This is a genomic window from Micromonospora salmantinae, from assembly GCF_022230905.1.
GTDB lineage: Bacteria > Actinomycetota > Actinomycetes > Mycobacteriales > Micromonosporaceae > Micromonospora > Micromonospora salmantinae.
In genome coordinates this window covers 173,015-230,685 of record NZ_JAKKFG010000002.1, presented here as the reverse complement: position 1 = coordinate 230,685, position 57,671 = coordinate 173,015, and the positions used below count along the sequence as shown (strand labels likewise).

At 71.7% G+C, this 57,671-nt stretch carries 49 protein-coding genes (2 of these 49 running past the window's edge); 27 read left to right on the top strand and 22 right to left on the bottom strand.

The window, feature by feature from the left end:
- Window positions 1-1,446, top strand: partial view of an ATP-dependent helicase HrpB gene (gene hrpB / locus PSH03_RS02280; protein WP_238688092.1) — the 3' portion only. The gene continues 1,095 nt to the left of window position 1, outside the view; 1,446 of the gene's 2,541 nt are visible here — the last part of the coding sequence; its start codon lies beyond the left edge, outside the window; its stop codon occupies window positions 1,444-1,446.
- Between the two features lie 8 nt (window positions 1,447-1,454).
- On the opposite strand, the gene PSH03_RS02275 is transcribed toward hrpB, so the two are convergent.
- Complete coding sequence (locus tag PSH03_RS02275; protein WP_210781380.1) at window positions 1,455-2,180, bottom strand: PP2C family protein-serine/threonine phosphatase; 726 nt, start codon at window positions 2,178-2,180, stop codon at window positions 1,455-1,457.
- A 275-nt stretch (window positions 2,181-2,455) separates the two neighbouring features.
- Here PSH03_RS02275 and PSH03_RS02270 point away from each other — a divergent pair, with 275 nt between their 5' ends.
- Window positions 2,456-5,065 (top strand): glycoside hydrolase family 9 protein, encoded by a 2,610-nt coding sequence (locus PSH03_RS02270; protein WP_210781379.1) that lies wholly within the window; start codon window positions 2,456-2,458, stop codon window positions 5,063-5,065.
- A 66-nt stretch (window positions 5,066-5,131) separates the two neighbouring features.
- On the opposite strand, the gene PSH03_RS02265 is transcribed toward PSH03_RS02270, so the two are convergent.
- The gene (locus PSH03_RS02265; protein ID WP_238688091.1) at window positions 5,132-5,788 is read right to left on the bottom strand and encodes an HAD family hydrolase; all 657 of its coding nucleotides are present in this window, start codon (window positions 5,786-5,788) and stop codon (window positions 5,132-5,134) included.
- Between the two features lie 273 nt (window positions 5,789-6,061).
- On the opposite strand from PSH03_RS02265, the gene PSH03_RS02260 reads away from it, so the two are divergent.
- Entirely contained in the window at window positions 6,062-6,976 is a 915-nt protein-coding gene (locus PSH03_RS02260; RefSeq protein WP_210781377.1) for a hypothetical protein, read from the top strand.
- A gap of 114 nt (window positions 6,977-7,090) precedes the next feature.
- Here the strand turns inward: PSH03_RS02260 and PSH03_RS02255 are convergent, their stop codons facing one another.
- The 5 genes from PSH03_RS02255 to PSH03_RS02235 are packed head-to-tail and all read right to left on the bottom strand — an operon-like array spanning window position 7,091 to window position 11,657.
- The gene (locus tag PSH03_RS02255; RefSeq protein ID WP_091401591.1) at window positions 7,091-7,348 is read right to left on the bottom strand and encodes a UBP-type zinc finger domain-containing protein; all 258 of its coding nucleotides are present in this window, start codon (window positions 7,346-7,348) and stop codon (window positions 7,091-7,093) included.
- The gene (locus PSH03_RS02250) at window positions 7,345-8,916 is read right to left on the bottom strand and encodes a Na+/H+ antiporter (RefSeq protein WP_210781376.1); all 1,572 of its coding nucleotides are present in this window, start codon (window positions 8,914-8,916) and stop codon (window positions 7,345-7,347) included. Before PSH03_RS02250 ends, PSH03_RS02255 begins: the two co-directional genes overlap by 4 nt.
- Window positions 8,917-8,947: 31 nt before the next feature.
- Window positions 8,948-9,913, bottom strand: a complete 966-nt coding sequence (locus PSH03_RS02245; RefSeq protein WP_210781375.1) for a TIGR03885 family FMN-dependent LLM class oxidoreductase — start codon at window positions 9,911-9,913, stop codon at window positions 8,948-8,950.
- A gap of 52 nt (window positions 9,914-9,965) precedes the next feature.
- Window positions 9,966-11,381 carry an NADP-dependent succinic semialdehyde dehydrogenase gene (locus PSH03_RS02240; RefSeq protein ID WP_210781374.1) on the bottom strand — a complete coding sequence of 472 codons (1,416 nt, stop codon included), beginning with the start codon at window positions 11,379-11,381 and terminating at the stop codon, window positions 9,966-9,968.
- A 12-nt stretch (window positions 11,382-11,393) separates the two neighbouring features.
- Entirely contained in the window at window positions 11,394-11,657 is a 264-nt protein-coding gene (locus PSH03_RS02235) for a DUF6343 family protein (protein WP_091401582.1), read from the bottom strand.
- Between the two features lie 122 nt (window positions 11,658-11,779).
- Between PSH03_RS02235 and PSH03_RS02230 the strand changes: the two genes are divergently transcribed.
- Both PSH03_RS02230 and PSH03_RS02225 read left to right on the top strand, forming a co-directional pair.
- Window positions 11,780-12,373, top strand: coding sequence for an antibiotic biosynthesis monooxygenase (locus PSH03_RS02230; RefSeq protein ID WP_210781373.1), 594 nt, complete (start codon window positions 11,780-11,782; stop codon window positions 12,371-12,373).
- A 120-nt stretch (window positions 12,374-12,493) separates the two neighbouring features.
- Window positions 12,494-13,345 carry a GDSL-type esterase/lipase family protein gene (locus PSH03_RS02225; RefSeq protein WP_210781372.1) on the top strand — a complete coding sequence of 284 codons (852 nt, stop codon included), beginning with the start codon at window positions 12,494-12,496 and terminating at the stop codon, window positions 13,343-13,345.
- Between the two features lie 18 nt (window positions 13,346-13,363).
- On the opposite strand, the gene PSH03_RS02220 is transcribed toward PSH03_RS02225, so the two are convergent.
- The 3 genes from PSH03_RS02220 to PSH03_RS02210 form a co-directional block, all read right to left on the bottom strand.
- Window positions 13,364-14,119, bottom strand: a complete 756-nt coding sequence (locus PSH03_RS02220; RefSeq protein ID WP_210781371.1) for an EcsC family protein — start codon at window positions 14,117-14,119, stop codon at window positions 13,364-13,366.
- Window positions 14,120-14,168: 49 nt separating this feature from the next.
- Complete coding sequence (locus tag PSH03_RS02215; protein WP_167493040.1) at window positions 14,169-14,315, bottom strand: hypothetical protein; 147 nt, start codon at window positions 14,313-14,315, stop codon at window positions 14,169-14,171.
- Window positions 14,316-14,421: 106 nt separating this feature from the next.
- Window positions 14,422-15,282 carry a peptidase M23 gene (locus PSH03_RS02210; RefSeq protein ID WP_210781370.1) on the bottom strand — a complete coding sequence of 287 codons (861 nt, stop codon included), beginning with the start codon at window positions 15,280-15,282 and terminating at the stop codon, window positions 14,422-14,424.
- 420 nt (window positions 15,283-15,702) lie between these two features.
- Between PSH03_RS02210 and PSH03_RS02205 the strand changes: the two genes are divergently transcribed.
- From PSH03_RS02205 to PSH03_RS02195, 3 genes are read left to right on the top strand one after another with little or no spacing between them, the layout of a single operon-like run.
- A complete protein-coding gene (locus PSH03_RS02205; protein ID WP_210781369.1) occupies window positions 15,703-16,623 on the top strand; it encodes a proteasome assembly chaperone family protein in 921 nt (306 codons plus the stop codon).
- Between the two features lie 37 nt (window positions 16,624-16,660).
- A complete protein-coding gene (locus tag PSH03_RS02200; RefSeq protein ID WP_238688090.1) occupies window positions 16,661-17,458 on the top strand; it encodes an exodeoxyribonuclease III in 798 nt (265 codons plus the stop codon).
- A gap of 17 nt (window positions 17,459-17,475) precedes the next feature.
- On the top strand, window positions 17,476-17,793 hold the full coding sequence (locus PSH03_RS02195; protein ID WP_238688089.1) for an antibiotic biosynthesis monooxygenase family protein: 318 nt from the start codon (window positions 17,476-17,478) through the stop codon (window positions 17,791-17,793).
- A 279-nt stretch (window positions 17,794-18,072) separates the two neighbouring features.
- On the opposite strand, the gene PSH03_RS02190 is transcribed toward PSH03_RS02195, so the two are convergent.
- Window positions 18,073-18,669, bottom strand: a complete 597-nt coding sequence (locus tag PSH03_RS02190; RefSeq protein ID WP_210781410.1) for a class F sortase — start codon at window positions 18,667-18,669, stop codon at window positions 18,073-18,075.
- Window positions 18,670-18,992: 323 nt separating this feature from the next.
- Entirely contained in the window at window positions 18,993-19,580 is a 588-nt protein-coding gene (locus tag PSH03_RS02185; protein ID WP_210781409.1) for a hypothetical protein, read from the bottom strand.
- Window positions 19,581-19,711: 131 nt separating this feature from the next.
- Here PSH03_RS02185 and trmB point away from each other — a divergent pair, with 131 nt between their 5' ends.
- From trmB to PSH03_RS02170, 3 genes are all read left to right on the top strand, one after another.
- Window positions 19,712-20,419 (top strand): tRNA (guanosine(46)-N7)-methyltransferase TrmB, encoded by a 708-nt coding sequence (gene trmB, locus PSH03_RS02180; protein WP_372494699.1) that lies wholly within the window; start codon window positions 19,712-19,714, stop codon window positions 20,417-20,419.
- Window positions 20,420-20,531: 112 nt separating this feature from the next.
- Complete coding sequence (locus PSH03_RS02175; RefSeq protein ID WP_210781363.1) at window positions 20,532-23,045, top strand: DEAD/DEAH box helicase; 2,514 nt, start codon at window positions 20,532-20,534, stop codon at window positions 23,043-23,045.
- 156 nt (window positions 23,046-23,201) lie between these two features.
- Window positions 23,202-23,846, top strand: coding sequence for a hypothetical protein (locus tag PSH03_RS02170; RefSeq protein ID WP_091401551.1), 645 nt, complete (start codon window positions 23,202-23,204; stop codon window positions 23,844-23,846).
- A gap of 106 nt (window positions 23,847-23,952) precedes the next feature.
- On the opposite strand, the gene PSH03_RS02165 is transcribed toward PSH03_RS02170, so the two are convergent.
- The 5 genes from PSH03_RS02165 to PSH03_RS02145 form a co-directional block, all read right to left on the bottom strand.
- Complete coding sequence (locus PSH03_RS02165) at window positions 23,953-26,070, bottom strand: acyltransferase family protein (RefSeq protein ID WP_238688088.1); 2,118 nt, start codon at window positions 26,068-26,070, stop codon at window positions 23,953-23,955.
- Window positions 26,071-26,325: 255 nt separating this feature from the next.
- Complete coding sequence (locus tag PSH03_RS02160; protein ID WP_238688087.1) at window positions 26,326-27,273, bottom strand: ABC transporter substrate-binding protein; 948 nt, start codon at window positions 27,271-27,273, stop codon at window positions 26,326-26,328.
- On the bottom strand, window positions 27,273-28,175 hold the full coding sequence (locus PSH03_RS02155) for an ABC transporter ATP-binding protein (protein WP_210781360.1): 903 nt from the start codon (window positions 28,173-28,175) through the stop codon (window positions 27,273-27,275). Before PSH03_RS02155 ends, PSH03_RS02160 begins: the two co-directional genes overlap by 1 nt.
- A gap of 19 nt (window positions 28,176-28,194) precedes the next feature.
- Window positions 28,195-29,268, bottom strand: coding sequence for a FecCD family ABC transporter permease (locus PSH03_RS02150; protein ID WP_238688086.1), 1,074 nt, complete (start codon window positions 29,266-29,268; stop codon window positions 28,195-28,197).
- Window positions 29,269-29,315: 47 nt separating this feature from the next.
- Window positions 29,316-30,362, bottom strand: a complete 1,047-nt coding sequence (locus tag PSH03_RS02145; RefSeq protein ID WP_210781359.1) for a FecCD family ABC transporter permease — start codon at window positions 30,360-30,362, stop codon at window positions 29,316-29,318.
- Between the two features lie 141 nt (window positions 30,363-30,503).
- On the opposite strand from PSH03_RS02145, the gene PSH03_RS02140 reads away from it, so the two are divergent.
- Window positions 30,504-30,863, top strand: a complete 360-nt coding sequence (locus tag PSH03_RS02140) for a YciI family protein (protein ID WP_238688085.1) — start codon at window positions 30,504-30,506, stop codon at window positions 30,861-30,863.
- Window positions 30,864-30,875: 12 nt separating this feature from the next.
- Here the strand turns inward: PSH03_RS02140 and PSH03_RS02135 are convergent, their stop codons facing one another.
- Complete coding sequence (locus PSH03_RS02135) at window positions 30,876-31,268, bottom strand: cytidine deaminase family protein (RefSeq protein ID WP_210781357.1); 393 nt, start codon at window positions 31,266-31,268, stop codon at window positions 30,876-30,878.
- Window positions 31,269-31,411: 143 nt separating this feature from the next.
- Between PSH03_RS02135 and hrpA the strand changes: the two genes are divergently transcribed.
- The gene (gene hrpA, locus PSH03_RS02130) at window positions 31,412-35,476 is read left to right on the top strand and encodes an ATP-dependent RNA helicase HrpA (protein WP_238688084.1); all 4,065 of its coding nucleotides are present in this window, start codon (window positions 31,412-31,414) and stop codon (window positions 35,474-35,476) included.
- A gap of 77 nt (window positions 35,477-35,553) precedes the next feature.
- On the opposite strand, the gene PSH03_RS02125 is transcribed toward hrpA, so the two are convergent.
- A complete protein-coding gene (locus PSH03_RS02125; protein ID WP_238688083.1) occupies window positions 35,554-36,486 on the bottom strand; it encodes a LysR family transcriptional regulator in 933 nt (310 codons plus the stop codon).
- An 83-nt stretch (window positions 36,487-36,569) separates the two neighbouring features.
- Between PSH03_RS02125 and PSH03_RS02120 the strand changes: the two genes are divergently transcribed.
- The 3 genes from PSH03_RS02120 to PSH03_RS02110 are packed head-to-tail and all read left to right on the top strand — an operon-like array spanning window position 36,570 to window position 39,953.
- Window positions 36,570-37,253 carry a succinate dehydrogenase cytochrome b subunit gene (locus PSH03_RS02120; protein WP_084597936.1) on the top strand — a complete coding sequence of 228 codons (684 nt, stop codon included), beginning with the start codon at window positions 36,570-36,572 and terminating at the stop codon, window positions 37,251-37,253.
- Between the two features lies 1 nt (window position 37,254).
- On the top strand, window positions 37,255-39,192 hold the full coding sequence (locus PSH03_RS02115) for a fumarate reductase/succinate dehydrogenase flavoprotein subunit (protein WP_210781354.1): 1,938 nt from the start codon (window positions 37,255-37,257) through the stop codon (window positions 39,190-39,192).
- Window positions 39,189-39,953: a succinate dehydrogenase/fumarate reductase iron-sulfur subunit gene (locus PSH03_RS02110; protein ID WP_210781353.1), complete on the top strand. Its 765-nt coding sequence runs from the start codon at window positions 39,189-39,191 to the stop codon at window positions 39,951-39,953. The genes PSH03_RS02115 and PSH03_RS02110 overlap by 4 nt, the downstream gene beginning before the upstream one ends.
- Before the next feature lie 243 nt (window positions 39,954-40,196).
- On the opposite strand, the gene PSH03_RS02105 is transcribed toward PSH03_RS02110, so the two are convergent.
- Together PSH03_RS02105 and PSH03_RS02100 are read right to left on the bottom strand one after the other, a co-directional pair.
- Window positions 40,197-41,150: a sigma-70 family RNA polymerase sigma factor gene (locus tag PSH03_RS02105; protein ID WP_238688082.1), complete on the bottom strand. Its 954-nt coding sequence runs from the start codon at window positions 41,148-41,150 to the stop codon at window positions 40,197-40,199.
- A 10-nt stretch (window positions 41,151-41,160) separates the two neighbouring features.
- A complete protein-coding gene (locus tag PSH03_RS02100; RefSeq protein WP_210781407.1) occupies window positions 41,161-42,369 on the bottom strand; it encodes an NAD(P)/FAD-dependent oxidoreductase in 1,209 nt (402 codons plus the stop codon).
- 316 nt (window positions 42,370-42,685) lie between these two features.
- On the opposite strand from PSH03_RS02100, the gene PSH03_RS02095 reads away from it, so the two are divergent.
- From PSH03_RS02095 to PSH03_RS02080, 4 genes are all read left to right on the top strand, one after another.
- A complete protein-coding gene (locus PSH03_RS02095; RefSeq protein WP_238688081.1) occupies window positions 42,686-43,870 on the top strand; it encodes a zinc-dependent alcohol dehydrogenase in 1,185 nt (394 codons plus the stop codon).
- 55 nt (window positions 43,871-43,925) lie between these two features.
- Window positions 43,926-44,855 carry an SDR family NAD(P)-dependent oxidoreductase gene (locus PSH03_RS02090; protein WP_210781350.1) on the top strand — a complete coding sequence of 310 codons (930 nt, stop codon included), beginning with the start codon at window positions 43,926-43,928 and terminating at the stop codon, window positions 44,853-44,855.
- A gap of 112 nt (window positions 44,856-44,967) precedes the next feature.
- Window positions 44,968-45,972, top strand: a complete 1,005-nt coding sequence (locus tag PSH03_RS02085) for a serine hydrolase (protein ID WP_238688080.1) — start codon at window positions 44,968-44,970, stop codon at window positions 45,970-45,972.
- A gap of 173 nt (window positions 45,973-46,145) precedes the next feature.
- Entirely contained in the window at window positions 46,146-47,246 is a 1,101-nt protein-coding gene (locus tag PSH03_RS02080; protein ID WP_210781406.1) for an MBL fold metallo-hydrolase, read from the top strand.
- A gap of 6 nt (window positions 47,247-47,252) precedes the next feature.
- Here the strand turns inward: PSH03_RS02080 and PSH03_RS02075 are convergent, their stop codons facing one another.
- The gene (locus PSH03_RS02075; protein ID WP_210781348.1) at window positions 47,253-48,764 is read right to left on the bottom strand and encodes a deoxyguanosinetriphosphate triphosphohydrolase family protein; all 1,512 of its coding nucleotides are present in this window, start codon (window positions 48,762-48,764) and stop codon (window positions 47,253-47,255) included.
- A 172-nt stretch (window positions 48,765-48,936) separates the two neighbouring features.
- Between PSH03_RS02075 and PSH03_RS02070 the strand changes: the two genes are divergently transcribed.
- The 7 genes from PSH03_RS02070 to PSH03_RS02040 all read left to right on the top strand — a co-directional run.
- The gene (locus PSH03_RS02070; RefSeq protein ID WP_238688079.1) at window positions 48,937-51,423 is read left to right on the top strand and encodes a Tex family protein; all 2,487 of its coding nucleotides are present in this window, start codon (window positions 48,937-48,939) and stop codon (window positions 51,421-51,423) included.
- A 210-nt stretch (window positions 51,424-51,633) separates the two neighbouring features.
- Window positions 51,634-52,518 carry an aminoglycoside phosphotransferase family protein gene (locus tag PSH03_RS02065; RefSeq protein WP_238688097.1) on the top strand — a complete coding sequence of 295 codons (885 nt, stop codon included), beginning with the start codon at window positions 51,634-51,636 and terminating at the stop codon, window positions 52,516-52,518.
- A gap of 24 nt (window positions 52,519-52,542) precedes the next feature.
- A complete protein-coding gene (locus tag PSH03_RS02060) occupies window positions 52,543-53,001 on the top strand; it encodes a hypothetical protein (RefSeq protein ID WP_238688078.1) in 459 nt (152 codons plus the stop codon).
- A 270-nt stretch (window positions 53,002-53,271) separates the two neighbouring features.
- A complete protein-coding gene (locus tag PSH03_RS02055) occupies window positions 53,272-53,958 on the top strand; it encodes a sugar transferase (protein ID WP_307850445.1) in 687 nt (228 codons plus the stop codon).
- A gap of 22 nt (window positions 53,959-53,980) precedes the next feature.
- On the top strand, window positions 53,981-55,129 hold the full coding sequence (locus PSH03_RS02050; RefSeq protein ID WP_210781345.1) for a DegT/DnrJ/EryC1/StrS family aminotransferase: 1,149 nt from the start codon (window positions 53,981-53,983) through the stop codon (window positions 55,127-55,129).
- Window positions 55,126-55,770, top strand: coding sequence for an acetyltransferase (locus PSH03_RS02045; protein ID WP_210781344.1), 645 nt, complete (start codon window positions 55,126-55,128; stop codon window positions 55,768-55,770). Before PSH03_RS02050 ends, PSH03_RS02045 begins: the two co-directional genes overlap by 4 nt.
- Before the next feature lie 144 nt (window positions 55,771-55,914).
- Window positions 55,915-57,671, top strand: partial view of a nucleoside-diphosphate sugar epimerase/dehydratase gene (locus PSH03_RS02040; protein ID WP_210781343.1) — the 5' portion only. 118 nt of this gene lie beyond the right edge of the window; the window shows 1,757 of its 1,875 coding nt (coding positions 1-1,757); it begins with the start codon at window positions 55,915-55,917; the stop codon falls past the right edge of the window.

Below are 57,671 nucleotides of genomic sequence, written 5' to 3'. Positions count from 1 at the left end.
GCCACCGCCGACCTGACCGGCTTCGCGTTGGAGCTGGCCGCCTGGGGCCGACCGGACGGCGTCGGGCTCGCGTTGCCCGACGCGCCGCCGGCCGCCGCGATGACGGTGGCCCGGGACACCCTGGAGACCCTGGGCGCTGTCGACGCCGACGGTCGGATCACGGCGCGGGGGCGGTCGATCGCCGCCGCCGGGGCGCACCCACGGCTGGCCCGTGCGCTGCTCGACGGCGCCGGCCGGGTCGGCGCCGACCGGGCCGCCGAGGTGGTCGCCCTGCTCGCCGAGGAGAGCGCGGCCGGCCCCGGTGACGATCTGGTCGCCGGTTGGCGTCGGCTGCGCACCGGCGTGGACGCGGGCGCGACAGCCCGCTGGCGCACCGAGGTACGCCGGCTGCGGGCCGCGCTGCCCGCCGGCGCCCCGCCGAAGGGCCACGCCGACGCCACCGGCCGCACCGGCTCGGGTGGACTGAGCGACGATCTCGCCGCCGGGCTGCTCGTCGGTCTGGCGTACCCGGAACGGCTGGCCCGGGTGCGGCGGCCGGGCGGTTCGGCGTACCTGATGACCGGCGGCACCGCCGCGGAGCTGGCGGCCGGCTCGGGGCTGACCGGGTCCGACTGGCTGGCGGTGGCGGTCGCGGACCGCACCCCCGGCGCGCCGTCGGCCCGCATCCGCCGGGCCTCCCCGGTGGACGAGGCGACGGCCCGGGAGGCGGCCGGTCCGTTACTGCGCACCGGCCGCGAGGTCGGCTGGTCCGACGGGGACGTGGTGGCCCGGGAGGTGACCCGGCTGGGCGCGATCGAGTTGGTCCAGCGGCGGCTGGACCGGCCGGACCGGGCGGAGGTGGCCGCCGCGTTGCTGAGCGGCCTGCGCCAGGACGGGCTGGGCCTGTTGCCCTGGACGCCGGCGGCTCGGGCGCTGCGCGAGCGGCTCGCGTTCCTCCGGCACCACCTGGGCGAGCCGTGGCCGGAGGTCGGCGACGACTCGTTGCTCGACACCGCGCCGACGTGGTTGGGCCCGGAGCTGGCCGCCGCGCGACGCCGCGCCGACCTGGCGCGGGTCGACGTGTCGTCGGCGCTGCGTCGGCTGCTGCCCTGGGCGCAGGCCGCCCGCCTCGACGAGCTGGCCCCGGAGCGGATCGAGGTGCCGAGTGGTTCTCGGATCCGGCTGGACTACGGCGACCCGGCCGCGCCGGTGCTCGCCGTGAAGCTCCAGGAGACGTTCGGCTGGCCGGCGGCCCCCCGCATCGCCGACGGTCGGGTGCCGGTGCTGCTGCACCTGCTCTCCCCCGCCGGCCGGCCGGTGGCGGTCACCGCCGACCTGGCGTCGTTCTGGCGTACCGGCTATCCGCAGGTCCGCTCCGAGCTGCGCGGGCGCTATCCGCGGCACCCGTGGCCGGAGGATCCGGGAACGGCGAAACCCACCCGGCACGCCACCCCACGTCGGCGCTGAGCGCCGGCCTACTCCTCGACGACGTCGGCCACCACGACTGTGACGTTGTCCGGCGCGCCGGCGTGCAGGGCCAGGTCGATCAGCTTGGCGGCGCAGGCGTCCCGGTCCGGATAGCCGCTGAGCACCTCGGTGAGGGTGTCCGGGCGGACCACGTTGGAGAGGCCGTCGCTGCACAGCAGCCACCGGTCGCCGGCCCGGGGCACCATCGTCGCGTACGACGGGGAGACCTCGTCACCCTGCAACGCCTGGGTGACCACGGCCCGGCGCGGGTGGCTGCTGGCCTGGTCGGCGGTGATCACGCCCTGATCCACCAGCATCTGGACGAACGTGTCGTCCCTGGTGACCTGCTTGAGCACGCCCTCGCGGTACAGGTAGGCCCGGGAGTCGCCGACGTGCGCGAGCGCCAGGCAGCTGCCGGTACGGGCGAAGAGCAGGGCGGTCAGCGTGGTGCCCATGCCCTGGCGCTCGGGATCCTCGGCGACCGCCTGCCGGATCCGGGAGGTGGCCAGCGCGATGCCGCCCTCGAGCGCGGCCACCAGGGCGTCCTCGGGTGTCTCCACGTCCAGCGGGACGACCGCGTCGATGGTGAGGGCACTGGCCAGGTCGCCGGCGGCCATTCCGCCCATGCCGTCGGCGACGGCGACGAGCCAGGTGCCGGCGTGCAGGGCGTCCTGGTTTCCGCTGCGGATCAGCCCACGGTCGCTCGTTCCCACGGAACGCAGCTTCAGGGTCATGGGAGGCAGCCTGCCAGGCGAAGGGCGCAGTTGTCTCTAGGAGATCAGGACGACGGCGCGTGGCGCGGCCAATCTCACGTCCGGGTGGCGGCGCGTCGGAGAGCGCCGCTCGGGCTGACCGCCCTCGTCGGATGCTGAAACCCATCCAACCAGATCAATTGACATGGCGTACCGGCACTGGAAACATCGAGCCGATACCTGGGAGCGCTCCCAGCTTCCCTTCGCATCACAGTGCCACCACCACCGTCCCACTTTCCGTCCCGGAAGGACTCCCCGTGACGCCATCCCGACGCCGCCTCCTGTTGGCTGCGGCGACCACTCTGGCCCTCACCGGCGCGGGCGCCGGCGCGGCCCACGCCGACCCACCACCGGACGCCCCCGAGCAGATCGACAACGGCGACTTCAGCGCGGGGGTGAGCCCCTGGTTCTCCTTCGGCACAGGCGCGCTGGCGGTCACCGACGGCCAGCTCTGCACCACAGTCGCGGGCGGGCTGGCCAATCCGTGGGACGCCGGCATCGGCCAGGACGGCGTGCCGCTGATCGCCGGCGCCGAATACACCCTCGGCTTCGCGGTCTCCGCCACCCCCGGCGCCGCGGTGAAGGCCGTGTTGCAGCTCGGCAGCGCCCCGTACACCACGTACGCGGCAGTGGACGCCACCGCGACCGGCACCCTCCAGCGGGTCGAGCAGACCTTCACCGTCCCGGACGACAACCCCAGCGCCCAGCTGATCTTCCAGGTCGGCGGTTCCGCCCAGGCACAGACCATCTGCCTGGACGACGTCTCGCTGCGCGGCGGCGAGCCGCCCGAGCCGTACGAGCCGGACACCGGGCCACGGGTGCGCGTCAACCAGGTCGGCTACCTTCCCGGCGGCCCGAAGAACGCCACTGTCGTCACCGAGGCCACCGAAGCGCTGCCCTGGCAGCTGCGCAGCGCCGCCGGCGCCGTCGTGGCCAGTGGCACCACCACCGCTCGCGGTGTCGACGCCGCCTCCGGGCAGAACGTGCAGACTGTCGACTTCTCCAGCTACCGCACCCCCGGCACCGGGCTCACGCTCACCGTGGACGGCGAGACCAGCCACCCGTTCGACATCTCCGGCGCCCTCTACGACCAGCTGCGCTCCGACTCGCTGCAGTTCTTCTACGCCCAGCGCAGCGGCATCGCCATCGACGGTGACCTGATCGGCGACGAGTACGCCCGACCCGCCGGCCACCTCGGCGTCGCACCCAACCAGGGCGACACCAACGTGCCCTGCCAGCCGGGTGTCTGCGACTACTCGCTGGACGTGCGCGGCGGTTGGTACGACGCCGGCGACCACGGCAAGTACGTGGTCAACGGCGGCATCGCCACCTACCAGCTGCTGAACACCTTCGAGCGGACCAGGACGGCGGCCACCGCCAACGGCGGCGCGGAACTCGCCGACGGCACGCTGCGGGTGCCCGAGCGTGACAACGGGGTGCCGGACATCCTCGACGAGGCGCGCTGGGAGCTGGAGTTCCTGCTGCGCATGCAGGTGCCCGCCGGCAAGCCGCTCGCCGGCATGGTCCACCACAAGATCCACGATCAGAACTGGACCGGGCTGCCGCTCTCGCCGCAGGACGACCCGCAGCCGCGCGAGCTGCACCCGCCGTCGACCGCTGCCACCCTCAACCTGGCCGCGACCGCCGCCCAGTGCGCCCGGCTCTTCGCCCCCTACGACGCGGCGTTCGCGACCCGCTGCGGCACTGCCGCGAAGACCGCCTACGCCGCGGCCAAGGCCCACCCGGCGGTGTACGCCAGCCCGACCGACGGCACCGGCGGCGGCGCGTACGACGACAGCAACGTCACCGACGAGTTCTACTGGGCGGCGGCCGAGCTGTACCTGACCACCGGGGCGCAGAACTACCTGGCCGACCTGACCGCCTCACCGCACCACACCGGAAACGTCTTCGACGCACGTGGCTTCGGCTGGCAGAGCGTGGCCGCGCTGGGCCGCCTCGACCTGGCCACCGTGCCGAACGGGCTACCCGCCGCCGACCTGGCCCGGGTCCGCGCCTCGGTCACCGCCGCCGCCGACACGTACCTCGCCGAGCTGCGTCGGCAGGCGTACGGGCTGCCGATGCCCGGTGACGCCAACAGCTACTTCTGGGGCGGCAACAGCAACGTCATCAACAACGCCGTGGTGCTGGCCACCGCGTTCGACCTGACCCGCAACCCCGTTTACCGCGACGGCGCCGTACAGGCCATGGACTACATCCTCGGTCGCAACGCCCTGAACATCTCCTACGTCACCGGCTGGGGAGAGCACGCGGCGCAGAACCAGCACAGCCGGATCTTCGGCCACCAGCTCGACCCGAACCTGCCCCGACCGCCCGCCGGCTCCCTCGCCGGTGGCCCGAACGCGGCCCTCCAGGACCCGTTCGTGGCACAACTCCTCGCCGGCTGCGAGCCGATGTTCTGCTACGTCGACGACATCAACTCGTACTCGACAAACGAGGTGGCGATCAACTGGAACTCGGCGCTGACCTGGATCTCCTCGTTCCTGGCCGACCAGGGTGACGCCGGCGCGGTGCCGGCCACCACCTGCACGGCGCGCTACACCAACTACGGCGCCTGGCAGGGCGGCACCGGGTTCACCGGGCAGCTGACCATCCAGAACACGGGCACCGCGGCCATCAACGGCTGGAGCGTGCGCTTCGCGTTCACCGGTGACCAGCGGGTACGCGAGGCGTGGCTGGCGAAGGTCGCCCAGTCCGGCGCGACGGTGACCGCGCGCAACGAGTCGTACAACGCCAAGATCGCACCCGGCGGCACTGTGACGTTCGGCTTCAACGCGACGACGGGCGGCGGCGCCAACCCGAGCCCCGGCCTGGTCACTGTCAACGGAGCGGCCTGCTCGCTGACCTGACCGACGTCCTGGTGCCCGCCCGGGGAGGGGCGGTCACCAGGACGGCACGATGGCGCGGCCGGCGGGTCAACCGCCGGCCGCGTTGTGCTTCGCCACCAGGCTCGGGAGTTCGCCCAGCGAGTCGATCCGGAACAGGCACCGCTCGGCCACTGTGGAAGGGTCGAGGATGTGCCCCCACGGACCGCGTCGGATCAGGCACGTCTGCATGCCCGCCTCCAGGGCCGGGCGCACATCATTGTCGGGCCGGTCGCCGACGTACAGGATCGACGACGCGACACCACCACCGGCGGCGACGACCCGCTCGAAGAACATCGGTGACGGCTTCGCCACACCCCACCCGTGCGACGTGCCGATCACGTCCACCGGAAGGTCGAGATCGCGCAGCGTCGCCTCCGCATGAGCTGGCTGGTTGCCGGCCAGGCCGACGAACAGGCCCTGGTCCTTCAAGGACTCCAGGCACCCCCGCGCGTCCGGGTAGAGATCCTCCTCGGCGAACGACTCCGGCTGGCCGGCAGCCTCCCGACGCGCCAGCTCGATGCTGAGATCGAAGTCGGGCCGGAAGACCCGGAACGTCTCCTGATAGTCCAGACCCCGGGCGATCACCGCACCGAAGACCGCCGAGAAGGTGTGCCGGGGCACGCCGAGCCAGTCGGCCCAGGCAGCGAACTCGTGGGACTCGTCGAGAATGGTCCCACCAACATCGAAGATGACAGTGTCAATCATGTCCGTCCCCCGTTTGACGCTCGCACCGTCGGTGAAGCATAGACGGGGGTTCAACTGACCACCGGACCTCCATGATCACTTGATGTTGGGTAGCTGGATCGCCGAGATTTCCGCTACTGACCATCAAGTGATCGAGGGCAGGCGGCGGTGCGCCGACCGCCCGGGGCGGGCGGGTGCCTCCGGCTGACGCTGTCGAGCTGATGACGTGAACGAATCACCGGGCATGCCGCAAAACCGATGGATCGGTCGCGCCGAGTGAGCCATGGTGACGCCATGGATGGCGACGAACTGCCGGGCGCGGAGCGTCGGGTGTGGGCGGCGATGCCGGCCGGGACGCGGAGCGCGTTGGCCGGCCTCTCCGGCGCGGACCTACGTACTCTGCTGTTGGGCGTGGCCCGCGACCGGGCGGCGATCGTACGCCCACCCGAGGTGGTACGCCGCTGGGGCCAGGACCGCTTCGTCCGCCCGGCCCGTGCCGACCCGCGCGTGCTCGCGCGGGTGGAGGCCCGGATGTGGCAACTGTTGCCCGCCGACGTCGCCGGAGTGGAACTGTCGCCGGTCGTACCGGTCGGCACCTGCTCGGCGGTCGCACCGGTCAGCCAGAACAGGATCGTCACCACGATGCGCGCCAGCGAGGTGCTGAGCGACCCCACCAACGCCCTCGCCATCGAGGCGGCCGTACGTCGGCGCCGACAGAGCGAGGTGCACCTGGCCGCCGCCCACCGGGTGCTGCGGGCGCAGGATTTCGGCAGCGGCGCGTCGGCGCACTTCCGGCTCTTCGCCCTGGTGTCCAGCGCCCGGGACACCGGCTCGGGCGGCACGCAGGCCCGACTGCTGGTCCGACACCTCACCTACTGGCGGACCGTCCTGGCCGAACTGGCACCGGCCGCCGCGCCACAGCTGCACGTCACCACCTTCGACAACAGGGTCATCCGGGAGCGGCTGGCCGACACCGTCCGACCGGCGCTCGCCGGCGATGTGGTGCCGCTGGTGGACGAACCGGAGCGGTCTCGCGGTCGCGGCTACTACACGGGGTGCGCCCTGCGGATCACCGCCCTGGGCGGCGGCCTGGAGATCGGCGACGGCGGCCTCACCGACTGGACCGCCCGGCTGAGCGGCGACGCAAAGGAACGATGCCTCGTCTCCTGCCTCGCCACCGAACGTCTCGTCGACGGCCTCAGCCGCTGAACCGGGCCCGGCGACGACCGTCCTGCGCACCGTCCGAGTGCCCACTCGTCGCCGCCGCAAGCAACTGAACTCGGCTCGCCAACCGAGCCGCGCCGACTCGACGTCGGCCGACGATCAGCCGATCTCCTCGTCGACGAAGCACCAGCGCCATGCCTCGCCCGGCTGCGCCGAACGGATCACCGGGTGCCCGGTGGACGCGAAGTGCTTGCTCGCGTGCTGGTTCGGCGACGAGTCACAGCAGCCGACCTGCCCGCAGCTCAGACAGGTGCGCAGGTGCACCCAGTAGGTGTCGCCGATGGCGACGCAGTCCGCGCACTCGTCGGGGGTACGCGGCTCGGCGGCACCGGCCTCGGTCAGGTGCTGACAGCTCACTTCTCAACCTCTCGCAGCAACGACTCTTCCAGGTCCAGGTCACGGTAGGCCCGCACCAACACTTCCTCAGGAATCCGACCGGAGTCCCGGGCCGCCCGGAACACATCCCGCTCGGCGTCGATCATCTCCTGCCGCAGCCGACCGTACGCCTGCGACGGGGTCTCCCGCTCGTCGCCGCCGAGCCGTTCCCAGGCCATGTTGGTGCGGTCCTCCACCGCTCGGCGCAGCCGGTCCACCACCGCATCCGGTGCGCTGTCGGCCAACTCGTCGAGGCGGTCCTGGGCGGCCTTGCCGGCCTGCTGCTGCACCGCGGCCGCGGAGAGCGCGTCCTGCACCGGGTCGTCCTGCGGCAGCTTCAACCGGCGGGCGATCAGCGGCAGGGTGGCGCCCTGACCGACCAGGGTGAAAACGATCACGGCGAAGGCCAGCCAGATCAACAACGCCCTGGGGTACGGCTCGTCGCCGGCCAGGGTCAGCGGCAGGGCCAGCGCGGCGGCCAGGGTCACCACGCCGCGCATGCCGGCCCAGCCGATGATGATCGGGAACTTCGGCGACGGCCGGTCGTCACGGCGGCGGACCCGGGGGACCAACCGGGCCAGGTAGGTGGCCGGGAAGAGCCAGACGAACCGGGTCAGGAAGACGGTGGCGAGCACCGCGAAGGTGATCAGGATGAGCGAGCCGATCGGCTCGTCGAGGTCGCGCAGCACCTCCCGCAGTTGCAGCCCGACCAGCAGGAAGACCAGACCCTCCAGCAGGAAACGGAACAGCCGCCAGAACGCCCCGATCTGCAACCGGGACGCCGCCGACAGCAACTGGGGCAGCTTGTGCCCGAGCACCAGGCCGGTGACGACCACGGCGACCACTCCGGAGGCGTGCAGGTGTTCGGCGGCGAACACCACAGCGAACGGGATGATCAGCGACAGGGCGTTGTCCAGCAGCGGGTCGGTGATCCGCCGATGCAGGAAGCCGAACACCAGCGCCCCGAGCGCCCCGATCAGGATGCCGCCGCCGGTGGACCGCAGCACCTCGATGGCGATCTTGTCGGCGCCGACGGCTGAGCCGACGGTGGCCATCGTCGCGACCCGCAGCAGCACGAGCGCTGTCGCGTCGTTGACCAGGCTTTCGCCCTCCAGGATGGTGACGACCCGGCGGGGCAGCCCGACCCGGCGGGCGACGGCCGTGGCGGCCACCGCGTCCGGTGGGGCGACCACCGCGCCGAGGGCAAGGCAGATCGCGAACGGCAGTTGCGGCAACAGCAGGTGCAGCACCAACCCGACCACGAACGCGGTGAACAACACCAGGCCGACCGCGAGCAGCAGGATCGGCCGGATGTTGTTCTTGAACGCCGGCACCGAGGTCTCCAGCGCGGCCACGTAGAGCAGCGGCGGCAGGATGCCGACCAGCACCAACTCCGGGTCGAGTTCCACCTGCGGGAAGCCTGGCACGAACGAGAGCGCCAGGCCGAGGACGACCAGCACGATCGGCGCGAGCAGGCCGAGCCGGCGGGCCAACGCGGCGCCCAGGGTGGCGATCGCCAGGAAGACGACGACCGGGAACAGGCTTTCCATGGGGTACGAGCCTAGGGGTACGCCTGTTCGATCAGCCGCCCGGGCGCAGCTTCGGCAGCACCTCCGCGCCGAAGGCGTCGATGAAGCCGCGCTGTTCCTTCCCGACGTGGTGCAGGGCGATCTGGTCGAAGCCGAGCTGCGCGTACTCCTCCAGCCAGCCGACGTGCCGACCCAGGTCCGCCGACACGTTCACCACCTCGGCGATCCGCCGCGCCGGCACGTCGGCGGAGACCACGTCGAAGTGTTCGACGGTCTCCAGGTCCCAGCAGACCGGCGGGGCGAAGACGTTGCTGCGCCACTGGTCGTACGCGAGCGCCTCGGCCTGGGCCTGCTCCGGTGCCCAGGAGACGTGCACCTGCAGGTGCAGTGGTCCACGTCCGCCCGCGTCCCGGTACGCGTCGATCATCTCGCGCAGGTGCGCCACCGGGGCGTTCACGGTGATCAGCCCGTCCGCCCATTCGGCGCACCAGCGGGCGGTGGCCACGCTGACGGCGGCGCCGACCAGCGCGGGCGGCTGCTCGGGGCGGGTCCACAGCCGGGCCCGATCCACCCGGACCAGGCCGTCGTGGCTGACCTCCTCGCCGGCCAGCAGGGCCCGGATCACGTCCACGCACTCGCGCAGCCGGGCGGTGCGCACGTCCTTGCGCGGCCACGGGTCGCCGGTGATGTGCTCGTTGCTGGCCTCGCCGGTGCCCAGGGCCGCCCAGAACCGGCCCGGGTACATCGCGCCGAGGGTGCCGATCGCTTGCGCGATGATCGCCGGGTGGTACCGCTGGCCGGGCGCGTTGACCACGCCGAACGGCATGCCGGTGGCCTGCAACGCCGAGCCCAGCCAGGACCAGGCGAAGCCGGACTCGCCCTGCCGGGCGCTCCACGGGGAGAAGTGGTCGGAGCACATGGCGGCGTCGAAGCCGGCCCGCTCGGCGTGGATCACCGCCTCCAACAGGGCGCGTGGACCGATCTGCTCATGCGAGGCGTGAAACCCGAACGACGTCATGGGCACACTTCCTACCCACGACGGCACCGGCTGACGCGTGCCGCGCCCCGAACTACTCGGCGTGCGCGCCCGCGCCGGCCGACGCGGCGCCCTCGCCCACCCAGACCGTCTTGGTGTTGCAGAACTCCCGCATGCCCAGCGCCGACAGCTCCCGCCCGTACCCGGAGTTCTTCACACCGCCGAACGGCAACTCCGGGTACGAGGTGGTCATCCCGTTGATGAAGACGTTGCCGGCGTCCAGGTCGGTGGCGAAGCGCTCCTGCTCGGCCGGGTCCCGGGTCCAGGCGTTCGAGCCGAGCCCGAAGCTGGTGCCGTTGGCGACCTCGATCGCCTCCTCGTACGACGAGACCCGGAACAGGCCGGCGACCGGGCCGAAGACCTCCTCGGACCACATCCGCATCTGCGGGGTGAGGTCGGTGACCACTGTCGGCGGGTAGAACCAGCCGTCGCCGCTCGGCGGCTCGCCGCCGCAGAGCACTGTCGCGCCGTTGTCGACCGCGTCGCGGACCTGGGCGTGCACCTCGTCGCGGCCACGCTCGCTCGCCAGCGGCCCGACGTCGGTGTTCGGGTCCATCGGGTCGCCGACGCGCAGCGCGGCCATGTTGGCGGCGAACTTCTCGGCGAAGGCGTCGAACACGTCGGTGTGCACGATGAACCGCTTCGCGGCGATGCAGGACTGGCCGTTGTTCTGGCAGCGGGCGGTGGTGGCCACCTCGGCGGCCCGGTCCACGTCGGCGGAGGGCATCACCACGAAGGGGTCGCTGCCGCCGAGTTCGAGGACGGTCTTCTTCAGCTCCCGCCCGGCGATCTGCGCGATGGACCGGCCGGCGGGCTCGCTGCCGGTGAGCGTCGCGGCGCGTACCCGGGGGTCGCTGAGGATGTGGTCGACGGCCTCCGAGTCGACCAGCACCGTGGTGAAGGCCCCCTCGGGGAAGCCCGCTCGCCGGAACAGGTCCTCCAGCAGCAGCGCGGTCTGCGGCACGTTCGAGGCGTGCTTGAGCAGGCCGGTGTTGCCGGCCATCAGCGCCGGGGCGGCGAAGCGCATCACCTGCCAGAGCGGGAAGTTCCACGGCATCACCGCGAGCACCACGCCGATCGGCTGGTAGCGGATGAAGGCCCGGGTGGCTTTCACGGCGTCGGCGTCGGCGGGCTCGTCGGCGAGGAACGCGGGGGCCTTGTCGGCGTAGAAGCGGGCGGCGGAGGCGCACTTGGTCACCTCGGCCTGCGCCGCGACGTACGTCTTGCCCATCTCCGTGGTCATGATCCGGGCGATCTCGTCGCGCTCGGCGTCCAGCAGGTCGGCTGCGGCGTTCATCCACTGGGCGCGCTGGTCGACGGTCGTCGCTCGCAGCTGGTGGAACGCGAGGTCGGTGCGTTCGATGGCGTCGTCGAGTTGCTCGGTGGACATCGCCTCATAGGTCTTGAGCACCTGTCCGGTGGCGGGGTTGGTGGTGGCGATGTGGGGCATTGCGTCCTCCTGTCACTCGAACAACGAGTGTCGTACGCCCGGCTCCTCGCGGCGGCGGGCGGCGCGGCGGCGCTGGATCACGACCAGGTCGACCACGGCGACCACCGCGAAGATCGCGCAGAGTACGCCGAGCCAGGCGATGCCGGCCCAGAACGCCAGCACCGCGAAGAGCACCATGATCACCAGCCCGAAGCTGGCGAGGGTGAGCCGAAGGTTCAACGCGCTGTTCGCGTGGCCGACCGTGCCACGGGCACGCCGGGGCTGCGATCTCGTCATACCCACCGACCTACCCCCGATCGGCCGGATTAACCGGTGCCGAGCGCCTGCGCACCCGCATCCGTCGGTGTGCTCCGGCACATCCGTTCGCGCCGCGGCCTCGTCGACCGCAGGATGGGCGCATGTCAATGACCCTCGCCGTGCCGGTGACCGTCTCCATCGCCCGCCGCGTCGATCCCGGCCGGGCCAGCGAGATGGTGGCCTGGATGCGGGCCGGCACCGCGCTGGCCGAGGCGTTTCCCGGGTTTCTCGGCGCCGGCTGGGTGCAGAGCGGCCCCGGCTCGTCGGAGTGGCACATGCTCTACCGCTTCGCCGACGCCGAGACGCTGCGCCGGTGGGAGGAGTCGCCACAGCGGCACTGGTGGCTCAGCTCGGCGCAGGGCATCGTGGAGCACACCCGGGTCGAGCGGCGTACCGGGATCGAGGGCTGGTTCGACAGGCCGCTGGAGCACTCGGTGGACCTGGTGGAGCCAGCCCCGCCCGCGTCGCCGCCCCGCTGGAAGCAGGCGGTGACCATCTGGCTGGCGTTCTTCCCCCTGAGTCTGACCGCCACCCTGCTGACGAGCCGCTTCCTCGACGCGGTGCCGCTGGCGGCCCGGGTGCTGCTGATGACGCTCTGCCTGACCCCGCTGATGACCTATCTGGTGCTGCCCCGGATCACCAGGGCGTTGCACTGGTGGCTGCACGGTCAGCGGGCACCATGGCGGGACGCATAGCACCTCGACGGCTTCCGCGTCGGCACTTTGCCGCATACCCGACAGCGACTTCCCGGCCAACCACGTCCTACGCATAGAGTTACCGCGCTGTCGCTCTGTGCTGCGGGAACGGGAGACGTCATGCCTCGACGCTGGGTCGCCGCGCTGGCCTGTCTCGCGGCGCTGGTCGCACTGGCCTGTGAGGGTGGCAGCTCCGCGGAACCCCGCCCCACCACGAGCGCCAGGCCGTCGAGCGGGCCCGGCGGCATCGCCGCCCTCGGCGACTCGATCAGCACCGGCTTCGCCTCCTGCCTGGTGCTCACCTCCTGCGAGCGCAACTCCTGGTCGACCGGGGACGGGCTGCGGGTGCAGAGCCACTACCGCCGGCTGCTCGAACAGAACCCGGCGATCCGCGACCGGACGTACAACCATGCCCGTCCCGGCGCCCGCGCGGACGCCCTGGAGGGTCAGGCCCGGGCGGCGGTACGCGACCGCGCCGACTACGTGACAGTGCTGGTCGGCGCCAACGACGTCTGCCGGGGCGGGGTGGACGCGATGACGCCGGTGGCGCAGTTCCGGGCCGACGTCGACCGGGGGCTGCGGGTCCTGCGGACCGGCCGGCCGAAGGCCCGGGTGCTGGTGGTGAGCATCCCCGACCTGTACCGACTCTGGGAGGTCGGGCACGACGACGCCCGGGCGACCCGCGCGTGGCGGCGGGGTATCTGCCCGGCCCTGCTGGCCGAGGCGACCTCGACCGCACCCGCCGACCGGGCCCGCCGGGCCGCCGTCCGGGACCGGATCGACGCGTACAACGCCGAGTTGAAGGCGGCCTGCCGGGCGTACGGAGCACGGTGCCGGCACGACGGCGGCGCGTTGCACAAGGTCCGGTTCACCCTGGACCTGCTCAACCCGCTGGACTGGTTCCACCCCAACGCCACCGGCCAGGGCCGCATCGCCGAGGTGACCTGGCGCTCCTCCGGCCTGGCCAGCTGAACGACCCCGGACGGGCCGTCAGGGTCGGCGCGGCTCCGGGACGGCGTTGCCGCGGGAGCCGTAGAGGGCCCGGGATCGCTGGGCGAGGTCCTTTGTGGCTGACGAGTTGGCCCAGGTGCCGAGCACGATTGCCGCACCGGGGACGATCTTGGCGACCATCCGTTTCGCGGCCCGGACGCCGGCCATCTGGGCCAGCCGGATGCCGAGTTGCAGCATGACCCGGCCGAGCGGACGCTGGCCGCCCAGGCCGAAGAGCGCGTCGGCGCGTTCCCGGCCGGCGGCCACGCCGAGCGCCAGCCGGGCGCTCTCGGCGACCTTGTGCACCCGCTGGAGCACCAGCAGGTCGGTGGCCCGGTCGTTGTGCAGGGGGTCGACGTCGTACGCGGCGGCGATGTGCAGCACCATCCGCGCCTGGGTCCAGGCCAGCACGCCCACGTCGATCACGGCGCCGGGCAGCCCGGCCGCGCCGGAGACCGCGCCGGACAGTCGGGCCAGGTTGACGAACTTGCGGGCCGCCTGGTCGGCCAGGACGTCGGCGGAGACCCCGGGCTGCTCGGCCCGGGCACGGGCGGCCCACTGCACGGCTTCCGGCCCGAGGCGGCGCACCGCCTCCAGGGCAAGGTGCTCCGGGGCGTACTGCGGGTCGTCACGCATCCGGTCCCAGAGCCGGGCCGGCGGACCCTCGGGGGCGTCCACCGGCCCGGCCGGCAGGTCGACGGACGGCTGCGGAGTAGGGGCGGCGGGCTGACCGCCGACGGGCGGAGTGTCGGTCACCAGGTCTCCCCAGGGGTGGAAACGGTGGACAGGGCGGCCGATGGAGCGGTCAGCGGCGGCGGTTGGACAGCCGAGCCGCCAACCCCTTCAGCTTCTGCTGGTTGCCCGGCTTGGCCATCTCGCGCCGGCCCCGGTCGACCAACTGCTGCCCCTTCGGTGATTTCAGAAACGCGCTGATCCGCTGCATCAGTGACATAACGTCCTCCTGTCGATGGTCCCGCACTCATGTGTACCCCGAACCCGCAACACATGTACCCGGGATGCGACAGCCTCAACCCTGACCGTCCATAGTGGGCGGTAGGTTACCGCCCCGCCGGCGCGATGGCGTCAACGACCCGGGTGGCTCGCCACTCGTGCTGCTGGTAGTGCTCGGGGTACGCGGAGACCTGCACCGCCTGGGCTGCGTCGGTGAGCCGCATCCGCTGCCAGCCGGGCACCTGCTCGAGCGCGCTGAGGAACTGCCGGGTGGCGAACTCGGGGTCCATCAGCCGCCCCACCGGGCCCCAGCCGCTGCTGGAACGCTGTTGGAACAACCCGACCGAGTCGTGGTCCCAGCCGACGCCCTGGTGCGGATAGTCCTGCGACTCGGGCAGTACACCGCTGGCCACGTTGTAGAGGTTGCTCTCCTGCATGGCGGTGGCCACCGCGATCACCAGGCCCCGGCGCGGCACACCCATCTTGCGGCCGGTACGGACGATCGCCTCGGCGTTCTCCATCTGGTCCTCGTCCAGCCCGGCGACGGGCGCCGGGTCGGTCGGGCGAGCCGGGGCGACCTTGCGGGCCGGCGCGCTGGTGTCCGGGTCGGCGGGGCTGGCCGCGGCGGACTGGGCGGCGGCGGAGGCGCTCGGGGCAGCCGTGCGGTCGAGGGAACGGGAGGCGCGCTGCTGCTCGGCGCGCTGCGCCAGCTCGGAGCTGGAGAGCGATCCACTCCGGGTAGCCGCGTCGGCGTCCTCGTCGCGAACCTGGACGACGGCGGTCAGACCGAGGCAGCACACCACACCGGTGGCCAGCGCCAGCTGTGCCCGGCGTCGACCGGTCAGGTCCCGGGCGTACGCCCGGAGCCGGCTCGCGGCGGTTGTCCGTTCGGTTGAGGTGCCATCCTCCGTATCGGCAGTGGGCCTGCTCGGGGCGTACGGGTCGTCGAGGGTGCCGTCGTCACGCATCAACCGAGGCTAGGCAGGTGGAAACCCTGATCACGCACGGTGATCACGTGGCGCTCGACACAGATCGGAGCCCTACTGGTGGACGACCTGGGCGGGGTGACCCGCCCGGGGAACGGACCTCGCGTACCGGATGAAGCTGGCACTGCACGCGGACCGGCACGGCCCACGACAGGACCGAACATTCCACCACCGAGCCTGACATGATCGACAAACTCGGCCTTTGGGCTGAACCATCCCTCGGCCGATCGGCCACGAGGCTCGGCCTGGTGGCATAAACAGCCGATTAGTCCGGTCACGCCCACCACCCGGCCAACGGATCGCCCGACGCAGGAATGCACCAGGATGGCGGGTACGTTGCCCGAACGGGTGCCCTCCGTCGCGACGGCGCCCCGCAGGCACATTTCAGGGAGGTCCGCACCGGTGCTCGACCCACACGAGCTCTACCAGCTCACCGACGATCTGCCCGACCTCGGGCAGCCGGTCCTGATCCAGGCCCTCACCGGGTTCGTGGACGCCGGAAACGCCAGCCGACTGGCGCGTGAGCAGCTACTCACCTCGCTGGAGGGTCGGCCGATCGCCACGTTCGACGTCGACCAGCTCTTCGACTACCGATCGCGACGACCGGTGATGACCTTCGTCGAGGACCACTGGGAGAGCGTCGACGCGCCCAAGCTGGAGCTGCACCTGCTGCAGGACGACGACGAGACCCCGTTCCTGCTGCTCACCGGCCCCGAACCGGACCTGCAGTGGGAGCGTTTCGTGACCGCCGTGGCCGGGCTCGCCGCCCGTCTGGACGTCCGGCTCACAGTGGGGCTCAACTCGATCCCGATGGCGGTCCCGCACACCCGGCCGACCGGGGTGACAGCGCACGCCACCCGCCCCGAGCTGATCGCCGGCTACGAGCCCTGGTTGCAACGCGTCCAGGTGCCCGGCAGCGTCGGTCACCTGCTGGAGTTCCGCCTCGGCGAGCAGGGCCGCGACGCGCTGGGTTTCGCCGCCCACGTGCCGCACTACGTGGCGCAGACCGAATACCCGGCGGCCGCCGAGGTGCTGCTCACCTCGGTGTCGCGCAGCACCGGGCTGCTGCTGCCCGGCGACGGGCTGCGCTCGGCCGCCGAGGTGGTCCGGGTGGAGATCGACCGGCAGGTCGCGCAGACCGAGGACGCCGCGGCCCTGGTCCAGGCCCTGGAGGAGCAGTACGACGCGTTCGCCCGAGGTCGGGGCGAGAAGAGCCTGCTCGCCCCCGATGCCGGCCCGCTGCCCACGGCCGACGAACTCGGCGCCGAACTGGAACGGTTCCTGGCCGAACAGACCCGTCCCGGCGACACCCCGGGCAGCTGACACGGCGTCGCGGCGGCGGATACGGCAGGCTGGGGGCATGCGCCTGGCGACCTGGAACGTCAACTCGGTGAAGGCCCGCCTACCCCGGCTGCTGGAGTGGCTGGCCGACACCGGGCCGGACGTCGTCTGCCTACAGGAGACCAAATGCCCCGACGGCGCCTTCCCGGTGACCGAGGTGGGCGCGCTGGGCTACACCGTTGCCAGCCACAGCGACGGCCGGTGGAACGGGGTGGCCATCCTGTCCCGGGTCGGGCTGGGCGACGTCCGGGTCGGGTTCGCCGACGAGCCCGGCTTCCCCGAGCCCGAGGCCCGGGCCATCTCCGCCACCTGCGACGGGGTGCGGGTCTGGTCGGTGTACGTGCCCAACGGCCGGACGCCGGACGACCCGCACTACGCGTACAAGTTGGCCTGGTTCGCGGCGCTGCGCGACGCGCTGGACGCGGAGCTGGCCGGCGGGTTGCCGCTGGCGGTCTGCGGCGACTTCAACGTCGCCCCGACCGACGCCGACGTCTGGGACCCGGCGGTCTTCACCCACTCCACGCACGTCACCCCGGCCGAGCGGGCAGCCCTCGCGGCGCTGCGCGACCTGGGCCTCAGTGACGTCGTGCCCACCCCGATGAAGGGCCCGCACCCCTTCACCTACTGGGACTACCGGGCCGGCATGTTCCACCAGAACAAGGGCATGAGAATCGACCTGGTGTACGCGTCCGCGCCGTTCGCCCGAGCGGTCCGCGCCGCGTACGTGGACCGGGAGGCCCGCAAGGGCAAGGGCCCCTCCGACCACGCGCCGATCGTGGTCGACGTGGACCTGGTCCCGGCGGTCGAGGCGTTCTGAGTGGCTAGGGTGGGCAGATGGCAGTCGTGAAGATCAACGCAATCGACGTCCCGGCCGGTGGCGGCGCGGAGCTGGAGAAGCGGTTCGCCGCCCGGGCCGGCACGGTGGAGAACTCCCCCGGCTTCCTCGGCTTCGAACTCCTCCGCCCGGTGGCCGGCGAGACCCGCTACTTCGTCTACACGAAGTGGGAGAGCGAGGAAGCGTTCCAGGCATGGGCCGCCGGCCCGTCGCGCGCCGCCCACGCCGCCGCCCCCGGCGACAAGCCCCGTCCCCCGGTCTCCACCGGCGCCAGCCTGCTGGAGTTCGAGGTGGCGCTGCACGTCCCCCAGCCCTGACCGACCCTCGCCGACCGCTCGGACACGGACGACGTCCCCGTCTCGACACGTCGCGACGAGGCGGGCTGGTTCAGGCGCGTTGGAGCACGTTGGAGCGGCGGCCAGCACCTTGATCGTGCTCGATCCTGGATCTCAACGCCGTCGCGTCAGGGCTGCGGCGAGCAAGAAGACCGCGCCGATCTTGCAGTTTCTGTTGTTGATATGGGCGGATGCGCCCCTTGCGTCGGGACAGAAAGTGCAAGATCGCGGAGCAGGATCGGTTCGGGCTCGGGGTCGATCTCAGGACTTGCGGGAGGACTGGAGGGTGGCGAAGGCGATGACGTTGTCGGCGTAGCCGGTGCGGCCCCCGATGAACTGCCCGCCGCAGGTGATCAACCGCAGCCCGGGCGGCCCGTCATGGCCGTAGATCCGTTCGGCGGGCAACTGGTCCTTCGGGAAGTGTTCGACGGTGTCGACCCGGAACACCACCACCGACTCGTCCGCCCGGGCCACCTCGATCAGGTCGCCGGGGTGCAGCTTGCCCAGGTCGTAGAAGACCGACGGGCCGGTCTTCGTGTCCACGTGCCCGACGATCACCGCAGGGCCAGGCTCACCGGGCGTGGGCCCTCGGTCGTACCAGCCGGTCTCGTTGTGCCGTTCCAACGGCGGTACGGCGATCGAGCCGTCCCGCGCCTGCCCGACGGGCGCCACCGGCGCTGTCACCTTGATCGCCGGCACCGAGAGGCGCACCGGCCGACTGGCTGACAACCCGACCGACTCGCTGCGGGCCGGCCGGTCACCGCCGGTCGGGGCCAGGTCGAACGGGCCGACCGAACGGCCCAGCCCCGCCCCGGTGGCGAAGACCCCGGCCAACACCAACACCACGGCCAACGGTATTGACCAGGGGCTGCGGCCGGAGGGACGACTACGCCGGGGGGCGACGGCGGTCGGCGGACGCGCGGCAACCGACGGGCGGTCGGGATCCGAAGGGCGCTCGGGATCCGGCGGACGCCGGCGATTTGGCGGGCGCTGGGGACCTGGCGGGCGGTCCGAGCCCGGCCAGCCGTCGTCCAAGTGCAGCCGAACATCATCGGGCGGCGAGGCGGGGCGGCCAGCGAACGGCGGGCGTGAACCGGCCGGCGGCGGCGTGGGACGGCCAGTCGGCGGCGGTCGTGAACCGGCCGGCGGCGGCGTGGGGCGGAAGATCGTCATGGCGGGCCTCAGCGACGCGCGGCAGCTCGGGGACGGCGAAACGCCATCACGGCGAGGACCAGCCCGGTGATGATCAGTGCCGCGCCGCCGGGCAGCAGCAGATTGCCGGTCATCCCGCCGGTGCTCCCGCCGAAGCCGGTTGCCGGACCACGGCTGGGCTGGACGGGGACCTTCTTGACCACCTGGAGCATTGTCGAGGCCGTCTCGCCGTCGCGGCACTCCAGCTTGACCCGGTAGTTGCCGGGGCGGGTGCGCTCGCGGACCATCGGCGCGGCGGTGAGCACCCCGCGCTGCGGCTGCACGCCGACCGCCCCGAAGGCGTCGGAGACCACTGTGGCGCCCACCGAGTTGTCCCGACAACTGGCCCGGATGCCCACCAGGTAGCCGGGCTGCACAGTGCTGGGGCTCACCTCGACGAAGATGTCCACCGACGGGTGCGGTTGGGGCGCACCTCCGGGCGGCCATTCCGGCTGCGGCGCGGGCGCGACGGCAACGGCCCGCTCAGGCGCGGCGAGGGCGGGCGTGGCGGCCAACAGGGGGCCGGCCAGCACGGTCACCAGCGACAGGGTCACGACACCGCGGGTCACTGTCACGATGCCCCCTCTCGACGCCGTGCGGCCGGGTCGGGCGGTGGAGCACCCCGACCTGCCGTACCAGTTGGATCCTCTCATTTCCGGTCGCACATCACATCCGATCAGCCGGCGGCGTCGCGTACGCTCGGTTCGCTGTGACCGCCACCGACCATGACCCCGCCGTCCCGCCCGCGAGCCGGACGATCCGCACGTTCCACCCCCGCCGGGGTCGGATGAGCGACCGGCAGACCGACGCGCTGAGCCGGCTCTGGCCCGCGTACGGCCTCGATGTGCCGGACGGACCTGCCATGCCCGTCGACCTGGCCGACCTGTTCGGTCGCCGGGCGCCCGTGGTGCTGGAGATCGGCTCGGGCATGGGCGACACCACCGCTGCGATGGCTGCCGCCGACCCGGATCGAGATTATCTGGCGGTCGAGGTGCACACGCCGGGAATCGCCAACCTGCTCCACCTGGTGGAGCGTGGTGGCCTACGCAACGTCCGGGTGGCGGAGGGCGACGCGTTGTCCCTGGTCAACGGCTTGCCCGAGGGCGTGTTGGACGCCGTGCACGTCTTCTTTCCGGACCCGTGGCCGAAGTCCCGCCACCACAAGCGGCGGCTCATCCAGCCGGCGCACGTGGCGCTGCTGCGGTCCCGGCTGCGCTCCGGCGGCATGCTGCACTGCGCGACGGACTGGGCCGAGTACGCCGACGCGATGCGGGAGACCCTCGACGCGGACCCGGAGCTGGTGGACGCGTACGGCGGCTTCGCGCCGCGGCCGGCGCACCGACCGGTGACGAAGTTCGAGCGGCGAGCGATCACGGCCGGTCGGCCCGTCGCCGACCTGCTGTACCGCCGACGGTGACCGGCGAAACGCCCGAACCGGAACGCGGCGGCGCGTTCGGGACGCCCGGACGGGGGTCCGGTGCGGGCCGGGTTGGCGTACCGGGGCATGATCCAGGCACCATGGACAGGCTATGACGCTCACCGCCGCGCTGCCGACAAGCGCCGACCCCGACACCCTCTTCGACGCGTTCGCCGGCTGGGCGAAGGAGCGCGGCCTCGACCTCTACCCCCATCAGGAAGAGGCGGTCATCGAGATCGTCTCCGGCGCCAACCTGATCATGAACACACCCACCGGCTCGGGTAAGAGCCTGGTGGCGATCGCCGCGCACTTCGCGGCCCTCGCCGACAGCCGGACGACCTTCTACACCGCGCCGATCAAGGCCCTGGTGTCGGAGAAGTTCTTCGCCCTCTGCGAGGTCTTCGGCGCCGAGAACGTCGGCATGCTCACCGGCGACGCCAGCGTCAACGCTGACGCCCCGATCATCTGCTGCACCGCGGAGATCCTGGCGAACCTGGCGCTGCGCGAGGGCACGAAGGCCGACGTCGGCCAGGTGATCATGGACGAGTTCCACTTCTACGCCGAGCCCGACCGGGGCTGGGCGTGGCAGGTGCCGATCATCGAGCTGCCGCAGGCCCAGTTCATCCTGATGTCCGCCACCCTGGGGGACACCACGCGCTTCGTCGACGACCTGACCCGGCGCACCGGGCGGCCGACCGCCGTCGTGCGCACGGCGGAGCGGCCGGTCCCGCTCATCTTCTCGTACGCGATGACGCCGCTGCACGAGACGCTTGAGGAACTGCTGGAGACCAAGCAGGCCCCGGTGTACGTGGTGCACTTCACCCAGGCCGCCGCGCTGGAACGTGCCCAGGCGCTGACCAGCGTCAACGTCTGCACCCGCGCCGAGAAGGACATGATCGCCGAGGCGATCGGTGGTTTCCGGTTCACCGCCGGCTTCGGCAAGACGCTGTCCCGGCTGGTCCGCCACGGCATCGGCGTGCACCACGCCGGCATGCTTCCGAAGTACCGCCGCCTGGTGGAGACCCTCGCCCAGGCCGGCCTGCTCAAGGTCATCTGCGGCACCGACACCCTCGGCGTCGGCATCAACGTGCCGATCCGCACCGTGCTGTTCACCGGGCTGTCCAAGTACGACGGGGTCCGTACCCGGCTGCTGAAGAACCGGGAGTTCCACCAGATCGCCGGGCGTGCGGGCCGGGCCGGCTACGACACCATCGGCCGGGTCGTGGTGCAGGCCCCGGAACACGTCATCGACAACGAGAAGGCCCTCGCCAAGGCCGGCGACGACCCGAAGAAGCGGCGCAAGGTGGTCCGCAAGAAGCCGCCGGAGGGTTCGATCGGCTGGGGCCAGCCCACCTTCGACCGACTCGTCGACGCCGAGCCGGAGCCGCTGACCTCCAGCTTCCAGGTCAGCCACTCGATGCTGCTCAACGTCATCGGTCGGCCCGGGGACGCGTTCACCGCGATGCGGCACCTGCTCACCGACAACCACGAGGAGCCCGCCGCGCAGCGCCGGCACATCCGCCGCGCGATCGCCATCTACCGGGCTCTGCGTGCCGGCGGGGTCGTCGAGGAGCTGCCCGAGCCGGACGAGACCGGCCGGCGGATCCGGCTCACCGTCGACCTCCAGCTCGACTTCGCCCTCAACCAGCCGCTCTCCCCCCTCGCGCTGGCCACCATCGAACTGCTCGACGCCGAGTCCCCGTCGTACGCGCTCGACGTGCTGAGCGTGATCGAGTCGATCCTGGACGACCCCCGGCAGATCCTCTCCGCGCAGCAGTTCAAGGCGCGCGGCGAGGCGGTCGCCGCCATGAAGGCAGAGGGCATCGAGTACGAGGCGCGCCTCGAACTGCTCGACGAGGTGACCCACCCGAAGCCCCTCGCGGAGCTGCTGGAGGCCGCGTACGAGATGTACCGGCAGGGGCACCCCTGGGTCGCCGACCACCAACTCTCCCCCAAGGCCGTCGTCCGCGACATGTACGAGCGGGCCATGACCTTCACCGAGTACGTGCAGTTCTACGGGCTGACCCGCTCGGAAGGTCTCGTCCTGCGCTACCTGGCCGACGCGTACAAGACGCTGCGCCAGACCGTGCCCGAGGACGCCAAGACCGAGGAACTGATCGACCTCATCGAGTGGTTGGGCGAGCTGGTCCGCCAGGTCGACTCCAGCCTCATCGACGAGTGGGAGCGGCTGCGCAACCCGTCCGACGTGGCCGAGGTCGCCCAGGCGCACGCCGCCCTGACCGATCGACCACCGGCGGTGACCCGCAACGCGCGGGCGTTCCGGGTGCTGGTGCGCAACGCGCTGTTCCGCCGCGTCGAGTTGGCCGCGCTACGCCGCTGGGACCTGCTCGCCGAGTTGGACGCCGAGGACGGCTGGGACTACGACGCGTGGGCCGACGCCCTGGCGCCGTACTTCGAGGCGTACGACTCGATCGGGGTCGGGCCGAACGCCCGCGGTCCGGCGCTGCTCATGATCGAGCAGGGCCGGGAGCGGTGGACCGTACGGCAGATCTTCGACGACCCGGACGGCGACCACGACTGGGGCATCAGCGCCGAGATCGACCTGGCCGCCTCGGACGAGGTCGGCGCGGCGGTCGTACGGATCACCGACGTCGGCCAGCTCTAGCGAGCGTCTCGACAGGGGGTCGTCCGTACGCCGGACGGCCCCCTTTGTCGCGTCTTCCGCACCCCTTCTTTCGCTGGGCGATGTCAGACCCGTCGATTAGAATGTATGTACTAATCGAGTTCCTGACCTGCAGGATTACGACCCGGGAGGACGCCCGTGACCGCGCCCGCCTCCACGCCCCTCACCCCCTACGCCACGCTGCTCGGTTTCACCCGCTACGTCGACCGCACCGGCCCCACCAAGGCGACCTTCGTCGGCGGGCTGCGCAAGCAGCGCGCCAGCCGGTCCGGCTTCAACCCGCACGGCCAGTTCGTCAAGGCGCTCAAGGCCGACATCGCCTTCCACACCGGCGGCACCCACCTGGCCGGGGTGGCCGACATCGTCAAGCCACGATGGCGCCCGCTCTACCAGGCGCTCGTCCCCGGCGCCACGACCTGGCTGCACTCCCTCGGCGAGCCGGCCGCCGTCGATCTCGCCCAGACCCGCGACGCCCTGGCCATGCTGGGCGACCTGCCCGTCAAGATCAACCCCCACTTCGGGGTACGCCACGCCGACGGCCGCGCCGAAGCGGTCCGCCTGCACTTCGACGAGGCCCCACCGAGCGAGGAATCGGTGCTCGCCACCCTGCACCTGATGGCCCGACACATGGACGCGGTGCTCCCGCACGCCGAGCCGGTCCTGGTCGACGTCCGCCGCGGCCTGGCCCACCGCATGCCCACCGACGCCAAGCCCGACCAGATCGAACGATGGCTCTCCGGCGAAGCCGCCGCCTTCCGCGCCATCTGGTCCACCGCCGCCTAAGACACCGCCGCCGCCCGAGCACCCTGCCGCCGCTGACCGGTCCGGCTTGGCGCTCGGGCGGTGGCCTGCTGTTCGAGGTAGCCCGCCAGCGAGACCGCGGCGCCCCTCAACCCAATACGCGGTCCAGCGCCGTGCCCAGCCGTGGTGCGAGGGTCGCAGCGTAGGTGGCGGTGATGTGGTTGTTGTCGCGGTACACGAGCACCCCGCCAATGACCGGCGAGCACCGCTCACGCGGGCAGATGGCCGGGTTCAGATCGACCAGGTACACCTTGTTGTTGCTGCGGGCGGCCGCTTCGTGGGCTGGGCCGCCGCCACCTGCGAGGACCTTGTCCCGGGGGGAGGCGCATCGGGTCAACTTCTTCGGATTGGCGGACACACACTCAGCGATGTCCCTGTCGTGATAGGGGGTGTCACGCAGCACGATCACGGGAACCCCGGCTGCCGCCATCGCGGCCCACGTCCGCCGGAGTGCGTCCGTGAAGGCGGCCTGTGCTTGGCTGGTGACCCTCTCACCGTTCTGGATCATCACATAGAAGGATGTACTCACCACCAGCACGTTCGGGCGCTCCGCCCCGGTCACCTGCGCGCGAAGTTTGTCGTTCCACTCGGTGCAACTGGGGTACGGCCGGCTGTCCAAGGCAACTTCGCCATCGATGAACGGGCATGAGGACTTCGTGTAGCTCTTGAGGCGCCACTTCTTTGACTCGGCCACCCTCTGCAGCGCCGGAAGCCATTGAGCGGCGTGGGAATCCCCGGCGAGAGCCACGGTGAACGACGCGTTGGGGTCCCCGTACTGACAGGCCCTGACCGCACTGCTGCGCTGGTCCGCATGGCATCCGTCCCGCCATGCGTCGGGGCCATCCTTGCTGGCCACCAGCGGATCCGGCACGAACGGTCCGACTCGGTCGACCGGAATCCCCGCGTCGCTGCTGGCCGGAGAGTCGCCCAGAGCGGAGGCGCCCAGAACCGTGGGTGAGGCAGCTACGGGGACACCGCTGCCGCCCGCCGTCGGCACGGCCAGGGTGGGCGGCATCGGCGCCCTCGCCGGCGGGACGGTGAGTTGGAAGGCCAGTCCCGCTAGGAGGGCCACGCCGGTGCAGACCGCCCCGAGTTGCAATGATCGCGCAGGTTCCCACGTGAGCGTCGGCGACATCCGGATCGGGTTCTCGATGAAGCGGTAGGTGAGGGCGGCCGGCACCACTGAGATCGCGGCAACGGCGAGGCCGGTGGCGGTGGTCAGCTCCCCGAACCGAGCCTCGGCAGCGATGAGGAGAGGCCAGTGCCAGAGGTAGAGGGAGTAGGAGATGGCTCCTACGGCGCGTACCGGCCGCAGCGCCAGCAGCATGGCGGGCCCGAAACCGCCGGCAGCCAGGCCTCCGGCGATGACCGCTGCCGTGCCCAGGGTGGGGGCCAACGCCACGTACCCGGGGAAGGCGGAAGCCTCCGACAGGAGAACGGCGGACGCCACGATCGCGGCGAGGCCGCACCAGGCGAGCGCGGCCGCTACCAGCCGGGGCAGACGCTGCAGATGCCCGCCGAGCAGGGCCAGGAAGCCGCCAAGGGCCAGCTCCCACATCCGGGTGGTGGTCACGAAGTAGGCGCGGGCGGGATTGTCCTCGGTCAACCAGACGGACCACGCGAAGGACGGCACAGCGACCAGCGTGAGGGCGAAGAGCAGGTATCCGGTGCGGGCGTACCGCCGCCGGCCGAGCCACACCGCGGAGGCAAGTAGCAGCGGCCACACCAGGTAGAACTGCTCCTCGACGCCGAGGGACCAGAAATGCTGGAGGATGCTGGGCGCCTGATTGGCCGCCAGGTAGTCGACGGACTGTTCGGCGAGTCGCCAGTTCATGGCGTACAACCCGCTGAACACCACATCCCAGCCCGTGGCCGACCACCGGGTGCGCGGCAGAAAGGCGAATGTGAGCAGCAGGCTCCCGATCAGAACCACCACTGCGGCCGGCAGAAGCCGCTTGGCGCGCCGGGCGTAGAAGCCGATCAGCGAGAGGCGGCCCGTCCGGTTCACCTCGGCGACAAGTAGTCCGGTGATCAGGTAGCCGGAAATGACGAAGAAGACGTCAACACCGACGAAACCGCCAGGCACCAGTTGCTGGCCGGCATGTCCCGCGAGCACCAAAATCACGGCGAGGGCACGCAGCCCTTCCACGTCACCTCGGAACCCGGCCCGGGGACTGGCTTCCGGTCGCACGGCCGTTCGTGTCATTCGTTTCCCACCCCATGCCTCATTCGCGTCGCTGGCACAACTGGGGGAAGGCGTGGGTGGTTACGATTCATATCAGGCTGGTTGGCCGTATTCCGCCTGGGCGGTGACCATCCGGCGCGCCTCCCCCGAATCAACGGCGAGCCAGGGGGTCAAGCGAATGGGTGCCATGGAGGTAGTGGCCCCGGTCGGGAGAGGGCCACTACCTCGAAGCAGTGCGGAACGCTTTCCGAACGCCAGCCAGGCGCCGGGTGCGTGTCAGGCGGCGGGGAGGTACTTGGTCAAGTCGTCGAGGATCTTGTTGGCGGCGCCGACGCCGATGCCGGTCATCCAGACCTCGTCGGAGACGGGGCACGCCTTGCCGGCCTTGACCGCGCCGAGGCCCTTCCACAGCGTCCCGCCGGCGACCTTGGTCTGCTCGGCGGCGGCCTTGTCGCCGTACGCGGTCACGAAGATGACGTCACCGTCGACCTCGTTGACCCGCTCGGGGCTGACCAGGTCGAAGCGCTTGTCCTCCTTGTTGGCGAGCAGCTGCCGCTCGGGGCGGCCCAGGCCGGTGTCGCCGATGACGATGCCGGAGAACGAGTCCGGGCCGTACACCCGGATGTTGCCGGGCAGGAACCGCACGATGGAGACCTTGCGCGCGGCGGCGTCGCCGAGCGTCGCGCCGAAGTCCTTGGCCCGCTTCTCGTACGTGGCGAGCAGATCCTTGGCCTGCTGCTCACGGCCGAGCGCCTTGCCGTCGAGGAGGAGGTTCTCCTTCCAGGTGATGCCCACCTTGTCGGTGAACACGGTCGGCGCGATGGCGGCCAGCTCGTCGTAGAACTTCTCCTGGCGGAACTTGCTGCCGAGGATGAGGTCAGGCTTCAGCGCGTTGACCGCCTCCAGGTCGGGTTCGGTGAGCACCCCGACCTCCTTGATGCCGGCGAGCTTGTCCGCGCCGAAGTACGTGGGCCAGCTCTTCGCCTCACCGGCGGTGGCCGCGCCGACGGGCGTGATGCCCAGCGAGAGCGCCGTGTCGATCTTGTCGGTGTCGAGCACGACGACGCGCTTGGGCTCGGCCGGGACCTTGGTGGTGCCCATGGCGTGGGTGATCTCCCGGGTGTCCCCGGTGGTGGAGCCGGCGACCGGGTCGCTCTCACCGCAAGCGGTGAGGCCGGCACCGAGGGCGACGGCCGCGGCGAGAGCTGCGACGAGACGACGCATCAGAGTCCTTTCGAGGGGTGCGAGCCGGCGAGCGGGTTGGCCGCGTCGCCGGTGGAGGGTCGGACATCCGGTACGGACGCCGTCGACGAAGAGTGGTCACCCGCGACAGCGGGTGCCGGAGCGTTACCACCGGTGTACGCGGGCACCACCAGCGGTGCGCCGGTCACCGGGCAGGGCACCACCACGCAGGCCAGCCCGAAGACGTCGCGGACCAGGTCGGCGGTGAGGATCTCCCGGGGCGGGCCGGCGGCGACCACTGCGCCGGCGCGCATGGCGACCAGGTGGTCGGCGTAGCGGGCGGCCTGGTTCAGGTCGTGCAGCACGGCGACCACTGTGCGGCCCCGCTCGGAGCGCAGCCGGTGCAGCAGGTCCAGCACCTCCACCTGGTGGGCCAGGTCGAGGAAGGTGGTCGGCTCGTCCAGCAGCAGGGCGTCGGTGTCCTGGGCGAGGGTCATGGCGATCCACACTCGTTGCCGCTGGCCGCCGGAGAGGCTGTCCACCGGTCGGTCGGCCAGGTCGGTGACGTCGGCGAGGGCCATCGCCTGGTCCACCGCCGCGCCGTCCTCCGACGACCACTGCCGCCACCACCGCTGGTAGGGCTGCCGGCCGCGCCCGACCAGGTCCGCCACAGTGACGCCCTCGGGCACCAGCGGGCTCTGCGGCAGGACGCCGAGGCGGCGGGCGACCTCCCGGGTCGGCAGCTCGCGGATGGCGGTGCCGTCCAGCAGCACCGTGCCACGGCGGGGGGTGAGCAGCCGGGCCATCGTGCGCAGCAGGGTGGACTTGCCGCACGCGTTGGGTCCGACGATCACGGTGAACGCGTCGGTGGGCAGGTCGAGATCGAGCCCGTCCAGCACGGTCCGCTCGTCGTAGCCGGCGACCAGGTCGCGGGTGGAGAGCATCACACGACTCCTTGAGGCGTCACGACGACCGCCGCCGGCCGCGCAGCAGCAGGAAGATCAGGTACGGGCCGCCGATCGCGGCGGTCAGCACACCGGCGGGTAGTTGGGTGGGTGCGAACAGCCGCCGACCGGCCAGGTCGGCCAGCACCAGCAGGAGGGCGCCGAGCAACGCCGCGCAGACCAGCGGTGGTCGTTCGGCGCGTACCAGGCGACGGGCCACCTGCGGGGCGACCAGCGCCACGAAGTCGACGGCGCCCACCTGGGCGGTGACCATCGCGGCGACGAGTACGCCGGTGCCGGCGAGGCCGATCCGGCGGGCCACCGGACGCAGGCCGACGCCCCGGGCGGTGTCGTCGTCCAGGGCGCTGCTGTTCAGCGCCCAGCCGGCCCAGGCCAGCACCGGCAGCAGCACCAGCAGTGTGCCGGCGATCCAGGCGGCCTCGGTCCAGCCCTTGCCGGCCAGGGTGCCGATCAGCCAGATCTGCGCGCGCAGCCCGTCGATCGGATCGGCGGTGAGCATGACCACCTCGGTGAGCGCCCGGAACCCGAACGCGACAGCCACCCCGGCGAGCACGAACCGCTGCGCGGCCAGCCCGTGCCGGGCGCCGAGGGCGAACAGCAGCACCGCCGCGAGCAACCCGCCCACCAGCGCTGTGGGCGCCACCAGCACCGCGGCCATTCCGCTGGTCAGTGCCACGGTCGCGGCGAGGCCGGCACCCTGGGTGATGCCGATGACGTCCGGGCTGGCGAGTGGGTTGCGGGCCACGCTCTGGATCAGCGTGCCGGCCACCCCGAAGGCGGCCCCGGCCACGGCCGCCAGCACGACCCGCGGCAGCCGAAGATCAAAGACCACGAGGTCGTACGGGGTGCCGGCTCCGGAGAGGGCACGCAGCACGTCGGCCGGTGCGACGTACGGGGTGCCCAGCGAGAGGCTGAGCACGACGGCCAGCAGGAGCAGCACGGTCAGCACGGCGGCCACCAGTACCGCGCGGCGGCGGATCAGCAGGCTGACCGGGCCGATCCGCAGCAGCGACCGCCCGGGCAGCCGGGCACCGTCGGCACCAGACGAGCCGGCGGCCGTGACGGTCGACAAGCCAGCGGACCCAGCCGAGGCGGGGCCGGAGGAACGGCGGGTGGTGGTCATGCGGTCACCACCCGGGCGCGGCGGACCAGCACGGCCAGCAGTGGCGCGCCGATCAGCGCGGTGACGATCCCGGCCGGGATCTCGCCGGGCGGGGCGACGAGTCGACCGACGATGTCGGCGGCGAGCAGCAGCGCCGGCCCGAGCAGCGCGGAGACGGCGAGGGTCCAACGGTGGTCCGCGCCGACCAGTGCGCGGGCCAGGTGCGGCACGGCCAGCCCGACGAACGCGACAGGTCCGGCGGCGGCCACCGCGGCGCCGGTCAGCAGCACGGCGGCGAGGCCACCACCGAGGCGGACCAGACCGATCCGGTGGCCGAGACCACGGGCCACGTCGTCGCCGAGGGCCAGCGCGTCCAGGCCCCGGGCCACCAGGGCGGCCAGCACCAACCCGACGAGGACGAACGGCAGGACCTGCGCGGCGACCGACAGGTCCCGTCCGGCCAGCCCGCCGACCACCCAGAAGCGGTACTCCTCGAAGGTGCGGGCGTCGATGCTGAGCAGCGCGTACACCCCGGAGGCCAGGCTGGCGTCGAGCGCCGCGCCGACCAGCGCGAGGGTGACCGGGCTGGCGCCCTCGCGGGCGCGGGTGGCGATGGCGAAGACCAGCAGCCCGGCGATCAGGGCCCCGGCGATGCCGAACCAGACGTACCCGGCGAGCGTGCCGACGCCGAAGACGGAGATCGCGAGCACCACCCCGAACGACGCGCCCGCGCTGATGCCGAGGATGCGCGGCTCGGCGAGGGGGTTGCGGGTGAGCGCCTGGAACAGCACCCCGGCCACGGCGAGCGCGAGCCCGACCGCGAGGCCGAGGGCGGTCCGGGGCATCCGCAGCTCACGGACGATGGTGCTGGCGTCGCCGCCGTCCGGCGCGACGAGCGCGTGCCAGACCTGGTCGACGCCGAGTTGTCGGCTGCCGAGCGCGAAGCTGGCCAGCACGGTGAGCAACAGCACCAGCGCGGCCGCGACGGTGACGGCCACCCGGCGGCCGGTGCGGGTGCCGGACCGGTTGCGGGCCGGGGTCGGCCGGGTGGCGAGGGTGGTCACGAGTCTCCTGCACGTTCACGCTTAGGTTCGCCTAACCTTAGCCGCTCGGTTGAGGGTCACCTAACTGGCGCTCATCGATCCGCGGCGGGTTGAGCAGGGCAGACGCCCGCGCGGAGAGAGCTGCGCGCCTACTGTTGGCTCATGCGATTCGACCAGCACACGGTCGTCCTGCTGAGCCGGCCTTCGGATCCGCCGGAGCTGCCGCAGGACGCGATCGACCGGTTGCGGGACGCGCACCTGGCCCACCAGGCGGGCCTCGTGCAGCAGGGGCTGGTGCTCGCGGCCGGGCCGTTCCTGCACCCCGACGACGAGCAGCTGCGCGGCTTCGTGGTGCTGTCCATCGCCCCGGACGAGGCACGCGCGCTGTTCGCCAACGACCCCGCGGTGCGGGCCGGGCGCCTGGTCGCGCGGGTCACGTCGTGGCTGCTTCCGGAGGGCACAGTGCGGTTCGAGGCCGTGCCGGTGCCGCAGTCGATGCTGGAGGCGGCCTCCGGGGACTGACCCCGGGCCCGGTCAGCCGGCCGCGCCGCTGCCGGTCTCGGCCGGCGACTCGGCGAGCGGGACCACCCGCAGGGCGTCCATCGGGCCGACGATCACCCGCAGTTGCGGGAAGTGGTCCCGCAGCACCTGCCGGCACCGGTCACAAGGCGCGACGACCTCGCGGCCACGGTCGGCGACAGTGACGATCGTCTCCAGCGCGGTGACGCCCTGCGTGGCGGCCGTGCCGATCACGACCAGTTCGGCGCAGGCCCCTCCGGTGGCGTGCTGGACGTTCACGCCGGTGAAGACCCGACCGTCAGCGGTCCGGGCGGCTGACGCGACAGTGTGGTGCTGGCTGCGGCAGCGCAGCTTGGAGACCGCCGTGGCGGCCTGCACCAACGCGCGGTCGGTGTCGCGCATCTCCATCCGGCTCCCCCAGCGCTCGACGTCGGCCGCCAACTCTAGGGCCCGCTCGTGGCCGTCAAGGGACCGGAGGTGACCGTCGGAGAGCCGGGCGCTCGGTAACCCAGGGGCGGTGCGCCGCCCGGCTGCCTATCCTTGGGCACGACATGCAGAATCCAACCGCCTCCGTCGCGTCCGACCCCGTTCGCGAGCTGCACCGCCGCCTCACACCTCTGATGTTCCGCGACCAGCGCCGGCTCCAGCGGCGACTCGACGGTGCCCGCAAGCTGCGCGACCCGCAGCGTCGGGAGGCGGCGCTGACCGAGATCACCGCCGACCTGGTCCGGGCCGAGCAGCGCCTCGCCGCCCGGCAGGCGGCGGTGCCCGTGATCACGTACCCGGCGGGTTTGCCGGTCAGTGAGCGCAAGGACGACATCGCCGCCGCCATCCGCGATCACCAGGTGGTGATCGTGGCCGGCGAGACCGGCTCCGGCAAGACCACCCAGATCCCCAAGATCTGTCTCGAGTTGGGGCGCGGGGTGCACGGCCTGATCGGGCACACCCAGCCCCGGCGGTTGGCCGCCCGGACGGTGGCCGACCGGATCGCCGACGAGCTGGGCACCGAGTTGGGCGACGTGGTCGGCTACAAGGTGCGCTTCACCGACCAGGTCGGCGAGCGCAGCCTGGTGAAGCTGATGACCGACGGCATCCTGCTGGCCGAGTTGCAGACCGACCGGATGCTGCGCCAGTACGACACGCTGATCATCGACGAGGCGCACGAACGCAGCCTCAACATCGACTTCATCCTCGGGTACCTGCGGGAGCTGCTGCCCCGACGACCCGACCTCAAGGTGATCATCACCTCGGCGACCATCGAGACCGACCGGTTCGCCCGCCACTTCGCCGGCCCACCCACCGCCGACGAGCCGGAGGGCGTGCCCGCGCCGGTGGTCGAGGTCTCGGGGCGCACCTACCCGGTGGAGGTGCGCTACCGGCCCCTCGTCGAGCTGGCCGAGGGCGAGGACGACGGCGACGGTGACGAGGAGAACGTCCGCGACCAGATCCAGGCGATCGGCGACGCCGTCGAGGAGCTGGCCGCCGAGGGCCCCGGCGACATCCTGGTCTTCCTCAGCGGCGAGCGGGAGATCCGGGACACCGCCGACGCGCTGGGCAAGCTCGTGCAGAAGAAGCGTTCACTACTCGGCACCGAGATCCTGCCGCTGTACGCCCGGCTCTCCTCCGCCGAGCAGCACCGGGTCTTCGCCGCGCACTCCTCGCGCCGGGTGGTGCTCGCCACCAACGTCGCGGAGACCTCGCTGACAGTGCCCGGCATCAAGTACGTGGTGGACCCGGGCACCGCCCGCATCTCCCGCTACTCCAGCCGGCTCAAGGTGCAGCGGCTGCCGATCGAGCCGATCTCCCAGGCGTCGGCGAACCAGCGCAAGGGCCGGTGTGGCCGCACCTCGGACGGCATCTGCATCCGCCTCTACGACGAGCAGGACTTCCTCTCCCGACCCGAGTTCACCGACCCGGAGATCCTGCGGACAAACCTGGCGTCGGTCATCCTCCAGATGACAGCGATCGGGCTCGGCGACCTCGCCGCGTTCCCGTTCATCGACCCACCGGACAAGCGCAACATCACCGACGGCGTCAACCTGCTGCACGAGCTGGGCGCGTTGGACCCGACCGAGGCCGACCCGGCGAAGCGGCTCACCGCGCTCGGCCGGCGGCTGGCGCAGTTGCCTGTCGACCCGCGCCTGGCCCGGATGGTGGTCGAGGGCGAACGCAACGGCGCCGCCACCGAGGTGCTGGTGATCGCCGCCGCGCTCTCCATCCAGGACCCTCGGGAACGGCCGGCGGAGAAGCAGGCCCAGGCGGACCAGGCGCACGCCCGGTTCGCCGACAAGGAGTCTGACTTCGTCGCCTACCTCAACCTGTGGCGTTACCTGCGCGAGCAGCAGCGGGAACTCTCCTCCAGCGCGTTCCGCCGGATGTGCAAGGCGGAGTACCTGAACTACCTGCGCATCCGCGAGTGGCAGGACATCGTCAGCCAGCTGCGCCAGGTGCTGCGTACCCCGTCCGAGAGCGACCGGCGCGGTGGGCGGCCGGCGCGCGACAGCTCGGACGACGCGGACGCCGGCCGGGGCCGCCGGGGTGGCGCGGACCTGCCGGAGGAGATCGACACCCCGAAGGTGCACCAGTCGCTGCTGCCCGGCCTCTTGTCGCACATCGGCCTCAAGGACGCCCAGAAACACGAGTACCTGGGGGCACGGGGCGCGAAGTTCGCGCTCTTCCCCGGGTCGGCGTTGTTCAAGAAGCCGCCGCGCTGGGTGATGGCCGCCGAGTTGGTGGAGACCTCCCGGCTGTGGGGGCGCATCGCCGGCCGGGTCGAGCCGGAGTGGGTCGAGCCGCTGGCGCAGCACCTGGTCAAGCGCAGCTACAGCGAACCGCACTGGGAGAAGAAGCAGGCCGCGGTGATGGCCTACGAGAAGGTCACCCTGTACGGCGTCCCGCTGGTCAGCTCCCGCACTGTCAACTTCGGGCGGATCGACCCGACGCTGAGCCGGGAGCTGTTCATCCGGCACGCCCTCGTCGAGGGCGACTGGCAGACCCACCACCAGTTCTGGGCGGACAACAAGCGGCTGCTCGCCGAGATCGAGGAGTTGGAGAGCCGGGCCCGACGCCGGGACATCCTGGTCGACGACGAGACCATCTTCGGCTTCTACGACCAGCGGATCCCGGCCGACGTGTCCTCCGGCCGGCACTTCGACAGCTGGTGGAAGAAGATCCGCCGCGAGCAACCCGACCTGCTCACCTTCACCCGCGACCTGCTGATCAACGACGGCCGACCGGGGGTGGACGAGGACGACTACCCGGACGAGTGGCAGGCCGACGGGGTGAGCCTGCCGCTGACCTACCGGTTCGAGCCGGGCACGCCGGACGACGGCGTCACAGTGGACATCCCGCTGCCGCTGCTCAACCAGGTGCCGGCGGAGACCTTCGACTGGCAGGTGCCCGGGCTGCGCGAGGAGACGGTGATCGCGCTGATCCGCTCGCTGCCCAAGGCGATCCGCCGCAACTTCGTTCCGGTGCCGGACTACGCCCGGGCCGCGCTGGCGGCGATCACTCCCGGCGAGGAGTCGCTGCTGGACGCGCTCACCCGGCAACTGCGCCGGATGACCGGGGTGACAGTGCCCCGCGACGCCTGGGAGCCGGGCAAGCTCCCGGCGCACCTGCGGGTGACCTTCCGGGTCCTCGGCGACGACGAGAAGCCGGTCGCCGAGGGCAAGGACCTGCCGGCCCTGCAACGCCAACTCCGCCAGGAGGTACGCCAGGTGGTGGCGGCCGCCGCGCCGGAGGTGGCCCGCACCGGGCTGCGCGAGTGGAGCATCGGCACGCTGCCCCGGACCATCGAGCAGGTCCGCGCCGGGTACGCGGTCACCGCGTACCCGGCCCTGGTCGACGAGGGCGCCACGGTCGGGGTGAGGGTGTTCGACTCCCCCGCCGAGGCGGAGGCGGCGCACTGGGCCGGCACCCGCCGGCTGCTGCGGCTCACAGTGCCGTCCCCGGCGCGGTTCCTGCAGGGGCGGCTGGACAACGAGGCGAAGCTGGCGTTGAGCCGCAACCCGCACGGCGGCGTGCAGGAGCTGATCGAGGACGCGGCGGGCGCGGCCATCGACCGGCTGATCGGTGTGGCGGGCGGGCCGGCGTGGGACGCCGACGGCTTCGCGGCCCTGCGCGAAAACGTGCGCGCCGACCTGGTCGACACCGTCGTCGAGGTGATGGACCGGGTCCGCAAGGTCCTCGCCGCCGCGTACGCGGTCGAGCAGCGGCTCGGCGCGACCCGCAACCTCGCCGTGGTGGCGGCGCTGGCCGACATCCGCAACCAGCTCGCCGGGCTGGTGCACGCCGGCTTCGTCACCGAGACCGGGTACGCGCGCCTGCCCGACCTGCTGCGCTACCTCACCGCCATCGAGCGTCGGCTGGAGCGGCTGGGCGGCAACCCGCAGCGGGACCGCCAGCAGCAGGACCGGATCGCTGTGGTGCAGAAGGAGTACGCCGACCTGATCGCCAACCTGTCGCCGGCCCGCCGGCAGGAGTCGGCCGTCCGGCAGATCCGCTGGATGATCGAGGAGTTGCGGGTGAACGTCTTCGCCCAGGCGCTGGGCACTCCGTACCCCGTCTCCGAGCAGCGGATCTATCGGGCGATGGACGACGCCGAGGGCCGCTGAGCCGACGGCCGGGCCGCTGCCGACCTCTTCGCGACCGCGGCCCCGGCTGGCCTCTTCGCGACGGCGGCCCCGGCGGGTCAGGTCAGTGGCTCGACGCCCGGCGGCAGTTCACCGACGTCGATCGCCGACTGGATGTAGTCGAGCAGGATGCGCCGAAGCTCTCGACCGGCGTGGGTGGGTACGACGTCGCGCCGACGGGCCACCGCTATGGTCCGCCGCACCCCGGGCGGGGCGAGCGGGGTGATCCGCACGCCCGGCCGGCGAGCCAGCACGATGCCCGGCACGAGAGCGATGCCGAGCCCCGCCTCGACGAAGCTGAGCACCGCGTCCATCTCGCCGCCGTCCACCGCGAAGGTGGGTTCGAAGCCCGCCTCCCGACACGCCTGGATGGTCGCGTCGCGCAGGTCGTACCCCTCCCGGAACATCACCATCGGCTGGTCCCGCAGGTCGGTGATGCGCAACTCCCCGGTCGTCGACGCGGTCGCCACCTCCCCCACCGAGGCCACCACCAGGCTCTCCCGCAGAATCGGGTCGACCCGCAGCCCCGGGTCCGCCCCCTGCGCCGGCATGATGATGAGGGCCAGGTCGAGGTCGCCGCGGAGCAGGTCGCGGACCAGGTCCTGCGAGCCACCCTCCTCGACGCGCAGGTCGACGGTGGGGTGCGCGTCGCGGAACCGGCGCAGCACCGGCGGGGCGAGCGAGGTCGCCAGACTGGGGGTGGCTCCGAGCCGGACCCGGCCCCGGCGCAGCCCGACCAACTCCTGGACTTCCCGGGTCGCGGTCTCCACGTCGGCGAGGATCCGGGTGGCCAACGGCAGCAGCACCTCACCCGCCGCGGTGAGGGCGATGTTGCCCCTTATCCGCTCGAACAGTGGTGCTCCGAGGTCGGCCTCCAGAGCGTGAATTTGCTTACTGAGAGAAGGCTGAGTGATGCCCACGAGGTCGGCGGCTTGGGTGAAATGTCGTACTTCGGCCACCGCGACGAAGTACCGGAGCTGATGGAGCTGCATCTACATAGCCTACGGCTATCAACACTGCGAGTTTGATGCATTGGACGACTGATCGAAGTGCTCCTAGCGTCGGTCCTGTGGTAATCACGAAGACTCGGTCGCCCATCCGCTCGAACGTCGGCCTCAAGGCCGTCATGGCGGTGACGGGCATCCTGCTGGCGCTGTTCCTCATCGCCCACATGCTCGGCAACCTGAAGGTGTTCACGGGGGAGACCTCGTTCGACCACTACGCGCACTGGCTGCGCGACATCGGCAAGCCGCTGCTGCCCGGCGTCTGGTTCCTGTGGATCCTGCGCACCGTGCTGGTCGTGGCGGTCGTCGCCCACATCGTCGCCGCCACCGTGCTGGCCCGGCGGGCCCGCGCCGCCCGCCCGGTGAAGTACGCCCACCGCAAGAAGGTCAACGGCAGCTACGCGGCCCGCACGATGCGCTGGGGTGGAGTGATCATCCTGCTCTTCGTGATCTACCACCTGCTGGACCTGACCACCGGCACGCTGAACCCGGTCGGCGACGCCAGCAAGCCGTACGGCAACGTCGTCGCCGACTTCGCCCCGGAGCGCTGGTACGTCACCCTCTTCTACACGCTGGCCATCCTCGCGGTGGGCTTCCACCTGCGCCACGGCGCGTTCAGCGCGTTCCGCAGCCTCGGCCAGCAGACGCCCCGCGGCGAGCGCAGGGCGCGTACCGCGGCTCTGATCTTCGCCGTGCTGCTCTGCGCCGGGTACCTGGTGGTCCCGTTCGCCGTACTCACCGGATTGGTGTCCTGACATGGAACTCTTCACCGAGGGCGACCCGATCGCCGACACCAAGGCTCCCGCCGGCCCGGTCGAGAAGCGTTGGGAGACCCGGCGCTTCGAGGCCAAGCTGGTCAACCCCGCCAACCGCCGCAAGATGACGGTGATCGTGGTCGGCACCGGCCTGGCCGGCGGCTCCGCCGCCGCGACCCTGGCCGAGCAGGGCTACCACGTCAAGTCCTACTGCTACCAGGACAGCCCGCGCCGGGCGCACTCCATCGCGGCGCAGGGCGGCATCAACGCGGCGAAGAACTACCGCAACGACGGCGACTCCGTGCACCGGCTCTTCTACGACACCGTCAAGGGCGGCGACTTCCGCTCCCGGGAGTCGAACGTGCACCGGCTCGCCGAGGTGTCGGTCAACATCATCGACCAGTGCGTCGCCCAGGGGGTGCCGTTCGCCCGCGAGTACGGCGGCCTGCTGGACACCCGCTCCTTCGGTGGCGCCCAGGTGCAGCGCACCTTCTACGCCCGGGGCCAGACGGGCCAGCAACTGCTGCTCGGCGCGTACCAGGCCCTGGAGCGGCAGATCGGCTTGGGCAACGTCGAGATGTACGCCCGGCACGAGATGCTCGAGCTGGTCCTGGTGGACGGCAAGGCCCGGGGCATCGTGGTCCGGGACCTGGTCACCGGCGAGATCAGCACCGAGATGGCCGACGCCGTGGTGCTCGCCTCCGGCGGCTACGGCAACGTCTTCTACCTCTCCACCAACGCCAAGGGCTGCAACGTCACCGCCACCTGGCGCGCACACCGCAAGGGCGCGTACTTCGCCAACCCGTGCTACACGCAGATCCACCCGACCTGCATCCCGGTCTCTGGCGACCACCAGTCGAAGCTGACCCTGATGAGCGAGTCGCTGCGCAACGACGGCCGGGTCTGGGTGCCGAAGACCAAGGGCGACGACCGCAGCCCGAAGGACATCGGCGAGGACGAGCGGGACTACTACCTGGAACGGATCTACCCCTCCTTCGGCAACCTGGTCCCCCGCGACATCGCCTCCCGCGCCGCGAAGAACGTGTGCGACGAGGGTCGGGGCGTCGGGCCGACGAAGCTCGGCGTCTACCTCGACTTCGCCGACGCGATCGGCCGGCTGGGCCGCAAGGCCATCGAGGCCAAGTACGGCAACCTCTTCGAGATGTACGAGCGGATCACCGGCGAGGACCCGTACGAGGTGCCGATGCGCATCTACCCCGCCGTGCACTACACGATGGGTGGCCTGTGGGTCGACTACGACCTCCAGTCGAACATCCCCGGCCTGTTCGTGATCGGTGAGGCGAACTTCTCCGACCACGGCGCGAACCGGCTCGGCGCCTCGGCGCTGATGCAGGGCCTCGCCGACGGCTACTTCGTGCTGCCCACCACCATCGCCAACTACCTGGCCTCCGGTCCGCTGGAGAAGGTCGACGCCAGCCACCCGGCGGCCGTCGAGGCGCGCACCGACGTCGAGGACCGCGTCCAGCGGCTGCTCGCTGTCGACGGCGACCGGACCGTGGACTCGTTCCACCGGGAACTGGGCCAGATCATGTGGGAACACTGCGGCATGGAGCGCAGCGAGGCCGGGCTGCGCAAGGCGATCGACGAGATCCGTGCCCTGCGCGAGCAGTTCTGGCAGCGGGTCAAGGTGTCCGGCACCGGCGAGGAGCTCAACCAGTCGCTGGAGAAGGCCGGCCGGGTGGCCGACTTCTTCGAGCTGGCCGAGCTGATGTGCATCGACGCCCTGCACCGCGAGGAGTCCTGTGGCGGCCACTTCCGGGCCGAGCACCAGACCCCCGACGGTGAGGCGCAGCGCGACGACGACCGGTTCGCGTACGTGGCGGCCTGGGAGTTCACCGCCGACGGCGAGCCCTCGGTGCTGCACAAGGAAGACCTGAAGTTCGAATACGTCCACCCCACGCAGCGGAGCTACAAGTGAACCTGACCCTGCGCATCTGGCGCCAGAAGGGCCCTGAGGACAAGGGTCGGATGGTGACCTACCCGGTCGACGACGTGTCCCCGGACATGTCGTTCCTGGAGATGCTCGACGTGCTCAACGAGCGGCTGATCCTCGCGGGCGAGGACCCGGTGGCGTTCGACCACGACTGCCGCGAGGGCATCTGCGGCATGTGCGGCCTGATGATCAACGGCGACGCGCACGGGCCGCAGCGCGGCACCACCGCGTGCCAACTGCACATGCGGCAGTTCTCCGACGGCGAGACGATCGACATCGAGCCGTGGCGGGCCAGCGCCTTCCCGGTGGTCAAGGACCTGGTCGTCAACCGGAGCGCCTTCGACAAGATCATCGCGGCTGGCGGCTACGTCACCGCGCCGACCGGCAGCGCACCCGAGGCCCACTCCACCCCGGTGGCCAAGGCCAACGCCGACGCCGCGTTCGAGTCGGCGGCCTGCATCGGCTGCGGCGCCTGCGTGGCAGCCTGCCCGAACGGCTCCGGCATGCTCTTCACCGCCGCCAAGCTCACCCAGCTCTCGCTGCTGCCGCAGGGCCAGCCCGAGCGCTACACCCGGGTGATCGGCATGGTCGACGCGCACGACGAGGCCGGCTTCGGCGGCTGCACCAACGCCGGCGAATGCACCCCGGCCTGCCCGAAGGGCATCCCGCTGAACACCATCGGCCGGCTCAACCGCGACTACCTCGCGGCCACCGCCAAGGGAGCCAACAACACCCCCGGTTCCTGAGCTCCGCCGCGTCTGCACAGGCCGCCGTATCCCTTCCTGGGTGCGGCGGTCTGGCGTTTCGGCGGTCGGCGTTCGGTTGGGCGGTTGCGGTCCGGTTCCGCCGACGAACTGGTGGGGTTGGCGTAACGGCGCGTCAGCCCGGTCACTCACCCGGCTCACGCCGGAGTTCGGCAAGCAGCGGCCGGTACGTCATGTGGTACGCGAAATGACGACCAGCTGCGCGGGTTTCGTCCCAGTACCTCGTCACCACTGGGTGATGAGCGGCGTGTCCGGTTCGTGCTGCCGCCAGGCTCCGGTCAGGCGGGCAAGGCGGATGGGGGCGGCGATGCCGCGCACAGTCGCGATCTTGCCGTTGGTGATGTCGAGCGTCACGGCACCGAGGACCTGGTCGCCGAGCACAAAGAGGAGGGCGGGGGCACGGTTGACGAGCGCGTAGTGGATGGCGGGCGTACCGCCGGCAAGTCGCCGTTTCGCGGGTGTGGGTTTGAAGCCGGCCCGTACGACGGCGGCGATGCGCTGCGGAGTGTCGTACCGCAGCAGCGTCTCGGTCAGGCCGGCGCCGTCGGAGATCGCGGTCGCGTCGTCGGTCAGCAGCGCCACCAGCCGCTCGGTGCGGCCCGAGGAGGCAGCGGCGAGGAATTCCTCGACGATTCTGCGGGCAGCTGCCGGGTCGACCTCGCCGCTGCGGCGGCGGGCGGCGGTGATGTGGCGCCGGGCCCGGTGGAGGTGCTGCTGGCTTGCGGACTCGGTGATGTCGAGGATCTCGCCGATATCGGAATGGCTGTAGGAAAATGATTCGCGCAAGAGGTAGACGGCCCGCTCAAGGGGTGACAGGCGCTCCATGAGAGTCAGCACGGCCAGGGAGACCGATTCGCGCTGCTCGAACGTGTCGGCCGGGCCGAGCATCGGGTCGCCGTCAAGGAGCGGTTCGGGCAGCCAGGCGCCCACGGCGCGTTCCCGGCGGGCCTGTGCCGAGCGGAGCCGGTCGAGGCACAGGTTGGTGACGACCTTGGTCAGCCATGCCTCCGGCACCTTGATCCGCCGCCGGTCGGCGGCCTGCCAGCGCAGGAACGCATCCTGCACGGCGTCTTCGGCCTCGGCGGCGGAACCCAGCAGCCGGTACGCCAGCGAGGCCAGCCGGTTCCGGCTGGCCTCGAACCGGCTGGTGTCGAAGCGATCCTCGGCGATGCTGTCCACGCGGACCAACCTAGGCGGCTACGCGACCGTCTGTCCGGCGGGACGCATCCGGCAGCGCGATCAGGCGGTGCCTGCGCTTGGGCAGGCCGAAGGTCGGGTGCGAGACGGCCCACAGCGAGGTCTTGAGGATGCCCGCCTTGACCCGTGCGGCCTTCCGGCCGCCCACATACTTCGGCTTTGCGTGCGCCTCGTCGTCGACCATCTGCAGGATCCCGTCCCGCCGCCCGAGGCTGATGTGGTTGCCCGGGTAGCCCAGCTTGGTGTTCGCAATCTTGCGGCCGGTCAGGCGTCCCACGATCGCTTCGATCGCCTGCATGCCGGTGTAGCCGGCCGAAGCGCAGGACATCGGCAGCGGCTGGCCGTTGTCACCGATGGCGTAGGCGCTGTCGCCAGCGGCGTAGACGTTCGGGTGCGAGACCGACCGCATGGTGCGGTCGACGACGATCTGACCGTTCCCGGTGACCTCCAGCCCGCTGGCGGCGGCGATGGGGCTGACCGCGAACCCCGCCGTCCACACGGTCGCGTCTGACGCCAGGCCAGTGCCGTCGGCGCACAGCACCCGCGTCGCTTCGACGGCTTCGACGCAGGTGTGCTCCAGGACGGTGATGCCCAGCCGGTCGCAGGTCCCGCGCAGGTGGCTGCGGGCCCCGGCGGAGAGCCGGGCACCCAGTTCGCCGCGGGCGACCAGCGTGACCGACAGGCCGGGCCGGGATTCGGCGATCTCGGTGGCGGTCTCGATGCCGGTCAACCCGTCGCCGACGACCAGCACCTTCCCGCATTCGCTGCGCCTGCCCAGGCTATCCAGGCGCTCGCGCAGACGCAGCGCCGAGGGCCGGGCGGCGATGTCGAAGGCGTGTTCGGCTACGCCGGGGACGCCACAGTCGTTGCCGTGGCTACCGAGCGCGTAGACGAGCGTGTCGTAGCCGAGCTCGCCGCCACCATCGGCGTCGGCCACGGCGACGACCTGGCCCTCGGGGTCTACGGCGCTGACACGGGCCAGGCGCAGCCGTATCCCCGTGTCCGCGAAGACGTTGGCGAGCTTCGGAGCCGCGATCTTCTGGCCGGCGGCGAGCTGGTGCAGCCGCAGCCGCTCGACGAAGTCCGGCTCAACGTTGACCACGGTGATCTCGGTGTCCACCGGGGACAGCCGGCGGGCCAGGTTCCCGGCCACGTGGGTTCCGGCGTAGCCGGCACCGAGAACGACGATGCGGTGCTTCATGTGTTGCTCCTGTCCTTTGGCGTGCTCACGTGAGTTGAGCGGGACAGCGCCCCGATTGCTGACGGGATCGCATGTGGCATGGGTCACAGAGCGGCGGGAGCGGCGCCGAACGATGTTCGCGACGCCGAGGCGTAGCAGGTGCAGGCCCACCTCGCCCCGCCCGGCCCGGCCCGGCCCAATGCATGATCCACTCGCCGGCCGCAGCTCACGGGCCGACGCACCCGATTCGCCCGAGACGGCCCTGTAGCGCAGCCGGTTCAAGTGCCCGCGCCCGGGTAGCAGTCTCCGGAGACGGCGTCGAGAGGAGACGAGTGAAATGAAGGCCTTGACCTGGCAGGGCAAACGGGACGTACGGGTCGAGGAGGTGCCGGACCCCCGGATCGAGGAGCCGACCGATGCGATCGTGAAGATCACCTCGACCGCGATCTGCGGTTCCGACCTGCACCTCTACGAGGTGCTCGGGCCGTACCTGAAGCCGGGTGACGTCCTGGGTCATGAGCCGATGGGCATCGTCGAGGAGGTCGGGTCGGAGGTGACCGGGCTCAAGCCGGGCGACCGGGTGGTGGTGCCGTTCAACATCGCCTGCGGCAGCTGCTGGATGTGTTCGCGCCAGCTCTACGCGCAGTGCGAGACCACCCAGGTCACCAGCGAGGGCAAGGGCGCGTCCCTGTTCGGCTACACCTCGCTCTACGGTTCGGTGCCCGGCGGGCAGGCCGAGTACCTGCGCGTCCCGCAGGCCCACTTCGGGCCGATCAAGATCCCGCAGACGGGCGCGGACGAGCGCTACCTCTACCTGTCCGACATTCTGCCCACCGCCTGGCAGGCGGTGAAGTACGCGGACACCCCACCGGGTGGCACCCTGGCCGTCTTCGGCCTGGGCCCGGTCGGGCAGTTCTGCGCGCGGATCGGCCGCCACCTCGGCGCGGGCCGGGTGATCGGGCTGGACCTGGTTCCCGAGCGGCTGGAGTTGGCCCGCCGGCACGGCATCGAGGTACTCGACGTGAGCCAGCTGTCCGACGTGCCGGGCGCGTTGATCGATCTGGTCGACGGGCGCGGCCCGGACGCGGTGATCGACGCGGTCGGGATGGAGGCGCATGGTTCACCGGCGGGGAAGTTGGCCCAGACCGCGGCCGGGATGTTGCCGGACAAGCTGGCCCGGACGATGACCGACCGGGCGGGCGTGGACCGCTTGTCAGTCCTGCACGCCGCGCTCAAGTCGGTTCGTCGCGGCGGCACCGTGTCGCTCTCCGGGGTGTACGGCGGCGAGGCGGACCCGATGCCGCTGATGGAGATGTTCGACCGGGGCATCCAGTTGCGGATGGGGCAGTGTCACGTGCGCCGGTGGACCGACGAGATCCTGCCGCTGCTCTCCGGCGACGACGATCCGCTGGGCGTGGAGGACCTGCGTACCCACCGGGTGCCGCTGGCCCGGGCGCCGCAGGCGTACGAGATGTTCCAGAAGAAGGAGGACGGCTGCATCAAGGTCGTGCTCGAACCATGAGTGCGAGGAGTGAGCCGGGGTTGCGAGCCCCGCAGTCACGAATGCAGCCGGTGCCGTGAGCCGGGTGGTCGTGATCGTTGGCGCGAGCAGCGGGATCGGCCGGGCGACGGCCCGGGCGTTCGCCGAGCGCGGAGACCGCCTGGTCCTCGCCGCTCGCGCCACCACGACCCTTGCCGAGGTACGCGCTGAGTGCGCCGACGTCGACGTGCTGACCGTGCCGACCGACGTGACCGAGGCGGACGCGCTGGACGCGCTCGCGGGCGCCGCGATCGACCGCTTCGGCCGCGTCGACGTGTGGGTGCACACGGCGGCGGTGATGGCCTACGGGCGCTTCGACGAGCTGCCGGAACGGGTCTTCGACCAGGTGGTGCGGACCGATCTGCTCGGGGCGGCCGGCTCGGTGCGGGTGGCGCTGCGGCACTTCCGGACCACCGGGGCCGGCACTGTGATCCTCACCGGTTCGGTGCTCGGGCACATCACCGCGCCCTACATGAGCGCGTACGTGGCGAGCAAGTGGGGGTTGCAGGGTCTGGTCCGGACGGTGCAGCAGGAGTTGCGTGACAGCCCGGAGATCCGGCTGTGTCTGGTCAACCCGGGCAGCGTGGACACGCCTGTTTACCAGCAGGCGGCCAACTATCTGGGCCGCATCGGGCGACCTCCGCCGCCGGTCGCCGGCCCGCAGCGGGTGGCCCGGGCCATCGTGGACTGTGTGGACCGGCCCCGCCGGGAGGTGTCGGTGGGCCGGCTCAACGTGGTGCTGCGGGCCGGCTTCACCGTACTGCCGGGGGTCTACGACGTCCTCGTCGGGCCGTTGATGCGGGCGGCGGGCCTCAGTGGACGGTCGGTCGCCGCGCACGACGGCTCGGTCTTCGCCGCGAACCCGGCCGGCGAGGCGGTACGCGGCGGCCACCTGCCCGACCTGCGGCAACTCGTGTCCGGATCGGTCGGTGCGGTGGGCGCCGCACTGCGCCGACGGTTCGGTTGACCTGTTCGGGACTGTTCGGGACATATTCGGGGGCATCGTGCATCGATCAACTCGCCTAGGGTGGTGGGCCAGCAAGCGCTCAGGCACACCACGATCGGGGAGACGATTGACCATGCGACTGAACCGCAGAACGGCACTCGGGTTGGGCACTGTGGCCACCGCCGGCACGGTGCTGGGCGCCGCCGCCCCGGCGAGCGCCGCCGAGACCACCGAGGCGTCGCCGACCACCCCCGCTCGGGCCGCCCTTCGGGTCGCCTCCGTCTTCACCAAGCACAGCGCCGCAGCCGGCGGCAACTGGCAGGCGTACGTCAGCGTCGCCGACCCGGCCGGTGCGCCGGTGGTCGCGGTGGAAGCCGACGCGGACCGGCGGATCGAGGCGTACAGCGTCAACAAGATCGCCGTCGCCACGGCGGTGCTCGACAAGGTCGACCGAGGGCTGCTCACCCTGGACCAGCAGGTCGAGGTGAGCGCGGCGATCGTCGTACCGGGCGGTGACGGCATCTTCAGCCTGGACGGCGCGTACCCGAGCCTGGTGACCGTCGGGCACGTGCTGGCGAACCTGCTGACCGTCTCGGACGACACGGCGGTGCGGCTGTGCGGGCTGGTCGCCCCGGCCGCCGAGATCAACTCCATCCTGGTCGCCAAGGGCTTCCCGAACACCCAGGTCCAGCCGGTGGCCAACCCGAACCGGTTCTTCCTCGGCACCAGCACCCCCCGGGAGACGCACGACCTGCTGCGCGCCCTGGTCGCTGGCACGCTGCTCTCCCCCGCGTCGACGACGTACCTGTTGGGCATCCTGCGCTCCCCGGTGGCGTTCACCGACGGCATCCGGCGCACCATGTCCTCCGACGAGCGGGCCCGGATCGCCACCAAGGCCGGGTGGTACGCCGACGCACGGCACGAGGCCGGTGTGATCTTCGACCGCTCCGGCGCGGCGGTGCTCACCTACGCTCTCTTCGCCGACGGGCAGGCCAACCCGGAGGACTTCGGCGCGACCCACCCGGCGGTGCAGGCCCGGGCCGCCATGGGCCCGAGGTTCCTGGCCGCTGTGGACCGGATCGCGGGCGTGGGCAAGACGTTCCGGATCACCGCCCGACGCCCCAGCAACGGCGGCTAGAGCACGCCGTGAAACCGTCCCGGGTCGGTCGCCGTCTGCCGGTGACCGACCCGGCGTGGCGACCACCGAGGCACGGGTCGGTCCGGGTGACTACCGTGTAGGGCGGACACGTCGGAGGGACGGCAATGGCACGAGCGCAGAACACGGACGTCGAACGGTCGCTCGGGCGGCGGATGCGGGGCGCCGCTGGCCTGGCCGCGCTGGCCGGCCTGGCCTGGGTTGCCCGGGATGTGCCGGCGGCGCTGGGTGGCCGGCTCAGCGGGGCGCGGGCCGAACGGGCGGCCCGCTCGCCGCAGTTCCGCGAGGGCACCTTCCACAACCGGGCCGGCACCCGCACGATGATCGCCGAGCCGGGGCGCAACCTGGTCCGCGAGCTGATCTTCGGCAAGCAGAAGCGGCGTCCGACCGCGGCCGTCCCGCTGCTGCGCCCCAGCGCCGGCGGGCCGGAGGCCGCCGACAGCGCCGACGAACTCAACATCGTCTGGTACGGCCACGCCTCGACCCTGATCGAGATCGAGGGCCGGCGGGTGCTGCTCGACCCGGTCTGGAGCGAGCGGTGCTCCCCCTCGGGTCTGGTCGGCCCGCGCCGGCTGCACGAGCCGCCGGTGGGCATCGACGAACTACCCCCGCTGGACGCCATCCTGATCTCGCACGACCACTACGACCACCTCGACATGGCCACCGTGCGGGCGCTGCTCGCCGGGCAGTCCGCGCCGTTCCTGGTGCCGCTCGGCGTGGGCGCGCACCTGGACCGCTGGGGCGTACCCGCCGAACGGATCATCGAACTGGACTGGTCCGAGTCGCACCAGGTCGCCGGCCTGGAGATCACCGCCACCGCCGCCCAGCACTTCTCCGGACGAGGGCTGCGCCGCGACGGCACGCTCTGGAGTTCGTGGGTGGTGGCCGGGGCACGCCGCAAGGTCTTCTACACCGGCGACTCCGGCTACTTCGACGGGTACGCCGAGATCGGCGGCGAGCACGGGCCGTTCGACGTGACGCTGATGCAGATCGGCGCGTACGACAGGGCCTGGCCGACGATCCACATGTTCCCGGAGGAGGCGGTCAGCGCCCACCTCGACCTGCGCGGCGGGCTGTTCGTGCCGGTGCACTGGGCGACGTTCAACCTGGCCCTGCACGACTGGTCCGAGCCGGTCGACCGGCTGTGGGCCGAGGCGAAGGCCCGCGACGTGCGGCTCGCCGTGCCCCGGCCGGGCGAGCGGGTGGTGGTCGACGAGCCGCCCGCCGTCGACGGCTGGTGGCAGGCCGTCGCCTGAGCCGGGTCAGAGCACGAACGCGTCGGTCCAGAGCGCGCCGGACCGGCCGGAGAGCGCGTCCAGCATGGCCACCGCCTGACCGTCGGTGAGCTGCGCGACGAAGTCCACGATGGCTCGGCCCCGGGCACGACCGATCCGGTCCGGGGTACGCGGGTGCAGCTCCGCCTCGGCCAACTCGACCAGGTCGTGCAGCCGGCGGGGCAGCCGGGACTCCTCCTCCGGGTCGAGCAGCCACTCCCAGAGCGCCTCGACCAGGGTGCCCAGCAGCCGGGCCTGGCCGCGCTGGTGCAGGGCGAGATCCGGGCGGGCCAGCACGAACCGGTGGTGGACGAACTTGAGCACCTGCACCTCGTGCCACTGCGCGCAGCCCAGCAGCACGTGCCCGGAGCGCACCGACGGCTGTTCGGTGACCGTGATCGCCTCGACGAAGCGGGTGGACCAACGGGCGGAGAACCGGGCAACGTACTGCTCGGCCTCGATCGAGCCGTCGAACGGCATCGCGAGCAGCCCGTCCACCAATTCCTCGCGGACGTGCTCGACGGCGGCGGCGAACGCGTCGTCGTCGGCGATCCAGGCGTCCTTGCGGTGCAGTTGCCGGCGTAGCCGCTCGATCGCCGCACCGGGTCGCCGGGCAGCCGTGGCCAGCGCCGCGTCGGTGATCGCCCGCAGTTGCCCGCTCTCACGCTGCCAGGCCATCAACTCGGCGGAGACCGAACCCTGCTGGAGCACTCCGACCCGGTAGAAGTCCTCCACGTCGTGGATGGCGTACGCGATGTCGTCGGCGGTGTCCATCACGGACGCCTCCACTGTCTGCTGCCAGTCCGGGATGCGACCGGCGAACGGCGCCCGGGCCTGCCGCAGGTCGTCCAGCTCGGTCCGGTACGCGCCGAACTTCGACGAGCCGCTCTCCGGGTCGTCCGGCGGCGGGGTGGCGCCGCGCGGCGGCGGGTCCATTGTGCGCGGGTGCGGGTCGGGGTGGTCCAGCCGGGTCCACGGGTACTTCAGCATGGCCGCGCGGACCGCCGCGGTCAGGTCCAACCCGGTGGTGGCCGCGCCGCGGATCTCGGTGCTGGTGACGATGCGGTACGACTGCGCGTTGCCCTCGAAACCGTCGGAGAGGCCGAGACGCTGGCGGGCCAGCCGGTCCAGCACGCGCTCCCCCAGGTGACCGAACGGTGGGTGGCCGAGGTCGTGGGCGAGCGCTGCCGCCTCCACCACGTCGGGGTCGCAGCCGCCGAGCTTGTCCAGCAGGTCACGCCACCGTTCGTCGGCGTTCAACCGCTCGGCGACCGCCCGGGCCACCTGGGCGACCTTGAGGCTGTGGGTGAGCCGGTTGTGCACCAGCAGCCCGGAGCCGACCGGGCTGATCACCTGGGTGACACCACCGAGGCGGGCGAAGAACGGCGAGCCGACGATCCGGTCCCGGTCGGCGCGGAACGGGTTGGCCGTGAGGTCGCCGAGGGCCCGGGCGCTGCCGCCGAAGAGCCGCCGGGCGCGCGGCTCCGCAGCAGATTCCATGATCGCCACGCTAGCGCAGGCCCGACGGGACCGCCGCCGGTCACCCCGGCCGGGCGCGGCGGTTCGGTCCCCCGCCCCGGCCGGGCGCGGCGACAGCGCCACGGCCCGCCCGGCAGAATGCAGGCGTACCCGCTCTTTGAAGGGCGGATCGAGTCGAAGGCGGATCGAGATCGTGACCCAGTCTGTTCATCAGCGGATCGCCGACGAGCTCGGCGTGGCCGAGCGTCAGGTGCGGGCGGCCGTGGAGCTGCTCGACGGCGGCGCCACAGTGCCGTTCATCGCCCGCTACCGCAAGGAGGCCACCGGCCTGCTCGACGACACCCAGCTGCGCACCCTGGAGGAGCGGCTGCGCTACCTGCGCGAGCTGGACGAGCGGCGGGCCGCGGTGCTGGAGTCGATCCGCGGCCAGGGCAAGTTGGACGAGGCGCTGGAAGCGCAGATCATGGCCGCCGACTCGAAGTCCCGGCTGGAGGACATCTACCTCCCGTACAAGCCGAAGCGGCGGACCCGTGCGCAGATCGCCCGCGAGGCCGGGTTGGCGCCGTTGGCCGAGACGCTGCTGGCCGACCCGGGTCAGGACCCGCGGGCCACCGCCACCGGGTTCGTCGACGCGGACAAGGGCGTCGCCGACGCCGCCGCCGCGCTCGAGGGCGCCCGGGCCATCCTCATCGAGACCTTCGCGGAGGACGCCGACCTGATCGGCACGCTGCGCGAGCAGATGTGGTCGCGGGGCCGGCTGGTTTCCCGGGTACGCGAGGGCCAGGAGGCGTCCGGCGCGAAGTTCGCCGACTACTTCGACTTCTCCGAGCCGTACCCGAAGCTGCCCTCGCACCGGATCCTGGCGATGTTCCGGGGCGAGAAGGAGGGCGTGCTCGACCTGACCATGGAGTCGGAGGAGGCGGGCGAGGCGGACGCCGTACCGACCGGCCCGACCCGGTACGAGGCGGCCATCGCCGGCCGGTTCGGGGTGTCCGACGCGGGCCGCCCGGGCGACCGTTGGCTGATCGACACTGTCCGCTGGGCGTGGCGTACCCGGATCCTCATCCACCTCGGCGCGGACCTGCGGATGCGGCTGTGGCAGGCCGCCGAGGAGGAGGCCGTCCGGGTCTTCGCCACCAACCTGCGGGACCTGCTGCTCGCCGCGCCGGCCGGCACCCGGCCCACGATGGGCCTGGACCCGGGCCTGCGGACCGGTGTGAAGGTGGCAGTGGTGGACGCCACCGGCAAGGTGCTCGCCACCGACACGATCTATCCGCACGAGCCGCGCCGGCAGTGGGACGCGTCGGTGGAGACCCTCGCCCGGCTGGCCGGGGCGCACGGGGTGGAGCTGATCGCGATCGGCAACGGCACTGCCTCCCGCGAGACCGACAAGCTCGCCGGTGAGCTGATCGCCCGGCACCCGCAGCTCAACCTGACCAAGGTGATGGTCTCCGAGGCCGGCGCGTCGGTCTACTCCGCCTCCGCGTACGCCTCGCAGGAGTTGCCCGGGATGGACGTGTCGCTGCGCGGCGCCGTCTCCATCGCCCGCCGTCTCCAGGACCCCCTCGCGGAGCTGGTCAAGATCGACCCGCGCTCGATCGGCGTCGGTCAGTACCAGCACGACCTGTCCGAGGTGAAGCTGTCCCGGTCGCTGGACGCGGTAGTGGAGGACTGCGTGAACGCGGTCGGAGTGGACGTCAACACCGCCTCCGCGCCACTGTTGACCCGGGTCTCCGGGATCGGCGCCGGCCTGGCCGAGAACATCGTGCTGCACCGGGACGCCAACGGGCCGTTCCGTACGCGTACCGAGCTGAAGAAGGTGGCCCGGCTCGGGCCGAAGGCGTTCGAGCAGTGCGCCGGCTTCCTGCGCATCCCCGGTGGCGACGACCCGCTGGACTCCTCCAGCGTGCACCCCGAGGCGTACCCGGTGGTGCGACGCATCCTCTCCACCACCGGGCAGGACCTGCGCTCGGTGATCGGCAAGAGCGGCATCCTGCGCGGGCTGCGGGCCACCGACTTCGTCGACGACCGGTTCGGCCTCCCCACCGTCACCGACATCCTCGCCGAGTTGGAGAAGCCGGGCCGGGACCCCCGCCCGGAATTCCGCACCGCCACCTTCGTCGAGGGGGTGGAGAAGATCAGCGACCTGACGACGGGGATGGTGCTGGAGGGCGTGGTCACCAACGTGGCCGCGTTCGGCGCGTTCGTCGACGTCGGGGTGCACCAGGACGGTCTGGTGCACGTCTCGGCGATGTCCCGGACCTTCGTGAAGGACCCTCGCGAGGTGGTGAAGTCCGGCGACGTGGTCAAGGTCCGGGTGCTCGACGTGGACGTACCCCGCAAGCGGATCTCGCTGACCCTGCGCCTGGACGACGAGCCGACCGCCGGCGGTGGTGGTGGCGGCGGTCGGACGAGCCAGGAGGGGCGGGGCGGCCCGGCGCAGCGCACGCCGCAGGGTGGTCGCGGCGGCGGCCAGAGCGGTCGCGAAGGCCAGGACAGTCGCGGCGGCGGCCAGGGCGGTCGCGAAGGCCAGGCCGGTCGAGGCGGACAGGACAGTCGCGGCGGGCAGGGAGGTCGCGGCGGCGGGCAGGGTGGTCGCGGCGGGCAGCAGCGGCAGGGCGCACCGGCGCCGGCCAACGACGCGATGGCCGAAGCCCTGCGCCGCGCCGGACTGGCCTGACCCCGTTCAGCACAGCAACCCCGCCCCGTCCCGTCTCACGAAGCCGAGCCGCCCCTCTCCGTCGATCTTGCACTTACTGTCCCGACATAGGCCGCCATTCGCCTATTTCGACGACCGAAAGTGCAAGATCGACGCGGGTGCGGCCTGCGCGGGCGGTGGGAAATCCGCTCGCGTGGCCGCGAGGTTCGGGGCGATGATCTCGCGGTGAGGATGCACGCCGATCAGGTGGACGTGAGCGTGGACGTGGTTTCCGCGCTGGTGGCCGAGCAGTTCCCCCGGTGGCGGGGCCTGCCGGTCCGGCCGCTCCCCTCGACCGGCACGGTGAACGCCCTGTTCCGGCTCGGCCGGGACATCGTGCTGCGGTTTCCGCTGCTCCCCTCGACCGATCCCGAGCTGCGCGCCGAGCTGCGGCGCGAGCAGGAGTACGCCGTGCTGCTCGGCGGGCACCTGCCGGTCGCGGTGCCCGAGCCGCTCGGCCTCGGCGAGCCGGGCGACGGGTACCCCGGGCCGTGGACGGCGTACCAGTTCATTCCGGGCGGGACGGCCCAGCCCGACCGGATCATCGACCTCGACGTCTTCGCGCGGGACCTGGCCGGCGTGGTGACGGCCCTGCGCGGCATCGACACCGACGGGCGGGTCTGGTCCGGGAACGGGCGCGGCGGGCGGCTGGCCGCCGAGGACGCCAGCGTGCGGGCCGCGCTCGCGGTCAGCGGCGCGCTCACCGACACCACCGCCCTCGGCGAGGTGTGGGAGCGGTGCCGGGACGCGCGCCGCGACGACCTCGCCGACGTGTGGATCCACGGCGACCTGATGCCGGGCAACCTGCTGGTCCGCGACGGCCGGCTGGTCGCCGTCATCGATCTGGGCTCGGTCGGCGTGGGCGACCCCGCGGTGGACCTGATGCCGGCGTGGAACCTGTTCGACGCGGGTTCCCGGCAGACGTACCGGCGGGCGTTGGGCGTGGACGACGCGACGTGGGAGCGGGGACGCGGCTGGGCCCTGGAGCAGGCGATCAACGCGCTGCCGTACTACGTCGAGACCAACCCGGTGATGGCCGGCATCGCCCGGCACACGCTGCGGGCCGTGCTCGACTGAGTCGGCTCGCGTACCGTCGGCGTCGTGGGTGAGCGAGACGCCCGGGAGTGGCGGGATCAGCAGCGGCAGGCGGTGCGGGCGCACGCCGACGCGGACGCGCGGCGGCGGGCCGCCGAGCACGCGGAGGCGGCGGAGCTGGTGGCCTGGTTCGTGGCCGAGGCGACCCGGCGAGGGCTGCCCACCACCCGGCTGCTCGCCCGGGGATACGACGGGCGTGGGCGCTACCGGACCGGGCTGACCGGCTGGTACGTCGACCGGGCCGAAACCCGGGCGGTGGACGTGGCCGGCCGGTTCCACCTGCTGACCGTGCCGGGCGGTCTGCGGGCCCGGCTGTTCGGCGTCGACCCCCAGCCCAGCCCGGCGCCGTTGGTCGTCGGTGCGGGGGGCCGCGACGGTGAGTCGATCCCGCTGCGGACGCTGCTCAACCGGCTGCTGGGCGACGGGCCCGGTGCCACCACCACGCCTGCCGCACCACGAGGGTGAGCAGGCCGGCAAGGACGTCAGGCGCAGCACGATCTTTCCCTGGCCCGACCGGCTGATTCTCTGCTCGCCCGACCGGCCGGTCGCGCTCCTACCGCCCGACGTGACGGCCCGGACCGCAGGCGGGCGTCCCACGAGGCCGTGTCCATCCGAGCCGTTTCGGGGTTGATCGGGGCGAAGCAGCATGAGTGTCGCCATTCTGAGCTACTGGCCGGCTTGTGCTGGTACAACCCTTACACGGTCTTTCTGTCGTTTCTCCCGGAGGTCGGATCGGTGCCAGTGCCTGGTGGTCTCGCGAACGCCCCCGAACACCCCTTGCCGCTGCCCCGACCCGCCCCGGGTAAGCGCGTCTTCGACGCGATCCTCGCGGGCGTACTGCTGGTGCTGGTCACGCCCCTACTGCTGGTGGTGGCGGTCCTGGTCATGGTGGGCCTCGGCCGCCCGGTGCTGTTTCGTCAGTGCCGCGCCGGACTGCACGGCCAGCCCTTCGAGGTGGTCAAGTTCCGCACGATGCGACCGCCCCGACACGGCTTGGTCGGCGACGGCGATCGACTCACGCCACTGGGGCGCTGGCTGCGCGCCACCAGCCTGGACGAGCTGCCCACGCTCTGGAACGTGCTACGCGGCGACATGAGCCTGGTGGGCCCCCGCCCGTTGTTGCCCGAGTACCTCGATCGCTACACCACCAGCCAGGCTCGCCGGCATGAGGTACGGCCCGGTGTCACCGGGCTGGCCCAGGTGCGCGGGCGTAACAGTCTGAGCTGGGAGGAGAAGCTGGACCTCGACGTGCAGTACGTGGACAGCCGCGACCTCCGACTTGACCTGTCGATCCTGGTCGCGACCGCGCGCACCGTGCTGCGCCGCGATGGCATCAACGCGGCCGGGTCCGCGACCATGCCGGAGTTCCTCGGTACGCACCGACGCCCAGCACCACCGCAGCGGGACCGGACACCGGCATGACGATTCCCCAGGGAGCCGGCCGATGAGCCAGACCATCCACCTGTCCCCGCCCGATGTCGGGCCGCTTGAGGAGTCGTACCTGGTCGCGGCCCTGCGTTCGGGTTGGGTGGCACCGGCCGGCCCGGATCTTCAGGCGTTCGAACGGGACATCGCCGAGCGCGTCGGCACCGGCGGAGCCGTCGCGGTCAGTTCCGGCACCGCTGCCCTGCACCTGGCCCTGCTCGGTGTCGGAGTCGGACCTGGCGACGTGGTGATCGTGCCCACGCTCACCTTCGTGGCAACCGCGAACGCGGTCCGGTACGTCGGCGCGCGTCCGGTCTTCGTCGACTGCGACCCCAGGACCGGAAACGTCGACGTCGGTCTCGCCGCTGACCTGCTGCACCGACTGCTGTCGGGTGGTGAGCGGGTGGGGGCGATCGTCCCGGTGGACATGTTCGGCAGCTGCGCCGACTACCGCGCCCTGGTCCCGGTCTGCGCCGAGGCCGAGGTCCCCTTGGTGGAAGACGCCGCAGAGGCCCTCGGGGCCAGCCACCGGGGACAGCCCGCCGGCTCCTTCGGGCACGCCGGTGTGCTCTCGTTCAACGGCAACAAGATCATGACCACGTCCGGTGGCGGAATGCTGGTGTCCGACGACCCGGCGCTCCTCGATCGCGCTCGCCACCTCTCCACACAGGCCCGAGAGCCGGCGCGGCACTACGAACACCGTGAGACTGGCTACAACTACCGACTCAGCAACCTCCTCGCGGCGCTCGGCCGGGCCCAGTTGCTTCGGCTTGACGGAATGATCGCGCGACGACGCCAACTGCGTGACCAGTACGCCAAGCTCTTCGCCCCGGTGCCGGGCGTTCAACTGCTCGGCGCCGAAGACACCGAGTCGAACTGCTGGCTCACCGTCATCACAGTCGAGCAGGAGCGGTGTGGTTGGCGGGCCGACGACTTGGCTGCCCACCTGGCCGAACGGGACATCGAGACCCGGCCGGTGTGGAAACCGATGCACCTGCAGCCCATGCACGCCGGCGCGGAGAGCCTGCTCACGGGCGCGTCGGAGCGACTCTTCGCCAACGGGCTCACCCTGCCGAGCGGGAGCGCCCTGACCGAACCACAGATCGCCAGAGTGTTCGGCGCGATCGACGAGTTCCTGGCCATCCGCTCAGGAGGGTCCACGGCGTGAAGACCGAACTGGTGGTGGTCGGCTGCGGCGGGCACGGCCGGGAAGTGCTCACCATCGCCCGAGCGGTGAACGAGGCCGCTGGCCGGCCGATCTGGCAACTGCTGGGCGTCGTCGACGACCGGCCCACCGAGGAAAACCTCAAGCGGTTGCAGCGACTCGACGTGCCGTACCTCGGGGATGTGGCCTGGCTGCGGGATGCGCCCCCGACCACCCGGTACCTCATCGGGGTCGGCGATCCGCGGGTCCGCCGCGCCATCGGCAGCCGGATCGACGGGTACCACATTTCCGCCGCGAGCCTCGTCCACCCGGACGCCACCATCGGGCCGGACACCGAGTACGGGCCGGGGTTCGTCGCTTTTGCCGGCGCCCGGGTCACCACGAACGTCACCCTCGGCTGCCACGTGCATCTCAACCAGAACGCCACCGTCGGCCATGACAGCACACTTGCCGACTACGTATCGGTCAACCCGCTCGCCGCGGTGTCCGGTGACTGCCACCTGGCCACCGGCGTACTGGTCGGGACCACCGCCGCAGTGCTGCAGGGCCTTCGCATCGGGCGGGACAGCACGGTCGGGGCCGGTGCCTGTGTCGTCCGGGATGTACCCGATCAGGTGACGGTCAAGGGCGTTCCGGCCCGCTGAGGCAACGGACAGACAGGATATTCCTCCTGCCCTGTCGGAAACCGCCCGGAAGAGCCTCTAAGCATGTAACAAGGACAAAGAGCCCCGAGGCCCCTTCTGCCGCGCGGGCGGAAGCAGTCGTGCGACGAAACAGGGAGCCAACTCATGGCGCAGGACACCGAGAACACACAGGACGCCGACCGACACGCGCGGCGAGCCCGGGCTCGCCGGCGCACCGTCCGATTCCTGGCCACAGACACCACCGCGTGGGTCGGTGGGTTCGTCGCGGCCGTGTGGACCCGGTTCGAGTTTCAGCTCCCCCCGGGCCAACTGTCCCGGGCTGCGGCGATCGGACTGGTCGCGGCGGTCGTGCACGTGGCGGTGGCGGCGCTGCGGCGGCTCTACTCCGGACGACACCCACTGGGCAGCCTTCAGGAGGTCCAGGGCGTCGCCGGTACCACCATCACCACGGCCGGCATCGTGCTGCTCGGGCTGTTGCCGGCCACCGAGCGGCCGGTTCCGGCGAGCACCCCTCTGGTCGGCGGCGCGCTCGCCCTGCTGTTCATGCTCGGCGCCCGGTTCGCGTACCGGCACCGGCGGGACCTCGCGATGAGGCCAGACGTCCGATCGTCCACGCCGGTGCTGCTGTTCGGAATGGGTGACGCCGGGCAGGGGCTGCTCCGCGCCATGCTCGGCGACCCACGCGGTCGGTACCTGCCGGTGGGCGCGCTGGACGACGACCCGGACAAGCGTGACCTGCGCATCGGCGGGGTACGCGTGCTCGGCGGCCGGCACGACGTCGCCGCCTCCGTCCGGCTTACCGGTGCCAGCACCGTCATCTTCTCGGTGGCCAATGCGGACGCCGCCCTGATCCGTCAGATCCGCGAGGCCACCCTCGAAGCCGGCGCGGTCTTCAAGGTGCTGCCCCCGGTGCGGGACCTGGTCGACCACCGGATCACCGTCACCGACGTCCGGGACGTGCAGGTCAGCGACCTGCTCGGCCGCCGGCAGGTGGTCGGTGACCTACCGCTGAGCGCCAACAGCCTGACCGGAAGACGGATCCTGGTCACCGGCGCCGGCGGTTCGATCGGCTCGGAGCTCTGCCGTCAGGTGATGAAGGCCAACCCGGGTGAGCTGATGATGCTGGACCGGGACGAGTCCGCTCTGCACAGCCTTCAGATGTCGCTCGCCGGACGGGCCATGCTGGACGGCCCCGAGCTGATCCTCGCCGACCTACGCGACGACGAGGGCATCCGACGGATCCTCCGGGAGCGCCGTCCGGAGATCATCTTTCACGCGGCGGCGCTCAAGCACCTGACGTTGCTTCAGCGGCACCCTGGCGAAGCGATCAAGACCAACGTCTGGGGCACGCTCTCCGTGCTGGACGCCTGCCAGGACGTGGCGAAGTTCGTCAACATCTCGACCGACAAGGCGGCCGATCCGATCAGCGTCCTCGGCTACTCGAAGCGAATCACGGAGCGGTTGACCGCGCACGCCGCGTCCCGCTTCCCGGGCACGTTCCTCAGCGTCCGGTTCGGCAACGTGCTGAGCAGCCGCGGTTCGGTGGTGACAGCCTTCCAACGGCAGATCGAGACGGGGACGCCGCTGACCGTCACCCACCCCGACGTCAGCCGCTATCTGATGACCGTCCAAGAGGCCGTCCACCTGGTGCTTCAGGCCGCCGAAATCGGCCGGGACGGGGAGGCGCTGGTGCTCGACATGGGCGACCCGGTCCGGATCGTCGACCTGGCGCGTCAGATGGTCGAGCATGCCTCCAGCTCCGTGCCCATTGTCTACACCGGTCTGCGCCCCGGCGAGAAGCTGCACGAGGACCTGCTCGGGACCGGTGAGGTCGACACCCGACCGTTCCATCCCCTGGTGTCCCACGTGGCCGTGCCGGCGCTCGACCCGATCGAGGTGAG

Excerpts from the sequence above, each read along its gene's own strand:
- PSH03_RS02195 (WP_238688089.1), top strand. The coding sequence starts at position 17,476 with ATGGCAGTCGTGAAGATCAACGCAATCGACGTCCCGGCCGGTGGCGGC.
- PSH03_RS02160 (WP_238688087.1), bottom strand. The coding sequence starts at position 27,273 with ATGCGTCGTCTCGTCGCAGCTCTCGCCGCGGCCGTCGCCCTCGGTGCC.
- PSH03_RS02265 (WP_238688091.1), bottom strand. The coding sequence starts at position 5,788 with ATGATTGACACTGTCATCTTCGATGTTGGTGGGACCATTCTCGACGAG.
- PSH03_RS02075 (WP_210781348.1), bottom strand. The coding sequence starts at position 48,764 with ATGGAATCTGCTGCGGAGCCGCGCGCCCGGCGGCTCTTCGGCGGCAGC.
- PSH03_RS02245 (WP_210781375.1), bottom strand. The coding sequence starts at position 9,913 with ATGACGTCGTTCGGGTTTCACGCCTCGCATGAGCAGATCGGTCCACGC.
- PSH03_RS02085 (WP_238688080.1), top strand. The coding sequence starts at position 44,968 with ATGCGACTGAACCGCAGAACGGCACTCGGGTTGGGCACTGTGGCCACC.
- PSH03_RS02175 (WP_210781363.1), top strand. The coding sequence starts at position 20,532 with ATGACGCTCACCGCCGCGCTGCCGACAAGCGCCGACCCCGACACCCTC.
- PSH03_RS02230 (WP_210781373.1), top strand. The coding sequence starts at position 11,780 with ATGTCAATGACCCTCGCCGTGCCGGTGACCGTCTCCATCGCCCGCCGC.
- PSH03_RS02210 (WP_210781370.1), bottom strand. The coding sequence starts at position 15,282 with ATGCGTGACGACGGCACCCTCGACGACCCGTACGCCCCGAGCAGGCCC.
- PSH03_RS02215 (WP_167493040.1), bottom strand. The coding sequence starts at position 14,315 with ATGTCACTGATGCAGCGGATCAGCGCGTTTCTGAAATCACCGAAGGGG.
- PSH03_RS02065 (WP_238688097.1), top strand. The coding sequence starts at position 51,634 with ATGCACGCCGATCAGGTGGACGTGAGCGTGGACGTGGTTTCCGCGCTG.
- PSH03_RS02165 (WP_238688088.1), bottom strand. The coding sequence starts at position 26,070 with ATGACACGAACGGCCGTGCGACCGGAAGCCAGTCCCCGGGCCGGGTTC.
- PSH03_RS02260 (WP_210781377.1), top strand. The coding sequence starts at position 6,062 with ATGGATGGCGACGAACTGCCGGGCGCGGAGCGTCGGGTGTGGGCGGCG.
- PSH03_RS02050 (WP_210781345.1), top strand. The coding sequence starts at position 53,981 with ATGAGCCAGACCATCCACCTGTCCCCGCCCGATGTCGGGCCGCTTGAG.
- PSH03_RS02200 (WP_238688090.1), top strand. The coding sequence starts at position 16,661 with ATGCGCCTGGCGACCTGGAACGTCAACTCGGTGAAGGCCCGCCTACCC.
- PSH03_RS02100 (WP_210781407.1), bottom strand. The coding sequence starts at position 42,369 with ATGAAGCACCGCATCGTCGTTCTCGGTGCCGGCTACGCCGGAACCCAC.
- PSH03_RS02095 (WP_238688081.1), top strand. The coding sequence starts at position 42,686 with ATGAAGGCCTTGACCTGGCAGGGCAAACGGGACGTACGGGTCGAGGAG.
- PSH03_RS02235 (WP_091401582.1), bottom strand. The coding sequence starts at position 11,657 with ATGACGAGATCGCAGCCCCGGCGTGCCCGTGGCACGGTCGGCCACGCG.
- PSH03_RS02225 (WP_210781372.1), top strand. The coding sequence starts at position 12,494 with ATGCCTCGACGCTGGGTCGCCGCGCTGGCCTGTCTCGCGGCGCTGGTC.
- PSH03_RS02115 (WP_210781354.1), top strand. The coding sequence starts at position 37,255 with ATGGAACTCTTCACCGAGGGCGACCCGATCGCCGACACCAAGGCTCCC.
- PSH03_RS02125 (WP_238688083.1), bottom strand. The coding sequence starts at position 36,486 with ATGCAGCTCCATCAGCTCCGGTACTTCGTCGCGGTGGCCGAAGTACGA.
- PSH03_RS02240 (WP_210781374.1), bottom strand. The coding sequence starts at position 11,381 with ATGCCCCACATCGCCACCACCAACCCCGCCACCGGACAGGTGCTCAAG.
- PSH03_RS02275 (WP_210781380.1), bottom strand. The coding sequence starts at position 2,180 with ATGACCCTGAAGCTGCGTTCCGTGGGAACGAGCGACCGTGGGCTGATC.
- PSH03_RS02135 (WP_210781357.1), bottom strand. The coding sequence starts at position 31,268 with ATGGAGATGCGCGACACCGACCGCGCGTTGGTGCAGGCCGCCACGGCG.
- PSH03_RS02080 (WP_210781406.1), top strand. The coding sequence starts at position 46,146 with ATGCGGGGCGCCGCTGGCCTGGCCGCGCTGGCCGGCCTGGCCTGGGTT.
- PSH03_RS02250 (WP_210781376.1), bottom strand. The coding sequence starts at position 8,916 with ATGGAAAGCCTGTTCCCGGTCGTCGTCTTCCTGGCGATCGCCACCCTG.
- PSH03_RS02155 (WP_210781360.1), bottom strand. The coding sequence starts at position 28,175 with ATGCTCTCCACCCGCGACCTGGTCGCCGGCTACGACGAGCGGACCGTG.
- PSH03_RS02140 (WP_238688085.1), top strand. The coding sequence starts at position 30,504 with ATGCGATTCGACCAGCACACGGTCGTCCTGCTGAGCCGGCCTTCGGAT.
- hrpA (WP_238688084.1), top strand. The coding sequence starts at position 31,412 with ATGCAGAATCCAACCGCCTCCGTCGCGTCCGACCCCGTTCGCGAGCTG.